This is a genomic window from Halorubrum sp. ASP1 (assembly GCF_005435135.1).
Classification (GTDB): Archaea; Halobacteriota; Halobacteria; order Halobacteriales; family Haloferacaceae; genus Halorubrum; species Halorubrum tropicale.
This window is the reverse complement of record NZ_SGUA01000014.1, coordinates 1-53,734: the sequence shown is the minus strand read 5'-3', so window position 1 is coordinate 53,734 and position 53,734 is coordinate 1. Positions and strand designations below refer to the sequence as shown.

Annotated in this window: 59 protein-coding genes, 2 tRNA genes and 2 pseudogenes (1 of these 63 cut by a window edge); 34 read left to right on the top strand and 29 right to left on the bottom strand. The window is 71.2% G+C overall.

Going from position 1 to position 53,734, the window contains the following annotated elements:
* Window positions 1-335 carry the 3' portion of a DUF5815 family protein gene (locus EXE48_RS16265; RefSeq protein WP_053772598.1) on the top strand. It extends 199 nt beyond the left edge of the window, so the window shows 335 of its 534 coding nt (coding positions 200-534); the start codon falls outside the window, past its left edge; the stop codon is at window positions 333-335.
* Window positions 336-497: 162 nt separating this feature from the next.
* Complete coding sequence (locus EXE48_RS16260; RefSeq protein WP_053772599.1) at window positions 498-713, top strand: hypothetical protein; 216 nt, start codon at window positions 498-500, stop codon at window positions 711-713.
* A 30-nt stretch (window positions 714-743) separates the two neighbouring features.
* Here EXE48_RS16260 and EXE48_RS16255 read toward each other — a convergent pair.
* A pseudogene (locus EXE48_RS16255) lies at window positions 744-1,781 on the bottom strand (S66 family peptidase).
* A 158-nt stretch (window positions 1,782-1,939) separates the two neighbouring features.
* Between EXE48_RS16255 and carB the strand changes: the two are divergent.
* Together carB and EXE48_RS18510 are read left to right on the top strand one after the other, a co-directional pair.
* Window positions 1,940-5,170, top strand: coding sequence for a carbamoyl-phosphate synthase large subunit (gene carB, locus EXE48_RS16250; RefSeq protein ID WP_137712046.1), 3,231 nt, complete (start codon window positions 1,940-1,942; stop codon window positions 5,168-5,170).
* 205 nt (window positions 5,171-5,375) lie between these two features.
* Window positions 5,376-5,543 carry a hypothetical protein gene (locus EXE48_RS18510; protein WP_158295140.1) on the top strand — a complete coding sequence of 56 codons (168 nt, stop codon included), beginning with the start codon at window positions 5,376-5,378 and terminating at the stop codon, window positions 5,541-5,543.
* Window positions 5,544-5,547: 4 nt separating this feature from the next.
* Here the strand turns inward: EXE48_RS18510 and EXE48_RS16245 are convergent, their stop codons facing one another.
* Window positions 5,548-6,141: a nitrous oxide reductase accessory protein NosL gene (locus EXE48_RS16245; RefSeq protein WP_053772602.1), complete on the bottom strand. Its 594-nt coding sequence runs from the start codon at window positions 6,139-6,141 to the stop codon at window positions 5,548-5,550.
* Between the two features lie 104 nt (window positions 6,142-6,245).
* On the opposite strand from EXE48_RS16245, the gene EXE48_RS16240 reads away from it, so the two are divergent.
* From EXE48_RS16240 to EXE48_RS16230, 3 genes are read left to right on the top strand one after another with little or no spacing between them, the layout of a single operon-like run.
* Window positions 6,246-8,264 (top strand): NosD domain-containing protein, encoded by a 2,019-nt coding sequence (locus EXE48_RS16240; RefSeq protein WP_137712045.1) that lies wholly within the window; start codon window positions 6,246-6,248, stop codon window positions 8,262-8,264.
* Entirely contained in the window at window positions 8,261-9,058 is a 798-nt protein-coding gene (locus tag EXE48_RS16235) for an ABC transporter ATP-binding protein (protein WP_053772787.1), read from the top strand. The genes EXE48_RS16240 and EXE48_RS16235 overlap by 4 nt, the downstream gene beginning before the upstream one ends.
* Window positions 9,055-9,918 carry a copper ABC transporter permease gene (locus tag EXE48_RS16230; protein ID WP_137712044.1) on the top strand — a complete coding sequence of 288 codons (864 nt, stop codon included), beginning with the start codon at window positions 9,055-9,057 and terminating at the stop codon, window positions 9,916-9,918. The genes EXE48_RS16235 and EXE48_RS16230 overlap by 4 nt, the downstream gene beginning before the upstream one ends.
* Before the next feature lie 14 nt (window positions 9,919-9,932).
* On the opposite strand, the gene EXE48_RS16225 is transcribed toward EXE48_RS16230, so the two are convergent.
* Window positions 9,933-10,286 (bottom strand): DUF7471 family protein, encoded by a 354-nt coding sequence (locus EXE48_RS16225; RefSeq protein ID WP_053772605.1) that lies wholly within the window; start codon window positions 10,284-10,286, stop codon window positions 9,933-9,935.
* A gap of 111 nt (window positions 10,287-10,397) precedes the next feature.
* On the opposite strand from EXE48_RS16225, the gene EXE48_RS16220 reads away from it, so the two are divergent.
* The 4 genes from EXE48_RS16220 (at window position 10,398) to EXE48_RS16205 (ending at window position 13,379) form a co-directional block, all read left to right on the top strand.
* Entirely contained in the window at window positions 10,398-10,910 is a 513-nt protein-coding gene (locus EXE48_RS16220) for a winged helix-turn-helix transcriptional regulator (protein ID WP_053772606.1), read from the top strand.
* Window positions 10,911-11,008: 98 nt separating this feature from the next.
* Window positions 11,009-11,866: a sulfite exporter TauE/SafE family protein gene (locus EXE48_RS16215; RefSeq protein ID WP_137712043.1), complete on the top strand. Its 858-nt coding sequence runs from the start codon at window positions 11,009-11,011 to the stop codon at window positions 11,864-11,866.
* 105 nt (window positions 11,867-11,971) lie between these two features.
* Window positions 11,972-12,661 carry an SCO family protein gene (locus EXE48_RS16210; protein ID WP_053772608.1) on the top strand — a complete coding sequence of 230 codons (690 nt, stop codon included), beginning with the start codon at window positions 11,972-11,974 and terminating at the stop codon, window positions 12,659-12,661.
* Window positions 12,662-12,752: 91 nt separating this feature from the next.
* Window positions 12,753-13,379 carry a DJ-1/PfpI family protein gene (locus EXE48_RS16205; RefSeq protein WP_137704381.1) on the top strand — a complete coding sequence of 209 codons (627 nt, stop codon included), beginning with the start codon at window positions 12,753-12,755 and terminating at the stop codon, window positions 13,377-13,379.
* Window positions 13,380-13,397: 18 nt separating this feature from the next.
* Here the strand turns inward: EXE48_RS16205 and EXE48_RS16200 are convergent, their stop codons facing one another.
* Together EXE48_RS16200 and EXE48_RS19170 are read right to left on the bottom strand one after the other, a co-directional pair.
* The gene (locus EXE48_RS16200) at window positions 13,398-13,862 is read right to left on the bottom strand and encodes a universal stress protein (RefSeq protein ID WP_053772610.1); all 465 of its coding nucleotides are present in this window, start codon (window positions 13,860-13,862) and stop codon (window positions 13,398-13,400) included.
* Between the two features lie 60 nt (window positions 13,863-13,922).
* Complete coding sequence (locus tag EXE48_RS19170; RefSeq protein WP_241992032.1) at window positions 13,923-14,159, bottom strand: aldo/keto reductase; 237 nt, start codon at window positions 14,157-14,159, stop codon at window positions 13,923-13,925.
* A gap of 186 nt (window positions 14,160-14,345) precedes the next feature.
* Between EXE48_RS19170 and EXE48_RS16190 the strand changes: the two genes are divergently transcribed.
* Entirely contained in the window at window positions 14,346-14,987 is a 642-nt protein-coding gene (locus EXE48_RS16190; RefSeq protein WP_053772611.1) for an RNase H family protein, read from the top strand.
* A 21-nt stretch (window positions 14,988-15,008) separates the two neighbouring features.
* Here EXE48_RS16190 and EXE48_RS16185 read toward each other — a convergent pair whose 3' ends face one another.
* The 3 genes and pseudogenes from EXE48_RS16185 to EXE48_RS16175 form a co-directional block, all read right to left on the bottom strand.
* Complete coding sequence (locus tag EXE48_RS16185; protein WP_053772612.1) at window positions 15,009-15,362, bottom strand: DUF8062 family protein; 354 nt, start codon at window positions 15,360-15,362, stop codon at window positions 15,009-15,011.
* Between the two features lie 58 nt (window positions 15,363-15,420).
* Complete coding sequence (gene trmB, locus EXE48_RS16180; protein ID WP_053772613.1) at window positions 15,421-16,473, bottom strand: HTH-type sugar sensing transcriptional regulator TrmB; 1,053 nt, start codon at window positions 16,471-16,473, stop codon at window positions 15,421-15,423.
* Between the two features lie 98 nt (window positions 16,474-16,571).
* A pseudogene (locus tag EXE48_RS16175) lies at window positions 16,572-16,751 on the bottom strand (proteasome assembly chaperone family protein); the annotation flags it as partial.
* Window positions 16,752-16,834: 83 nt separating this feature from the next.
* Between EXE48_RS16175 and EXE48_RS16170 the strand changes: the two are divergent.
* Together EXE48_RS16170 and EXE48_RS16165 are read left to right on the top strand one after the other, a co-directional pair.
* Complete coding sequence (locus EXE48_RS16170) at window positions 16,835-17,905, top strand: mechanosensitive ion channel family protein (RefSeq protein WP_137704382.1); 1,071 nt, start codon at window positions 16,835-16,837, stop codon at window positions 17,903-17,905.
* A gap of 43 nt (window positions 17,906-17,948) precedes the next feature.
* Entirely contained in the window at window positions 17,949-19,574 is a 1,626-nt protein-coding gene (locus EXE48_RS16165) for an MATE family efflux transporter (protein WP_137712042.1), read from the top strand.
* Between the two features lie 28 nt (window positions 19,575-19,602).
* Here the strand turns inward: EXE48_RS16165 and EXE48_RS16160 are convergent, their stop codons facing one another.
* From EXE48_RS16160 to EXE48_RS16140, 5 genes are all read right to left on the bottom strand, one after another.
* Complete coding sequence (locus EXE48_RS16160; protein ID WP_053772616.1) at window positions 19,603-19,830, bottom strand: DUF7385 family protein; 228 nt, start codon at window positions 19,828-19,830, stop codon at window positions 19,603-19,605.
* 98 nt (window positions 19,831-19,928) lie between these two features.
* Window positions 19,929-21,131, bottom strand: coding sequence for a DUF418 domain-containing protein (locus EXE48_RS16155; RefSeq protein WP_053772617.1), 1,203 nt, complete (start codon window positions 21,129-21,131; stop codon window positions 19,929-19,931).
* 90 nt (window positions 21,132-21,221) lie between these two features.
* Window positions 21,222-22,286, bottom strand: a complete 1,065-nt coding sequence (locus EXE48_RS16150) for a Gfo/Idh/MocA family protein (protein WP_137712041.1) — start codon at window positions 22,284-22,286, stop codon at window positions 21,222-21,224.
* 110 nt (window positions 22,287-22,396) lie between these two features.
* Window positions 22,397-22,930: a hypothetical protein gene (locus EXE48_RS16145; RefSeq protein WP_137712040.1), complete on the bottom strand. Its 534-nt coding sequence runs from the start codon at window positions 22,928-22,930 to the stop codon at window positions 22,397-22,399.
* A gap of 72 nt (window positions 22,931-23,002) precedes the next feature.
* Window positions 23,003-24,733 (bottom strand): thiamine pyrophosphate-binding protein, encoded by a 1,731-nt coding sequence (locus EXE48_RS16140; RefSeq protein WP_137712039.1) that lies wholly within the window; start codon window positions 24,731-24,733, stop codon window positions 23,003-23,005.
* Between the two features lie 160 nt (window positions 24,734-24,893).
* On the opposite strand from EXE48_RS16140, the gene EXE48_RS16135 reads away from it, so the two are divergent.
* Together EXE48_RS16135 and EXE48_RS16130 are read left to right on the top strand one after the other, a co-directional pair.
* Complete coding sequence (locus EXE48_RS16135; protein ID WP_137712038.1) at window positions 24,894-25,178, top strand: DUF5789 family protein; 285 nt, start codon at window positions 24,894-24,896, stop codon at window positions 25,176-25,178.
* Complete coding sequence (locus tag EXE48_RS16130; protein WP_137712037.1) at window positions 25,178-25,732, top strand: adenylate kinase; 555 nt, start codon at window positions 25,178-25,180, stop codon at window positions 25,730-25,732. The genes EXE48_RS16135 and EXE48_RS16130 overlap by 1 nt, the downstream gene beginning before the upstream one ends.
* 52 nt (window positions 25,733-25,784) lie before the next feature.
* Here the strand turns inward: EXE48_RS16130 and EXE48_RS16125 are convergent, their stop codons facing one another.
* Window positions 25,785-27,671, bottom strand: a complete 1,887-nt coding sequence (locus EXE48_RS16125) for a DEAD/DEAH box helicase (RefSeq protein WP_053772623.1) — start codon at window positions 27,669-27,671, stop codon at window positions 25,785-25,787.
* Between the two features lie 114 nt (window positions 27,672-27,785).
* Between EXE48_RS16125 and EXE48_RS18860 the strand changes: the two genes are divergently transcribed.
* The gene (locus EXE48_RS18860) at window positions 27,786-27,929 is read left to right on the top strand and encodes a hypothetical protein (protein WP_167551923.1); all 144 of its coding nucleotides are present in this window, start codon (window positions 27,786-27,788) and stop codon (window positions 27,927-27,929) included.
* 294 nt (window positions 27,930-28,223) lie between these two features.
* Here EXE48_RS18860 and EXE48_RS16120 read toward each other — a convergent pair whose 3' ends face one another.
* Both EXE48_RS16120 and EXE48_RS16115 read right to left on the bottom strand, forming a co-directional pair.
* On the bottom strand, window positions 28,224-28,973 hold the full coding sequence (locus tag EXE48_RS16120) for a hypothetical protein (RefSeq protein ID WP_137712036.1): 750 nt from the start codon (window positions 28,971-28,973) through the stop codon (window positions 28,224-28,226).
* 33 nt (window positions 28,974-29,006) lie between these two features.
* Window positions 29,007-29,711 (bottom strand): thermonuclease family protein, encoded by a 705-nt coding sequence (locus tag EXE48_RS16115; protein WP_137712035.1) that lies wholly within the window; start codon window positions 29,709-29,711, stop codon window positions 29,007-29,009.
* 310 nt (window positions 29,712-30,021) lie between these two features.
* Here EXE48_RS16115 and EXE48_RS16110 point away from each other — a divergent pair, with 310 nt between their 5' ends.
* The gene (locus tag EXE48_RS16110; protein ID WP_137712034.1) at window positions 30,022-31,725 is read left to right on the top strand and encodes an AlbA family DNA-binding domain-containing protein; all 1,704 of its coding nucleotides are present in this window, start codon (window positions 30,022-30,024) and stop codon (window positions 31,723-31,725) included.
* Between the two features lie 17 nt (window positions 31,726-31,742).
* Here the strand turns inward: EXE48_RS16110 and EXE48_RS16105 are convergent, their stop codons facing one another.
* On the bottom strand, window positions 31,743-31,937 hold the full coding sequence (locus EXE48_RS16105) for a hypothetical protein (RefSeq protein ID WP_241992031.1): 195 nt from the start codon (window positions 31,935-31,937) through the stop codon (window positions 31,743-31,745).
* A gap of 94 nt (window positions 31,938-32,031) precedes the next feature.
* Window positions 32,032-32,105 (bottom strand) — tRNA-Tyr (locus EXE48_RS16100).
* Between the two features lie 162 nt (window positions 32,106-32,267).
* Between EXE48_RS16100 and EXE48_RS16095 the strand changes: the two genes are divergently transcribed.
* A complete protein-coding gene (locus EXE48_RS16095) occupies window positions 32,268-33,158 on the top strand; it encodes a hypothetical protein (protein ID WP_121600637.1) in 891 nt (296 codons plus the stop codon).
* A gap of 111 nt (window positions 33,159-33,269) precedes the next feature.
* Complete coding sequence (locus tag EXE48_RS16090) at window positions 33,270-33,860, top strand: NAD(P)/FAD-dependent oxidoreductase (protein WP_121600638.1); 591 nt, start codon at window positions 33,270-33,272, stop codon at window positions 33,858-33,860.
* 48 nt (window positions 33,861-33,908) lie between these two features.
* Here the strand turns inward: EXE48_RS16090 and EXE48_RS16085 are convergent, their stop codons facing one another.
* Together EXE48_RS16085 and EXE48_RS16080 are read right to left on the bottom strand one after the other, a co-directional pair.
* A complete protein-coding gene (locus EXE48_RS16085) occupies window positions 33,909-35,534 on the bottom strand; it encodes a succinic semialdehyde dehydrogenase (RefSeq protein WP_137712033.1) in 1,626 nt (541 codons plus the stop codon).
* Between the two features lie 74 nt (window positions 35,535-35,608).
* Entirely contained in the window at window positions 35,609-36,667 is a 1,059-nt protein-coding gene (locus EXE48_RS16080; RefSeq protein WP_137704393.1) for an AI-2E family transporter, read from the bottom strand.
* A gap of 114 nt (window positions 36,668-36,781) precedes the next feature.
* Here EXE48_RS16080 and EXE48_RS16075 point away from each other — a divergent pair, with 114 nt between their 5' ends.
* Together EXE48_RS16075 and EXE48_RS16070 are read left to right on the top strand one after the other, a co-directional pair.
* Window positions 36,782-37,936 (top strand): aminotransferase class I/II-fold pyridoxal phosphate-dependent enzyme, encoded by a 1,155-nt coding sequence (locus EXE48_RS16075; RefSeq protein WP_137704394.1) that lies wholly within the window; start codon window positions 36,782-36,784, stop codon window positions 37,934-37,936.
* Window positions 37,936-38,220 carry a hypothetical protein gene (locus EXE48_RS16070; protein WP_137704395.1) on the top strand — a complete coding sequence of 95 codons (285 nt, stop codon included), beginning with the start codon at window positions 37,936-37,938 and terminating at the stop codon, window positions 38,218-38,220. Before EXE48_RS16075 ends, EXE48_RS16070 begins: the two co-directional genes overlap by 1 nt.
* Before the next feature lie 27 nt (window positions 38,221-38,247).
* Here the strand turns inward: EXE48_RS16070 and EXE48_RS16065 are convergent, their stop codons facing one another.
* Window positions 38,248-38,973, bottom strand: coding sequence for a hypothetical protein (locus EXE48_RS16065; protein ID WP_240471176.1), 726 nt, complete (start codon window positions 38,971-38,973; stop codon window positions 38,248-38,250).
* Between the two features lie 158 nt (window positions 38,974-39,131).
* On the opposite strand from EXE48_RS16065, the gene EXE48_RS16060 reads away from it, so the two are divergent.
* Window positions 39,132-39,509: a translation initiation factor IF-5A gene (locus EXE48_RS16060; RefSeq protein WP_017344606.1), complete on the top strand. Its 378-nt coding sequence runs from the start codon at window positions 39,132-39,134 to the stop codon at window positions 39,507-39,509.
* A gap of 5 nt (window positions 39,510-39,514) precedes the next feature.
* Entirely contained in the window at window positions 39,515-40,357 is an 843-nt protein-coding gene (gene speB / locus EXE48_RS16055) for an agmatinase (protein WP_137712032.1), read from the top strand.
* Between the two features lie 12 nt (window positions 40,358-40,369).
* Here speB and EXE48_RS16050 read toward each other — a convergent pair whose 3' ends face one another.
* Window positions 40,370-40,621: a SelT/SelW/SelH family protein gene (locus tag EXE48_RS16050; RefSeq protein WP_053772633.1), complete on the bottom strand. Its 252-nt coding sequence runs from the start codon at window positions 40,619-40,621 to the stop codon at window positions 40,370-40,372.
* Window positions 40,622-40,718: 97 nt separating this feature from the next.
* Window positions 40,719-42,365, bottom strand: coding sequence for an amidohydrolase (locus EXE48_RS16045; protein WP_137712031.1), 1,647 nt, complete (start codon window positions 42,363-42,365; stop codon window positions 40,719-40,721).
* Window positions 42,366-42,496: 131 nt separating this feature from the next.
* Between EXE48_RS16045 and EXE48_RS16040 the strand changes: the two genes are divergently transcribed.
* Window positions 42,497-42,946, top strand: a complete 450-nt coding sequence (locus EXE48_RS16040) for a universal stress protein (RefSeq protein WP_053772635.1) — start codon at window positions 42,497-42,499, stop codon at window positions 42,944-42,946.
* A 51-nt stretch (window positions 42,947-42,997) separates the two neighbouring features.
* Here EXE48_RS16040 and lipP1 read toward each other — a convergent pair whose 3' ends face one another.
* The gene (lipP1, locus tag EXE48_RS16035) at window positions 42,998-43,951 is read right to left on the bottom strand and encodes a LipP1 family hormone-sensitive lipase (RefSeq protein ID WP_053772636.1); all 954 of its coding nucleotides are present in this window, start codon (window positions 43,949-43,951) and stop codon (window positions 42,998-43,000) included.
* A gap of 49 nt (window positions 43,952-44,000) precedes the next feature.
* Here lipP1 and EXE48_RS16030 point away from each other — a divergent pair, with 49 nt between their 5' ends.
* The gene (locus EXE48_RS16030) at window positions 44,001-45,383 is read left to right on the top strand and encodes a DEAD/DEAH box helicase family protein (protein ID WP_137704398.1); all 1,383 of its coding nucleotides are present in this window, start codon (window positions 44,001-44,003) and stop codon (window positions 45,381-45,383) included.
* Between the two features lie 360 nt (window positions 45,384-45,743).
* Here EXE48_RS16030 and udk read toward each other — a convergent pair whose 3' ends face one another.
* On the bottom strand, window positions 45,744-46,442 hold the full coding sequence (udk, locus tag EXE48_RS16025; RefSeq protein WP_053772638.1) for a uridine kinase: 699 nt from the start codon (window positions 46,440-46,442) through the stop codon (window positions 45,744-45,746).
* Between the two features lie 200 nt (window positions 46,443-46,642).
* On the opposite strand from udk, the gene EXE48_RS16020 reads away from it, so the two are divergent.
* The 4 genes from EXE48_RS16020 to EXE48_RS16005 all read left to right on the top strand — a co-directional run bounded on the left by EXE48_RS16020 (window position 46,643) and on the right by EXE48_RS16005 (window position 48,418).
* Window positions 46,643-47,365: a CBS domain-containing protein gene (locus EXE48_RS16020; RefSeq protein WP_137712030.1), complete on the top strand. Its 723-nt coding sequence runs from the start codon at window positions 46,643-46,645 to the stop codon at window positions 47,363-47,365.
* Window positions 47,366-47,431: 66 nt separating this feature from the next.
* On the top strand, window positions 47,432-48,019 hold the full coding sequence (locus tag EXE48_RS16015; RefSeq protein WP_137712029.1) for a GNAT family N-acetyltransferase: 588 nt from the start codon (window positions 47,432-47,434) through the stop codon (window positions 48,017-48,019).
* Between the two features lie 61 nt (window positions 48,020-48,080).
* Window positions 48,081-48,154, top strand: a tRNA-Thr gene (locus tag EXE48_RS16010).
* A 60-nt stretch (window positions 48,155-48,214) separates the two neighbouring features.
* Window positions 48,215-48,418: a hypothetical protein gene (locus EXE48_RS16005; protein ID WP_053772641.1), complete on the top strand. Its 204-nt coding sequence runs from the start codon at window positions 48,215-48,217 to the stop codon at window positions 48,416-48,418.
* A 40-nt stretch (window positions 48,419-48,458) separates the two neighbouring features.
* Here the strand turns inward: EXE48_RS16005 and EXE48_RS16000 are convergent, their stop codons facing one another.
* Both EXE48_RS16000 and EXE48_RS15995 read right to left on the bottom strand, forming a co-directional pair.
* Window positions 48,459-48,878, bottom strand: coding sequence for a universal stress protein (locus tag EXE48_RS16000; RefSeq protein WP_137712028.1), 420 nt, complete (start codon window positions 48,876-48,878; stop codon window positions 48,459-48,461).
* Between the two features lie 72 nt (window positions 48,879-48,950).
* Window positions 48,951-49,463 carry a CinA family protein gene (locus EXE48_RS15995; protein ID WP_121600650.1) on the bottom strand — a complete coding sequence of 171 codons (513 nt, stop codon included), beginning with the start codon at window positions 49,461-49,463 and terminating at the stop codon, window positions 48,951-48,953.
* 60 nt (window positions 49,464-49,523) lie between these two features.
* Between EXE48_RS15995 and EXE48_RS15990 the strand changes: the two genes are divergently transcribed.
* The 4 genes from EXE48_RS15990 to EXE48_RS15975 all read left to right on the top strand — a co-directional run bounded on the left by EXE48_RS15990 (window position 49,524) and on the right by EXE48_RS15975 (window position 52,472).
* Window positions 49,524-50,225, top strand: a complete 702-nt coding sequence (locus tag EXE48_RS15990; RefSeq protein WP_053772644.1) for a class I SAM-dependent methyltransferase — start codon at window positions 49,524-49,526, stop codon at window positions 50,223-50,225.
* A complete protein-coding gene (locus tag EXE48_RS15985) occupies window positions 50,222-50,857 on the top strand; it encodes a transcriptional regulator FilR1 domain-containing protein (protein WP_053772645.1) in 636 nt (211 codons plus the stop codon). Before EXE48_RS15990 ends, EXE48_RS15985 begins: the two co-directional genes overlap by 4 nt.
* Window positions 50,858-50,925: 68 nt before the next feature.
* Entirely contained in the window at window positions 50,926-51,219 is a 294-nt protein-coding gene (locus EXE48_RS15980) for a hypothetical protein (RefSeq protein ID WP_137712027.1), read from the top strand.
* A gap of 71 nt (window positions 51,220-51,290) precedes the next feature.
* A complete protein-coding gene (locus EXE48_RS15975; RefSeq protein ID WP_137712026.1) occupies window positions 51,291-52,472 on the top strand; it encodes a PAS domain-containing response regulator in 1,182 nt (393 codons plus the stop codon).
* A 42-nt stretch (window positions 52,473-52,514) separates the two neighbouring features.
* Here the strand turns inward: EXE48_RS15975 and EXE48_RS15970 are convergent, their stop codons facing one another.
* Together EXE48_RS15970 and EXE48_RS15965 are read right to left on the bottom strand one after the other, a co-directional pair.
* On the bottom strand, window positions 52,515-53,156 hold the full coding sequence (locus tag EXE48_RS15970) for a thymidine kinase (protein WP_053772648.1): 642 nt from the start codon (window positions 53,154-53,156) through the stop codon (window positions 52,515-52,517).
* A 90-nt stretch (window positions 53,157-53,246) separates the two neighbouring features.
* Window positions 53,247-53,702: a hypothetical protein gene (locus EXE48_RS15965; protein WP_053772649.1), complete on the bottom strand. Its 456-nt coding sequence runs from the start codon at window positions 53,700-53,702 to the stop codon at window positions 53,247-53,249.
* Window positions 53,703-53,734 lie beyond the last annotated feature (32 nt).

The window sequence follows — 53,734 nt, the reverse complement described above, 5'->3', positions numbered from 1 at the left end:
TCGACACCACCAGCGAGGAGATGCCCGAGTTCGACACGCCGCACCTGCTCGGCGTCGTCTTGGAGGAGTTCCCCGAGGCGGTCGTCGCGCACGACGCCAGCGAGAACGCCGACGTCGGGTACGCGATGGTCTGGGTCACCGAGTTCGACTCCCGCCGGCTCCACGAGATCGTCGTCGAGCTCGTCGTCGAACTGATGGAACACGCCGTGAGCCACGCCGACGACGACGAGGCGCTCTCGGCGTTCGAGCGGGAGATGGTCGAGTTCGACGTGAGCGAGTTCGTCGACCAGTACCGCGCCGAGCGCGACCTCGAGGCCGAGGACCCGTACGCCTGATCGCGGGCGACGACGGGCTCCGCCGCCCACCCCGGCGTGTCCGGTCTCGCCGCGATCGGCGACTCAAACTCCCGATAACGGGGCTCTCAGCCCTCCTGTCTGACGGTTGTCCGACTCCTGTCTCACTGAACCCTATATATTCGGGGACCGTACGTAAGACGTATGAGCGCCGGTGAATACGACCGGTACGACCGGATCCGGAGCGTGCTCGCCGAGGCCGACGAGCCGCTGACGGCGCGGGAGATCCTCGCGCTCGCGGGGGAGTGCGAGGAGATCGACAGTCCCCACCGCGTCGCCACCGTGCTGGGACGGTGGGCCGAGCGCGGCGAGGTCGAGGTCATCGCGGACCGGCCCTATCGGTACCGGCTCGAAACCTGAGCGCAGGCCCCCGCGGCAAGGGACACGCGCTCACTCCGGCCCGAACCGGAGCGTGCCGCCGGTCGGGTCGAGCGTCGCGACCGCACCGAGCGGGAGCGGGAACGAGGGGTCCGTGTGGCCGAAGTCGTAGCCGAAGCCGACGACGACGCCGGGCGCGTACCGTTCGAGCTCTCGGGTCGCGACGCGCCGTATGTCGGCGGGGTACTCCTCGGGGTCCGGGTTCCACTCCAGCGGCGGCGCGTTGGTCCGCGGGCGCCCGAAAACGACGCCGCCGAACCGCTCCAACAATCCGCGTTCGCCCATCGCGCGGAGCGTGTACCCGACCTCGCGCGGCGGCGGGGCGTCCTCTGAGGTCTCCAGCGCGAGGACGGCCCCGTCGAGCCGCTCGGGGTCCGGGAGGAACCGCTCCGTCTGCAGGTGCCACTTCACGATCGCGAAGGAGCCGCCCCAGGTTCGGCCACGGACCGCCTCCTCGGGGTCAGCGTCCGGCCCGACCCACGTCGTCGGACCAGGGTTCTCGCGCCACTCGCGCGGCTCGCCCGTCTCGAAGTCGAACCACTCGTCCGTTCACTCGTCGGCGGGGTCGACGGCGCCGAGCGAGTCTTCGAACAGCGCGCGTCGGAGGTACCGCTCGGTGTACGGGTGGAGTTCGGCGTCGCAGACGAGGTCCGGGTGAACCCCGAGCCCGTAGCTGACGATCCCGCGGTTCCAGAGGAACAGCCGGAGGTTGTCGTTGTCGCTGTAGCCGAAAAAGCGGGTCGGGTTCGCCGCGAGGGCGTCGCCGTCGAGGTGTCGTAAGACTCGGATCTGATCGTCGCCGCCGGTGTACGCCATCACGGCGCCGACCTCCGGGTCCGCGAAGGCGTCCTCGATGTCGGCCGCGCGCGCTCCGGGCGACGCCGGTTCGTCGCGGTCGGGGTCCGCCGTCGGATAGACCCGCGTCTCGACGCCAAGCGCGGCGAGTCGATCGCGACCGATCCGGAGCGTCGCCGCGTCAGCCGGCCGCGAGGGCGCCACGATCGCGAGCGCCTGGTCGTCGCCGAGCGACGGCGGCGTCGTAAACACCATGTTGGCGGGCTGCGTCCGGTGCCTTGATAAATCGTCGGGAGGCGTGTTACGCTGTTTCGTGCGCCATGGTCTGACGTACCTTGCGAAAATCGCAAACTCGCTGCGAGATTCGTATTCTATCGTCGGCCTTATTACGATGAGCGTATTCGGTCCGCGTAATGAGCGAGGACCGGACGATTCTCCTTATCGGCAGCGGACCGATTCAGATCGGACAGGCGGCCGAGTTCGACTACTCGGGCGCCCAGGCGTGTCGCGCGCTCCAAGAGGAGGGCGCCCGCGTCGTCTTGGTGAACTCGAACCCCGCCACCATCATGACCGACCCCGAGACGGCCGACCGGGTGTACATCGAGCCGATCACGCCCGAGGCCATCGCGGAGGTCATCCGCATCGAGGAGCCGGACGGCGTCATCGCGGGGCTCGGCGGGCAGACCGGGCTCAACGTCACCGCCGAACTCGCGGAGGAGGGGATCTTGGAGGAACACGGCGTCGAGGTGATGGGGACGCCGCTGGACACCATCTACGCGACGGAGGACCGCGACCTGTTCCGCCAGCGGATGGAGGGCCTCGGACAGCCGGTCCCGAAGTCGACCACCATCTCCTTGGACGACGACGAGTCGGTCACCGACTTCGACGAGGCGGCCTTCCGCGAGCGCGTCCGGGAGGCGGTCGACGCGGTGGGCGGCCTCCCAGTCATCGCGCGGACGACCTACACCCTCGGCGGCTCCGGCTCCGGCGTCGTCGACGAGTTCGAGGAGCTGGTCGAGCGCGTCCGGAAGGGGCTGCGGCTCTCGCGCAACAGCGAGGTGCTGATCACGGAGTCCATCGCGGGCTGGGTCGAGTTAGAGTACGAGGTGATGCGGGACGCCGACGACTCCTGTATCATCATCTGTAACATGGAGAACATCGACCCGATGGGGATCCACACCGGCGAGTCGACGGTCGTCACGCCGTCGCAGGTGATCCCCGACGACGGTCACCAGGAGATGCGGGACGCGGCGCTCGAAGTGATCCGCGACTTAGGGATCCAGGGCGGCTGTAACATCCAGTTCGCGTGGCACGACGACGGCACCCCCGGCGGCGAGTACCGCGTCGTCGAGGTGAACCCCCGCGTCTCGCGCTCCTCCGCGCTCGCGTCGAAGGCGACCGGGTACCCGATCGCCCGCGTCACGGCGAAGGTCGCACTGGGCAAGCGGCTCCACGAGATCGACAACGAGATCACCGGCGAGACGACGGCGGCCTTCGAGCCCGCCATCGACTACGTGGTGACGAAGGTGCCGCGGTGGCCCATCGACAAGTTCGACGACGTGGACTTCGAGCTCGGCACCGCGATGAAGTCCACCGGCGAGGCGATGTCGATCGGCCGCACCTTCGAGGAGAGCATGGTGAAGGCGCTCCGCTCCTCGGAGTACGACCCCGCCGTCGACTTCGACGCGGTCGACGACGGCGAGCTGGAGTCGGAGTATCTCGAACGGCCGAGCCCGGACCGCCCGTACGCGATGTTCGAGGCGTTCGACCGCGGGTACTCGGTCGACGAGGTCATCGACCTGACTGGCATCCACCGCTGGTACGTCGAGCGCTTCGAGAACATCGCCGAGGGCACCGCCGCGGCCGCCGAGGGCGACTTCACCGAGGCCGCGATGGTCGGCCGCACCGACGCCGAGATCGCGGCGACCGCGACCGCCGGCGGCGTCGACGCCGACGTGGGGCAAGTCGAGAGCGCCGTCCCCGACCGCACCTACAAGCAGGTCGACACCTGCGCGGGCGAGTTCGAGGCCTCCACCCCGTACTACTACTCCGCGCGCCTACCGGAGTTCCTCCGGGGCGCCGACACCGCGGGCGCGGCGAACGAGGTCCGCGTCGACCCCGACGTCGAGAGCGTCGTGGTCGTCGGCGGCGGGCCGATCCGCATCGGGCAGGGCGTCGAGTTCGACTACTGCGCGGTCCACGCGGTGCGCGCGCTCCGCGAGCTGGGCATCGACGCGCACGTGATCAACAACAACCCCGAGACGGTCTCGACCGACTACGACACCTCCGACGGGCTGTTCTTCGAGCCCATCTCCGCCGAGGAGGTCGCCGACGTGATCGAGACGACCGGCGCCGACGGCGTGATGGTCCAGTTCGGCGGGCAGACCTCCGTCAACGTGGGCGAACCCCTCGAGGCGGAGATCGACCGCCGCGGGCTCGACTGCGAAATCATGGGCACGAGCGTCGAGGCCATGGACCTCGCCGAGGACCGCGACCGGTTCAACGTCCTGATGGACGAGCTGGGGATCGCCCAGCCAGAGGGCGGCACCGCGACGAGCGAGGCGGAGGCGCTCGAACTCGCCCACGAGATCGGCTACCCGGTCCTCGTGCGCCCCTCCTACGTGCTGGGCGGCCGCGCGATGCGTGTCGTCGAGGACGACGCCGAGCTGGAGGAATACATCGAGGAGGCGGTCCGCGTCTCGCCGGACAAGCCGATCTTAGTCGACCAGTTCCTCGACGACGCGGTCGAGCTGGACGTCGACGCCGTCGCGGACGGCGAGGACGTGCTGCTCGGCGGCGTGATGGAGCACGTCGAGAGCGCGGGCGTCCACTCGGGCGACTCCGCGTGCATGATCCCGCCGCGCTCGCTCGGCGACGAGACGCTCGGTCGGGTCCGCGAGGTCACCGAGGACATCGCCCGCGCGCTCGACACGGTCGGCCTGCTCAACGTCCAGCTCGCCGTGACCGGCGTCGACGACCCCGAGGCGGACAGCGAGGTGTACGTGTTGGAGGCGAACCCCCGCTCTTCGCGCACCGTCCCGTTCGTCTCGAAGGCGACGGGCGTCCCCATCGCGAAGCTGGCGGCGAAGGTGATGACCGACGACCTGACGCTCGCCGACCTCGACGCCGACGAGCAGATCCCCGCACACCGCTCGGTGAAGGAGGTCGTCCTGCCCTTCGACCGCCTGCCGGGCTCGGACCCGCGGCTCGGGCCGGAGATGAAGTCCACCGGCGAGGTGATGGGCACCGCGACCTCCTTCGGCAAGGCGTACGACAAGGCGCAGGACGCCACCGGGAAGCCGATCCCGGAGTCCGGCACCGCCGTCGTCGACCTCTCGGCCGAGGAGTTCCCGGACCCGGACACCGAGGCGGGCGAGGCGCTCGTCGCGGGCTACGCCGAGCACTTCGAACTGAGCGAGGCGACGGACCTGATCGAGGCCGCCAAGCGCGGCGACCTCGACCTCATCGTCTCGCGCCAGCGCGACCTGCTGGAGGTCGCCGTCGAGGAGGAGATCACCTACTTCTCGACGCACGCCTCCGCGAAGGCGGCGCTGGAGGCGCTCGACCACGCGGGCGACGACCTCGACGTGATGGCGGTCTCGGACCGCCCGAAGCGCGTCGAGCAGTGGGGCGCCGCGGAGTAGCCCCGGGCGCGACTCGGTCGGCCGGACGCTCTTTTTCGGCTCGTTAGGCCACACACCCGATTTATCGACCGTACCTAACTCCAACGGCGACGATCGGAGACGGTGTGACTACGCAACTACTTCAGGCGGGCCTGCTCGCCGACCCGGAGCCGGCCGCACCGCTGACCGCGCTCGGCGACTCCGCCGTCGTGTTCAACCACCGGGTGTGGACGACCCCGCGGAGACCGGGGCCGGCGGCGTCAAACACGCGCTCGCGGAGACCGTCATGCGACGCTCCGACGAGGCCGGCATCGGGTTCCCGTACCCCCGCACCGAACTCGTCGGCTCGCTCGGCGTCAACCAGATCGGTCGCGACGCGACGGCGGACGACTGACGGCTCACAGTGCTTCGAGCGTCGCGCGGTCCACCTCGGTCGCGGGCATCGCCTCGCCGCCGTACTCGGCGACGAACGACTCGACGTCGCCCTCCTCGCTGAACGGGATCAGGTCGGGTCCCATCGCGCCGATTACCTCGCTGCGCGCGACGACGGTGAGGGAGGGCTCGCGGGCGAACGCCTCGCTGTCGACGTGCGAGGAGAACATCGTGTCGCTGCCCTCCTCGAACACCTCCTGATCGACCGCGGAGTAGTCGGTGAGAAACGTCGCGAGCGGCGTGCGCCCGGAGTCTTCGGCGTCGAAGCGGTAGGTGTACGTACAGGTGGCGCTACAGAACTGCGCCGGGCGACCACCCTCCGGTTCGTCGTCCTCGAAGTGGACCTGCCCGACCGTTCCCGGGTGGTCCGCGACGATCATCCCGCACTGGTCGCATGCCTGGTCGTCGTCGATGGAGACCGGGGCGATCGAGTTCGACCCACCGCCGGCGCAACCGGCGACGGAACCGATCCCTGCGGCGGCGATTCCGGCGAGCACTCGGCGCCGCGGGACGCTCTTCGAGCTGGCGGGCGTGGGAGTCGATGGGTCGCGTTTCGTCATGGTCGTAGTTGGGGTACTGGCCTCTTAGCCCCTCTGGACGCGTTCAGCGGCGCGTTCGAGGAACGAACCAAACGCCATAAGCCACTGGCGATCGAACCGAACGCGTGGCAGTATTCGACACCGACTCGGGCCGGTCGCGTCGCCTCCGTCTCGCGGCCGTCGCGCTCGTCGCCCTCGCGGCCGTGGGCACCGCGGGCGCGTTCGCCGCGGACCCGAGCGAGTCAGTCCCCGAGCCGGTGCGGTTCGAGGACGCGGTCGAGTTGGGGCTCTCCTCGGAGACGGACGCCCTGATGGCGGGCGATGCGACGCTCCCGCGCGTCCAGGTGTTCTACTCGCAGCTCCAGTACGTCGTCGGCTACAACGGGATCGCCTCGTTCGTCGACTCGCGCGGAGACGGGCGGACCGAGCGACAGTTCGGCTACCCGCTCGTCGCGTACGTGGAGACGTTCGATCACCGAGACCCGGGCACGACCGAGTCCGGACTCTTCGCGGCGGGCGGGGCAGGTGGGTGGACGCCGGTCGACGAGGCGTTCTACGTCGTCGGCAGCGACGCCGAGACGCCGTCGGGCGAAGTCGTCGTCCCGTTCCGCGGCCGCGAGGCGGCGGCGGCGTTCGCCGACGACCACGGCGGGTCGGTCGTCGGGTGGGAGGCGGTCCGGACCCGGTCGTACGACGTCGACTCCGCGGCGACCGTGCGGTCGCTCGCCGCGGACCGCTGGCGGACGGCGAACCAGCGGCTCGCGGCCGCGGAACGGCGCGCGGACCGACCGGTCTCCGTCGTCGTCGGCGAGGACGCCCCCACCGTCTCCGCGGCGGTCGCGGCGGCGCCGCCGAACACGACAGTCCGCGTCCCGCCCGGGACCTACGAGGAGACGGTGACCGTGAACCGGTCCGTGACGATCGCCGGCGCGGGCGCCGGGCGGGGCGACGCGGCCGCGACCCGGATCGTCGGCAACGGCACCGGCTCGGTGGTCACCGTCCGCGCGGCCGACGTGGCGCTCACGGGGCTGCGAATCGCGGGAACGGGGAATCGGACCCGGGACCCGGAAGCCGCCCGTCAGTCCCGCGACCCGGCGGGCGGTACGTGGGACACGAACATCCAGCTCGGCTACGGCCACGGCGACGCCGGAGTGAAGGCCGTCGGCGCGCCGGGCCTCGTCGTCGACGAGGTGGTCGTGGACACGAACGCGAGCGGGCTCCTGCTGCGATCGGGTTCTCACGCGACCGCGAGCGGGCTCGTCGTCCACGGGACCGACGAGTGGCAGGCGGGGTTCATGGGCATCACAGGGATGGAGTCGCGCGTCACCGTCACGGACAGCCGGTTCGAGGGCGGGCGAGACGGGATCTACCTCCACCGCGCCGACGGCTCCGTCGTTCGGAACTCGACGTTCGTCGACAACCGGTACGGGACGCACCTCATGTACACCGGGGACGCGCTGGTCGCGGACAACGTCTTCCGAAACGAGGTGTTCGCCGGGGTGACCGTGATGACGCGGCCGGCCGGGAACGCGATCGTCGGCAACGACGTCCGCGACTCCAGCGCGGGGATCCAGGCGTCGGGAACGCGGACGTACGTCGGCTACAACACGCTCGTCGACAACGAGCTCGGCTTCTCCACGAGCGCCCGCGGGTCGCTGTACGAGCACAACGTCGTCGTCGGCAACGAGCTCGGGGCGCGGGCGACGACGGTCGTCCCCTCCAGTCGGGTCGTCGCCAACGACTTCGTCGGCAACGCGGACCACGCGGCGGCCGGGGCCGGCGCGCTGCGCGTGTGGGCCGACGGCGGCCGGGGGAACTACTGGGAGGGCGCGAACGTCGGACCGCGCGGTCCTGGCGAACGGGCGTACCGCCCGACGTCGCCGGTCGACGGGGCGCTCCACCGGACGGTGAGCGCGGTAACGGTGCGTGAGTCCCCCGCCGCGCGGCTGCTCGACGCGCTCCGCGGGACCGTGCCCGGGGCGCGCTCGGGGAGCATCATCGATCCGGCGCCCGCGGCCGAACCGTATCACCCCGACCGGCTCGCCGCCGTCGCGGAGTCGGACGGCGACCCGGTCGAGTCGTCGTGGCGCTCCGCCGCCGGAGCGGACGGGAACGCCACGGCGACCGCGGAGGGGGCCGAATGAGCGACCGTACGCTCGCGGCGCTTGACGGCGTCACGCGCACCTACAGCGGCGTCGCGGTGCTCGACGAGGTCTCACTGTCGGTCGGGACGGGCGTCACCGCCGTCATCGGTCCCAACGGCTCCGGCAAGTCGACGCTGCTCGGGGTCCTGAGCGGCGCGGTCGAACCCACCGCGGGGACGGTCCGGTACCCCGAGGGCGGTCCGCGCTCGGGGTCGGAGAAGCGCGTCGGCTACCTCCCGCAGCGGGTACCGTTCCGAGACGGGTTCACCGCCCGAGAGACCCTCGGGTTCTACGCGGCGCTCGCTGGCGGCGACCCCGACGCGGCGCTGGCGGCGGTCGGGCTCTCGGACGCGGCCGGGAAGCGGGTCGCGGACCTCTCCGGCGGGATGCGGCGGTTGCTCGGGATCGCACAGGCGAGGCTCGGCGACCCGGACGTCGTCGTCCTCGACGAGCCGACGAGCGGGCTCGACCCGGAGATGCGAGAGCGGGCGTTCCGCGCGGCGGCGCGGGCGGGCGACGACGCCGCCGTCGTCGTCAGCTCGCACGACCTCGACCTCGTCGACGCCCACGCCGACGCGGTCGTCGTCCTCCGCCGCGGCCGGGTCGCCGCGGCCGGGCGCCGCGAGCGCCTCCTCGACGAGCGGGGGGTCGACGACGTCGCGGCGCTGTACCGCGCGGTCGCGGCCGGCACCGACGGGGCGTCGTCGCCCGCGGGCGGCGGGGCGGAGGAGGGCGGAGAGAGCGGCGGAGCCGACGCCGAGTCGGTCCACGTCACGGGGGTGTCCGACCGGTGAACTCTCCGTTCGGCGGCGTGTGGGTCGTCTTCCGGCGCGAGCTGGTCACGGTGCGCCGGACGCCCGGGTACGCCGTTCTCGCTGCCGGGCTGCTTGTCGTCCTCGCCGGCCTCGTCGCGGTCGGGGGCGGCGGCGCGACCGGGTTCGTGCCCGCGGTCGTCGACCTGCTGTTGCCCGCCGAGGTGCTTGTGCCGCTGCTGGCGGTCGTGCTCGGGTACCGCTCGCTGTTCGCCGACGCCGCGAGCGGGGAGCTCAGCGTGATCCGGACGTATCCGGTGAGCGCGACCGGGTACGTCCTCGGGGTGCTGCTCGCCCGGACGGTCGCGCTCGTCGCGCTCGTGGGCGGCCCGTTCGCGCTCGTCGGCGCCTACGTGTGGCTCACCGCCGCGCCGGACACGGGCATCTTCGCGACGCACGCCGGTGTCGACTCGCCGGTGCTTTTCGTCCGCTTCATCGCGCTCGTCGTGCCGTTCGGCGCGGCGTACCTCGCGCTCTCGGCGGCGGTGTCGACGGTCGCGACGAGCCGGCGGAGCGCGGTCGCGCTCGCCCTCCTCGCGCTGCTCGGCGGCGTTCTCGCCGGCGACCTCGCGGTGCTTCGATCGCTGTCGGCCGGGGCGTCGCCGGGCGGGATCGCCGGGTCGGTCGCGCTCTCCCCGAACGGTGCGTTCCGGGGACTCGTCTTCGAGCACGTGATCGGCGTCGCCTTCGCGCCGGAGGGCGGGTTCGTCCAGACCGGGCGGGCGGTGGCCTCGCTCGTCGGGTGGACCGTCGGCGGGACCGTCGTCTCCGTCGCCGCCGTCGCGTTCGGGCCCCGCGTCGGCGTCGCGGTCGAACGCCTCCGCGGGAGCGTCGGCCGGTAGGCGCGTCGCTCGGCTCAGTCCGAGGCGGCGTCGTCGCCGACCGCGCCGGGCGCGTGGGCGTACACCGCATAGAGGACGGTCGCGGCGATGAGGAAGTCCAGGCTGTGCGCGAGGAGGTGGTGGACCGGCATCGGCACGGCTCCCAGAACGGTCCCGACGCCGACCACCGACCGAGCCAGGAGCGCGCCGACGGCGAGGGAGATCAGTCGGTACTGCGCCTGCCGGCGGCGTCGGTAGGCGGCGAGGCTGACGGCGAAGAGGAGACTCGTCCCGAGTCCGGCGGCGACCACGACCGCCAGGATCGGCAGCGACCCCTCCACGGACCATCCGGCGAGCGCCGACACCGACCCCGAGAGCGACTGCGTCACACCGGCCCTTGGGAGCCGACCGACAAGAAGACGTGCCCCGCCGCCGTTCCCAGAGCGAGAGACCGCACGGGCGCCTTTTATTCCGAGCGGGGGTAGGTCGATCCCCCGAAAATGGCGGACACCAGAGACAGGATCCGACGCCACGTCCGCGACGCCCCCGGCGTCCACTTCAACCGGATCGGCCGCGAGCTCGACATCGCGACCGGACAGGCGCAGTACCACCTCCGCCGGCTCGTCCGGGACGGCGAGCTCGCGGTCGAACGCATCGGCGGGCGCGCGCACTACTTCGATCCGGCGGTCGACCCGTGGGACCGGCGGACGCTCGCGTTTCTCAGGCGGGAGACGGCCCGCGAGATCGTCGTCAGGCTCCACGCCGACGGCCCAACCCGGCCGGCGGCGCTCGCCGGTGACCTCGACCTCGCGAAGAGCACGGTGTCGTGGCACGTCTCGACGCTCGCGGACCACGGGATCGTCGAGAAGTCCCCCGACCGGCCGATGACCGTCGCGCTGGCGCGTCCGGACCGGACGGCCGCGCTCCTCGACGAGGTGTCGCCGTCGCTGCCCGACCGGCTCGTCGACCGCTTCGTCCGCACGGTCGACTCGCTCCTCGACGCCGAGGGGTGACGGGTGAGCGCCGCGCGAGGGGATCGGTGTGAGCCGGGCTCGCGCCCGTTCGCCGATCACACCAGATCGGTTAGCGACCCGGCGGTCGTTGATCCGGTATGGACGTCCTCATCGATACCGGGGCGCTTCGACTCGTCGACGCCGTCGGAACGGCGACCTGTGAGCCGAGCGGCTCCCTGTACGCGACCAAGTCGCTCGGCCTCGGCGTCTTCCTGCTCGTCGGACTGCTCGGCGGCGCGCACTGTCTCGGCATGTGTGGCCCGCTCGTCACCACCTACGCCGATCGGATGCGGTCCGGGCAGGCCGGCGGCGGTCGCGGGCGAGACGACGACCTCACCCTCCGCCAGGTGCGCCAGCACGCGCTCTTCAACCTCGGACGCACGGCGAGCTACGCGACCCTCGGCGGGGCCTTCGGTCTCGCCGGCAGCCTCGCGTTCGTCACGGGGCGGACGGTCACCGGCGTCGCCGACGACGTCCACGCGCTCACCGGCATCTTCGTCGGCGGAGTGATCATCGCCGTCGGCGCGCGCTACGCGCTCCGCCTCCGGCTGGAGTCCGTCCCGATACCGGGGTTCGACCGGGCGGCGAGCGCGGTGAGCGACCGGATCGTCGCCCGCGTCGACGCGTGGGTCGGAGACTGGCGGATCGTCGGTCTGGGGGCGGCGCACGGCTTTCTCCCGTGCCCGCTCCTGTACCCGGCCTTCCTCTACGCGTTCGTTCAGGGGAGCGCGCTCGGGGGAACGGTCGCGCTCGGCGCCCTCGGCCTCGGCACCGTGCCGTCGCTGCTGCTTTTCGGTACGGTGTTCGGGTCGATGCGTCTCGAAACGCGGCTGCGGATCCACCGGGTGCTCGGCGTCGCCTTCGTAGCCCTCGGATACGTCCCGCTCCAGCACGGGCTCGCGACGCTCGGCGTGCCGCTGCCGCACCCGCCGATCCCGTACTACACCCCGTTTTGACTCGGGCGACCGACTCGCCGCGCGCTCGCTCCCGCGAGACCCGGGTCGCTCGCGTTCGTCGATCGCACCAGACGCGTTATGCGCCGCTCGCCCCTTCGCTCGGGTATGAAGCGACGAACGCTGCTCGCCGGCGTCGGAACGGCCGCCGCCGGCTCCGTCGCGGGCTGTACGTCGCGCCTGTTCGGTGGAAGCCCGGACGACGTCGTGCTCGATCCGCAGTCGGACCAGCTCGCGGACAGCGAGGACCTCGCGTATCCCGCGTACGGCCAGCCGCTCCCGTCGTTCGAGCTGCCGGCTCCCCTCGCGGACGAGACGTTCGACAGCGACGAGCTCGACCGGACCGCCCTCGTGACCGGCGTGTTCACGTTCTGTCCCGCGGAGTGTTCGATCCTCCTCCGCCAGTGGGCGACGGTACAGCGCCGCGTCGCGGCGGCGGGGCTGACCGACGACACGTACTTTATCCCGATCACGTTCGATCCGGAGCGCGACGACGCGGCGGCGCTCCGCGACAACGCCGAGTCGATCGGCGCCGACCTCGAGGCGGGCAACTGGATCTACCTGCGGCCGGAGACGCCGGCTCGCGCGAAGGCGGTGGTCGAGGACCGACTGGGGATCGGCTTCGAGCGGACGACGGAGAGCGACCGCCTCCCGGGCTACGACTTCACCCACATCGTCGTGACCCTGCTCGTCAACCCCGACGGCGTGGTCGAACGGGCCTACCGCGGCGAGCGGATCGACCCGGAGCGCGTCGCGGGAGACATGGAGCGCGTCGTCGCCGCGTTCGACGACGAGTGACGCCCCGTCGAACGCTCAGACCGACGCGCGGCCGGGACCTCGCTCTCCCGGAGGGGGAACGCACAAACCGTCCGCCGCCCTCCGGAGCGGTATGAACGTCGACGTGCTGCTGTACGACGGGTTCGACGAACTCGACGGCATCGGGCCGTACGAGGTGTTCGACTACGCGCTCGGCTACGCCGCCGCGGACGGCGAGCGCGCCGGCCGCGTCAGGTACGTCACGCTCGCCGAGCGCGAGACGGTGACCGCGAGCCACGGGACCCGCGTGGGCGTGGACGGAGTCCTTCCCGACCCCGAGTCGGCCGACGCGCCCGACCTGCTCGTCGTCCCCGGGGGCGGCTGGAGCGCGCGCGACGAGGACGCGAGCGCCTGGGCGGAGGCGCAGAAGGGCGACGCGCCGCGCGCGCTCGCCGGCCACCACGCGGCCGGCACCCGGATCGCCTCGGTGTGTACGGGCTCGATGCTGCTCGCGGAGGCGGGCGTCACCGACGGCCGCCGGGCCGTGACGCACGCGTCGGCGGTCGAGGAGCTCCGCGAGTCGGGCGCCGAGGTCGTCGACGCCCGCGTCGTCGACGACGGCGACCTGCTCTCAGCGGGCGGCGTCACCTCCGGAATCGACCTGGCGCTGTACGTCGTCGAGCGCGAGTTCGGCGCCGCGGTCGCCGACCGAGTGGCGACCGTCATCGAGTACGAGCGGCGGTACGAGGTCGCCCAGTAGGTCGGACCGCGCGAGGGCTCAGTCGTCGTCCTCCGGCAGGGGCGGGCCCTCGTCGTCGACCTCGTTGGTCGTGATCCCGCCGTCCGCGTCGACGGTGATCACGGTACAGTCGAGCTCGCCCCGGAGGAAGGAGTCGATGTCGGGGTCGGAGAGCAGCTTCTGGACCATCCGCCGCCACCGGCCGGCCTGCTTCGACCCGATGACGACCACGTCGGCGCCCTCGGCCACGACTTCTTCGAGGATCGTCTCCTCGACGAGGAAGCCGCGGCGGACGACGTAGCGCGCGCGGTCGACCCGACCGATTCGCTCCTCGACGGCGCGCTTGAGGTCGCTGCGCGAGACCCCGCCGGAGCGCTGGTAGAGGTCGACGTGGAGGACCGTGAGGTCCGCGTCGCGCTCCTCGGCGACGCGGGTCGCCTCTCGCAGCGTCGCCGCCGAGTGCGACGAGGGAGGGAACCGGACGGGGACCACGACGAGCGTCATGTCAGACCGGTCGCGCTCGGGACGTAAATACGCTGTCGATGTGGCGGCCGCGCGAGCGCGTCAGCTCGGGCCGTCGACCGGCACCGGCTCGTACGGCTCGGCCGGCCAGTCGAGGTCCGGGTCGGCGGGGTCGACGTCGAGCGCCTCGCCGGGCACGCGCTCGCGCTCGCCGGCGTCGTAGGCGTTTGCGGTGTCGATGAAGGCGATCCCGTGGTCGATCGCGGTGTCGACGACCACCTGCGCCTCCTCGTCCGAGAGGTGCCGGTCCGCGTCGCCGCCGAAGGTGTTCGTCCCGATGCCGATCCGACTCGCCTTCGTTCCGGACCCGCCGAGCGTCGCGTACTCCCTACGGCGGCCACGCGCGGCATGGACGAAGCCGTCCCGCTCGCGGCCGCGCTGCCGGGGCGCCCGCGCCTTTTTGTCTCGTCGGTCGAACCCGTTGGTGATGGACCGACAGGGAGCGCGCCGGACGACGGAGGAGTGATGGACCGACTCCCCACGGAGGGGCTCTCGCCGCTCGCGAGTCGCGTCGACGAGGTCCTGGCGCGGTACGGGTACGAGATCGGCCCCGCCATCGACGCGATCGACGCGGCCGTGTCCGGCTACGGCGGCCTGTTCGACCCGGGGACCGGCGACGGCGAGATCCGGACCGCCGTCGAGGCGGTACTCGCCGCGGACCCGCCGGGCGAGCGGGAGGGCTCGTGGGGCGACGACGACGGCAGCGTGGTCCTCTACGTCGACGGGAGCGCCCGCGGGAACCGGGGGCCGGCGGGGGCGGGCGCCGTGTTGCGGGCCGACCGCGAACCGGCGGTCCGGCTGGGGCGACCGGTCGGCCGGGTCGGAAACAACGCCGCGGAGTACGCCGCGCTCCACATGGGACTGGAGGCGCTGGCCGCGCGCTGCGACCCGGCGGCCGTCGAGGTCCGGATCGACTCGCGGACCGTCATCGACGACGTCTGGGGGACAGGTGACGGCGTCCCGTCGGCCGCGCCGTACAGGACGGCGATCCAAGAGCGGATCGCGGCGCTGTCCGCCTGCGAGTGGACGCACCTGGCCGACAGCGACCCCAACCCGGCGGACGCGCGGGCCGCGGTCGGCGCCGACATCGCGGCGCTCGGCCCGTGACCGGAGCCGGCGGTCAGCCCCTCACGCCCCGTCTCGGTCGCCGTCAGGGGCGACGAGGTCGTCGTCGCCCCTCGGCGCTTCGAGCCGGACCGGGTGGTTCGCGTGTCGCGCGTGGGTCCGCGCCCAGCGCCGGGCGGGCCGCTCCGCCAGGAAGCGCTCGCCGTCCGGACAGCGCTCGCACCGAGCGATCCACGGGGTCACGTCGTCCGGGTAGTGGCCGGTGTGGCGCTCGTGGTCGATCGCGAACTGCTCGACCGCGTGGCCGCCGGGGTCGAGGCCGTCGATCTCGCGGTCGAGGTCCCACTCGCGGCCGCACCGCTCGCAGGACACGGTCGGTACCGCCCGGTCGTCGTCGAGGGACGCGTCGTCGGTCACGGGGACGCTTCGGACCGCACGCACTTGAACGGCGACCGCGCGGCGACCGAAGTCCGCCTCACAGCGCCGGCGGCTCGCCGCGCCCGATCACGATCTCCTGGCCCTCGACGTCCTCCAGGGCGGCGACGCGGCCGCCGATCTCGACGCGCCCCTCGTCGGTCTCGACGACGAGCGAGGCGACCTCCTCGGTGTCGACGAACGCGACGTCGACCACCTTCCCGCGCACCGTCACCTCCTCGCCGGTCTCGATGTCGCGCCCCTCGACCGTGGCGTAGAACTCCTCGCCGTCGAACTCCCGCACGTCCTTCACGGCGCGGCGGATCGAGGCGTAGCGGCGCGGGAAGGGCCGCTCCGCGCCGTCGGTGGCCAGCGTCTCGGCGGTCGTCCACAGGACGGTGCCGAAGAAGCCCGAGACGAGGAAGCCGAGCGCGGAGCGGTTGAAGATGACGCCGTAGCGCTCGCGGTCGTCGCGCAGCGCGTCTTGCGTGGCGTACACGGAGTACTCGCCGTCGCCGACCGCGAGGACCGGCGTGGTGATCCCGCGGCGGGCGCGCGCGATGGTCGCGACCTCGAGGTAGTCGAACTCCGCCGGGTCCGGCGCGTTCGACGCGGGCGTGACGAGCAGTTCGACGCTGACGCCCGCCGCGACCTTCGCGGCGAGCTCGTCGCGGAACCGCCGGAGGAGGCCGGGCGTGAGCGACACCGCGAGCTCGTACTCCGCGTTCTCGATCACCTCCTCGATGTACCGGAGGATCGTCGAGCGCGACTTCACGAGCGACACCGCCTCGGTCTCCCTGGTCGGCGCGGTGTAGCGGGCCTCGAGTTCGTCGACCATCTCCGTGAACGACGAGCGGAGCTCGCCGAACGCGTCGTCGGGGTCGACGGCCACGATCTTCATCGGTCGGGACTCGCGGAGCTCGACGAGCCCGCGGTCCGAGAGGCTCCGGACCGTGTCGTACACCCGCGGCTGCGGGATGTCGGTCCGGTCGGCGATGTCGCTCGCCGTCAGTTCCCCGTGTTCCAACACCGCGAGGTACGCGTCGATCTCGTACTCGCCGAGGTTGAACCGGTCCCCGACGCGGTCGAGGGTGTCCCGGAGATCGTCTGTCATAGTCCGACGAAGGGGGGCGGGGATTATAGCTTTTTACTATGAGTCGAGTTGTACGCGTTTTCAGAGTTCGCTCCTCCACCCCCGCGACGACCGACCGGTCACAGATACGTCCGGTCGTCGCTCCCCTCCGGCTCCCGCTCTTCGATCCGCTCGGCGAGGTCCTCGTAGCGCCGCCGGATCTCCTCCGCGAACGCCTCTAAGTGGGTCGCGTCCACGCCGAGGTCGTAGGTCGCGTTCGCCGTGTCGACGAGCGGCACCGCGGCGCCGACGTTCAGCGCGCTCGGGGGCGCCGCGCTCGCGCTCTCCGCCCGGGGCGTCCGCAGGGAGAAACGCTTTTTCGGATGGCCGTCCGCGAGTCATCATGGTCTTCCCGGAGGTGACGCCGATTGTCGGGGTCGTCTCCCGGCTCGCCAGTCTCGGCTCTCGGCTCGCCGAGCTGCCAGGAGCGGGGCTCCTCACCGTGGTCGCCTCCGTCGCGGTGGGCGTCGTCCTCGCAAACTTCCTGGTCCGGCTGATCGGTCGCCCCGTGGCGCAGCGGGTGTCCCGCCAGAGCGTCGCACAGACGATCGTCCGCGGCGTCCGGGCGGGAACGATCGGGGCCGCACTGCTCGTGGGACTGGGCGCCGCCGGGTTCCAGTTCGCCGACCTCCTCCTCGGGACGGCGGTGTTCTCGGCCGTCATCGGTATCATCCTCGCGCCGCTTGTCGGGAACTTCATCAACGGCGTGTTCGTCCTCGCCGACCAGCCGTTCGAGATCGGCGACATGATCGAGTTGGAGGACGGGACCGCCGGGTTCGTCGAGGACATTACCATCCGGTACACGAAGATCTTCACCGTCGACAACACCTTCCTCGTCGTGCCGAACGGGACGATGCGCGAACGCGACGTGACGAACCTCTCGGCCGAAGACGAGCGGACGCGCCGGTCTATCGACGTGCTGGTCACCTACGAGAGCGACATCCCGGAGGCGCGGCGGCTGATCGAGATGGCGGCGCGCGACTGCGACGCCGTCATCGACGGCGGCCCCGACATCCGGATCGGCGTGGCCCGGTACATGGCGGGCCCGGACTGTCGGCTCCACGAGTTCGCGGACGACGGGATCCTCCTCCGGCTGCGGTACTGGGTGAAGAAGCCGTACAAGCTCGCGAAGGTCCAATCGGACGTGAACACCCTGATCCGCGAGCGCCTCGCCGACGCGGACGTGGAGATGGCGTACCCGCACCGGCACCTCGTCTTCGACGACACGTCGGGCGTCGCCCGCGTCGACGCCGGGAGCGAGGCGCCGAGGGCCGTCGACCCCGACGCGCCGGCGGCAGATGCGTCGGAGGTCGGCGACGGCCCGGGCTCGGACGCCGCCGGCGACGGCGCCGCCCGGGGCGGCGTCGACTCCGAGCCCGACCGCGGCGACGTGAGCGGCGGCGGGGCCGGGTAACCGAATCGGAAGCCTGATAGAGCGCCCCCGGCGTGTTACGGCAGTGAGCGACGAGCCCGCTGCCGACTCCGACGGCTCCTCCGCCGACGGTTCGCCCGACGATCCCTCCGGCGACCGGCCGGACGACGTCGTCGCCGGGCCGTCGAGCGGTCCCGACGACGACGGTCCCCTCGACGACGAGTCGATCACCGAGGGGAGCCTCCTCCGCCCGCTGTTCCGACTGGCGTGGCCGATCGTCGTCATCCAGCTGCTACAGGTCACGTACAACATCGTCGACACCCTCTACCTCGGCCGGCTCTCCGCGGAGGCCGTCGGCGCGATCAGCCTCGCGTTCCCGCTCATCTTCCTGCTGATCGCGGTCGCCGGCGGCTTCACGACCGCGGGCGCGATCCTCGTCGCGCAGTACACTGGCGCCGACGGCGACGGGTCCGCCGGCCTCGTGGCCGGACAGACCATCTTCACCGTCTCGGTGCTGTCCGTGCTCATCGGCATCGGCGGGTACTTCTACACCCGACCGGCCCTGGAGATCCTCCCGAGCGACGCCGACACGGCCGCCACCGTGATCCCGCTCGCGGCCGACTACATGGAGGTGATATTCGCCGGGATTCCCCTGATGTTCGGGTTCTTCGTCTTCTCGGCGCTGATGCGCGGCTACGGCGACACGCGGACGCCGATGGCGGTCATGTTCGTCTCCGTCCTGTTGAACGTCCTGCTGGACCCGTTCTTCATCTTCGGGTTCGACGGGAATCCGCTGTTCCAGTGGCTGGCCGCGGTGCCGGGCGTCGCCGCCCTCGACCCGGTCGCGCTCGAGGCGAGCCTGCTCTCGGCGACCGGGATCACCGGGTTCGGGATCCAGGGCGCCGCCCTCGCGACCATCCTCTCGCGGGGCGTCGCGACCGCCATCGGAATGTGGATCCTGTTCGGGACCGGCTACGGCCCGAACGTGACCGTCAGCCACCTCGCGCCCGACCTCGACTTCATCCGGGACATCTTCCGGCTCGGCCTCCCGTCCAGCGTCGAGCAGACGACGAGCGCCCTCGCGATGATCACGCTGACCGCGATGATCGTCACGTTCTCGCCGCCGGTGGTCGCCGCCTACGGTCTCGGCAACCGCCTCATCTCGCTCGTCTTCCTGCCCGCGATGGGGCTCGGGCGCGCCATCGACACGATGGTCGGGCAGAACCTCGGCGCGGACCGCGCCGACCGCGCCGGCAGGGCGGTGAAGTTCGCCGCCACGACGGGCGCGGGCGTGATGTTCCTCGTCGCCGTCGTCGCCGTGGCGTTCACCGAACCGATCGTCGGGGCGTTCCTCGGCGACGTGCCGGACGCGCCGGCGACCATCGGCCACGCGGTCGACTACGTTCGGATCCGGTCGGTCGAGTTCGCCTTCATCGGCGTCTCGCAGGTAATCTTAGGCGCGTTCCGCGGCGCGGGCAACACGAAGACCGCGATGGTCATCTCCATCGTCACCCTCTGGGTCGGCCGGGTCGCGAGCGTGGCGTACCTCGTGTTCGTGGCCGACTGGGGCGAGACCGGCGTGTGGGTCGGGATGGCGCTCGGGAACGTTCTCGGCGCGGCGGTCGGCGTCGCGTGGTTCTCGCGGGGGACGTGGACCGACCGCTACATCGACGATCCGGACCCCGGCGTCGACCCCGTCGGCGACGACTGACCGCGCCGGGACCCGATCCCCCGTGCGCTCAGTGCCTGAACAGGTAGACGGCGTCGTCGTCGCGGAGCAGACAGAACCGCGCGCCGTCGTTCTCGGGGAACGTGGTCCCCGCCTGCCGCGTGACGAAGAGCCGCGAGAAGACGTCGTCGCACACGGGACACGCCATCGCTTCCCTGTTCTCCCAGAGGCTCGTCCGGCCTGAGTCGCGGAGCTGTTTCAGTTCGTGGCGGTGGTCGTGGACGTCGAAGCCGGTCATGGAGGGAGGTTCGGCGGGCGGGTGTTCAACGTGTCCTCGCGAGTCTCAGTTCGGAGAACGCGCGCTTGGCTAGGGGCGCCGAGGGGGCGCGGCGCCGGTCAGCCTTCGAGGCGCATCGGCTGCGCTTCTCCGTAAGTGAGCGTCCGCCACACCCACTCGACCGGGCCGAACCGGAAGTGGCGCAGCCAGAGCACCGAGAGCGGCACCTGAACCGCCCAGATGGCGACGACGATCCCCATCGCCTCGACGCGGCTGACAGAGCCGAACAGCCCGAGGCCGTGGCCGTAGAATATCGTCGTCGCGATCACCGTCTGGAGCAGGTAGTTCGTGAACGCGGTCCGGCCGACCGCGGCGAGCGCGCGGGTCACGAGCCCCTCGCCGCGCCGCCGGACGAACAGCGTGACGAGGCCGACGTAGCCGCCGGCGACGAGGAGGCTCCCGACGTAGTTGAACTGCCGCCAGTACAGCGCGGCGCCCGCGCTCCAGTCGTTCGCCTCGACGTAGGCGACGCCCGCGACGACGATCGCGACGCCGACGACGCCGCCCGCGACGAGCCGCCGGTAGAACGCGGTCGAGCGCTCGGCGGTCAGCACGCCCCGCTTGTACAGCGCCATCCCGAGCAGCATCACGCCACCGACCCGCCAGAAGCTCGACCCGATGAACCCGCTCGTCTGTCGCTGGAGCGAGGAGTCGACGCGGTGGCTCATCTGGTCGATCCACCCGCCGCGGTAGGCGGCCACCTGCTGCCGTATCGCGGCCTCCGAGGGCATCCACTGGCCGGCGATCGCCTCCCCGCCGATCGACACCGCCGCGAACAGTTCGATCGCGGGGACGAAGAGAAGGAAGATCCCCGCGAGGCCGGCGAGCCGGCGCGCGTCGAGGTCGCGGACGAAGAGGAGGAAGATCCCGGTCAGCCCGTACGTGACGAGGATGTCGCCGTACCAGAGCAGGTACGCGTGGAGGAGTCCGATCGCGATCAGCACCGCGGTCCGGCGGAGGTGGAGGCGGACGGCGTCTTGGCCCTTCTCCGCTTTGCTCTCGATGAACAGGAGGACGCCGGCGCCGAACAGCGCCGAGAAGACCGTGATGAACTTCGACTGCGCGAACACGTGGCCGACGAACCACGCCCAGTAGTCGATCCCGGTGAAGTCGCCGTACACGTTGGGGTTCAGCAGGGTCTGCTCCGGCATCGAGAACACGCGGATGTTGATGACGAGGATGCCGAGCAGCGCGAACCCCCTGAGGGCGTCGAGGCTGGTGATCCGTTCGGAGGGCGGCGTCGGGCCGGGGTCGCTGGTCACGAGTTGTCGCCGGGAACGGTCCCCAACACCGAATAGGTTCCCATCGCGGATGCCGTCGCCCGCCGGCCGACCGGTTCGGGCGTGGCGCGGTCAGTCCAGTCGGACCGCCGCGCCGGCCTCCGAGGACCGGTAGATGGCGTCGATGACGCGCTGGACGCGGAGCCCCTCCTCGACGGTGTTGATCGCGGGCGCCTCGCCCGCCGCGACCGCTTCGAGGAACGTCGCCTGCTCGGCCGCGTGAGCGTCCCCCTCGCGCGTCTCCACGCTCGCGTCCGTGAGGTGGTGGCCGCCGCCGACGCCCGCCTCGTGGACGGTGAGGTCGTCGCTGCCGCGGTCGAACGTCGCTCCCGCCTCGGTGCCCCGGACGACGAACTCGTCGGTCGCCGGGCGGTTCGTCGCCCACGCGACCTCCAGCGACACCGTGGAGCCGTCGGCCGCGCGGATGAACGCCGAGGCCGAGTCGTCGACGTCGAACCCCTCCGGCCCGGCGTCGTCGCCCCACATGTGGACGTACGCGTAGTCGTCGCGGCCGCCGAACTCCGAGCGCGTCTCGCCCGACACCTCGACGACCTCGGGGTGATCGAGGAAGTAGAGCGCGAGGTCGACCGCGTGGACGCCGATGTCGATGAGCGCGCCGCCGCCGGCGACGTCGGCGGAGGTGAACCACGACCCGCGCCCGGGGACGCCGCGCCGCCGCACGTAGTTCGCCTCGACGTGCGTGGTCTCCCCGAACCGCCCCTCGTCCTGGTAGTGTTTGATCACCCGGACCGGCTCCGCGAACCGGTTGTTGAACCCGACCATACAGAACCCCTCGGCGTCGCGGGCGGCGTCGGCGATGCGCTCGGCGCTCGCTACCGTGTGCGCCAGCGGCTTCTCCAAGAGCACGTCGAGGCCGGCTCCCAGCGCCGAGGTGGCGTACTCCTCGTGGAAGCGGTTCGGCGTGGTGACCAACACGGCGTCGCACTCCTCGTAGAGGGCCGCCTCGTCCTCGTACGCGGGGCGGCCGAACTCCTCGAGGAACCGCGCGCGGGCGTCGCCGTCGATGTCCATGCCGCCGACCAGATTCGCGCCGCGCTCGACCAGCTTCGTCGCGTGGTGGGACCCGATGCCGCCGAGGCCGACGATGCCGACGGCGACGTCGTTCGGATGCGTCATGGGCGGAATTCACGACGGGTGTTGTTAAGACTCACGTCCGGGTGAACGCGGTGGGACTCGGGGAGTCGGTCGATCGAGTCCCGGTCACAGGGGGTCCGCGAGAGCCGCGGTCACGCCGTCGGGACCGCGACGAGAGCGGTCACCGCGGCGTCGACGAGCGCCGTCGCGGCGTCGGTCACCGATGGCGTGATTCCGAGTGCGGTCGTCACGGCGTCGACCGCCGCGGGCGACATCGAGTCGACGACGTCGAAGAGGCCGCCGAGCGAATCGGCGCTCTCGACCAGACCGTCGCGCGCGTCGAGCAGGGCCCGGAACTGCTCCGGTTCGCGGGCGATCACGAACCGGCCGACGACCGCGGTGGTCCCGAGGAACCCGAGGAGCGCGAGCGCCCGCGAGACCGCGAGCAACTTCAACAGGACCGGGAGCGCCAGCCCGAGGGCGAGCGCGGCGACGACACCCGTGACGACTTCGCCCAGCGAGCCGCCGTCCGCGAGGTCGACGACGCCGGCCCCGGAGAGGAGGACGAACCCGCCGACGAGGAGGGCCAGCGACCCCCACACGAGCAGCGCCAGCAGGCGGACGGGACCGTCGTATCCGCCGCCAGCGTCGTCCGGCACGTCGTCGTGGACCCACGGGTTACGCATACGCGCAGTCGGGAGCAGACCCAGATATAGTTCGCTTCAGATCTCGGAAACGCTCGCCGTGAAACGGAGCGGCTACTCGCCGGGGCGAGGGCCGGTCATCCACTCGCTCGCCTGCGGTTCGCCCGGGTCGGTGACGACCTCCACGAGCGCCGGTCCCTCCCGGATCCGGGCGCGCTCGACGGCGTCGCCGACCGCGTCGCGCTCGCGGACGCGCTCCGCGGGCAGCCCCATCCCGGACGCGACCGCGACGAGGTCGAGGCCGGTCTCCGCCCAGCCGTAGCTCCCGGCCGAGAAGTCGTACGAGCGCTCCGCCTCCTCGCTGATGATCGCGTAGTCGTCGTTGTTGAGCGCGACGACGGTGACGTCGATCCCCTCGCTCGCCAGCGTGTGGAGCTCGTGGACGCACATCATGAGTCCCCCGTCGCCGGTGAGCGCGACGACGTCGCGCTCCGGGTTCGCCAGCTTGGCCCCCATCGCCGAGGGGAGCCCGGTCCCCATCGTCGCCCACGAGCCGGGGTTGACGTACGACCGCGGCCCCGCGGCGGGGAACGAGACGAGCGTCCACAGCCGGAACCCGCCCGCGTCGGCCGTGACGACGGCGTCCTCGGGGACCGCGTCGCGCACCGCGGAGAGCACCTCGACGGAGCGGAGCGGATCGTCGGAACCGCGGTCCTCCGAGAGCGCGGCGAACCGATCGCGGTCGGCCGCGCGGACGGCCTCGGCGCGCGCGGCGCCGGCGCGCTCGCGGCTCGCCGGGGGCTCTCCGTCGAGCGCGCCGTCGAGGTCGCGCAGGAAGCGGTCGGCGTCGGCGACGACGCCGAGGTCGGCGTCGTAGCCGAACCCCACGTCGTCGCCGTCGAGCGTGACGTGGATCAGCGTCTCCGGCATCGAGACGGACCACGAGGCGGTCGCGACCGCGTCGAGGTCGGAGCCGACGACGAGGCCGACGTCCGCGCCCGCGAGCAGGTCGCGGAGGTCCGCGCTCGCGCCGCCACAGAGGACGCCGGCCGACAGCGGGTGGGTCTCGGGCAGCGTCCCCTTCCCTTTGTACGTCGTCACCACGGGAGCGTCCAGGGTCTCGGCGACCGACCGGAGCGCCTCGCTCGCGCCCGATCGCCTGACGCCGCCGCCCACGAGGACGACCGGCGTCGCCGCGTCGGCCAAGGGGTCCGCGGCGTCTCGCACCGCGTCCGGGGGCGCGGTCGGCGGCGGCGAGGGGTCGCGGTCGCCGACGACCGACTGCGGCGTGCGGCTCGCGAGCACGTCCTTCGGGATCCCGACGCGGACCGGCCCCTGCGGGTGTTCGCGCGCGGAGCGGATCGCCTCGACGACCGCGGGGACCGCGCCCGCCGGCGAGTCGACGAGGACGTTCTCCTTGACGACTGTGTCGTACGTCTCCGGCGGCGTCTCGTGGATGCCGTCGCCGCCGCGGACCGACCGCTCGGTCTCCACGGCGAGGTGGAGCAGCGGGACGCAGTCGTTGAGGGCGTTCTTCAGCCCGTTCATCGCGTTGGTGTCTCCCGGACCGGGGACGACGCAGGTGGCCGCCATCGCGTCCGGCTCGCTCGTCTCGGCGTACCCCCACGCCTGATGCGGGACGGCCGTCTCGTGGCGGGCGACGACGAACCGCGCGTCGCGGTCGGCGAGCGCCCGGTTCAGCGGGAGCGTCTGCTTGCCGGGGATACCGAAGACGGTGTCGACGCCGCGGTCGAGCATGGCGTCGACGACCGCCTCGGCGACGGTCGGGGGCGGGTCGTCGGGCGCGGTCGGATCCGCCGCGGGCGAGGGCTCGTCAGCGTCCATGTCGCGAAGTCGCCGGAGCGCGTGTTGAAAGCTTCGCCCGGCGACGGGCCGGAGTCGGGTCCGAGGCGTCGGCGACAGCGCGGGGGGAACGCTCGGGAGACGCGACGACGCCCCGTGGTACATACACACTTATCCTCACGTGCGTTATCATATGGTATGAATGCGCTTACCAGAGACACGGGACCTGTTCGCGAGGAGGTTGGAGTTTCCGGCACCCCGGAGTGAGGTGCTGGAAACGGTCGGTGACACGACGCTGTCGCCGCCGGACGGGGAGTCAACGACGATTCGGGCGGTCATCGACCGATCGGACGTCGAGACGTTCGACTCGGCGGACGACCTCTACGACACGCTGATGATGCTCGTCGGCGCCCAGTTCATCGGCCGCCGGTACTACGACGACCGCGGCGGAATGCCGGGGGACGAGGAGAACGAGGTGAGCTTCTGATGTCCGTCACGCTCGTGTCGGGGGTCAACGGCGTCGGCCTCTCCAGCGTCTGTCAGGCGGTTCGACGCGGACTCGGCGACGGGTACAAGCTGATCAACTTCGGCGACGTGATGCTCGAACAGGCGGCGGCAATGTGCATCACGACCGAGCGGGCCCAGCTCGGCACGCTCTCGCAGACGGAGACGCGTCGCCTCCAGCGTCGCGCCGGCGAGTTCGTCGCCGAGGAGGCGGCGACGACGAACGTGATCCTCTCGACGCACCTCGCGGTCGAAACGCAGACCGGCTACGTCCAGGGGCTCCCGGTCGAAGTGCTCGAAGACGTCTCGCCGGACGCGTTCGTCCTCGTGGAGGCGGAGCCGTCGACGATCCTCGAACGGCGGCGGGAGAGCGACCGCGACCTCGACGGGGTCACCGAACGGCAGATCGACTTCGAGCAGGACCTCAACCGCTCCGCGGCGCTCCAGTACGCGAGGGACCAGAACGCGCCCGTGCGGTTCGTCGAGAACGAGGGAGCGATCGGAGCGGCGGCCGAGAGCCTGGCGGACTCGCTCTGACGGGCCGACTCGGGTCTCCCCGGACCCCCGGCGAAAGGGACCGCGCCTCCGGTCACTCCGCGACGTTCGTCTCGCGGACGCGGACGCCCTTCCGGCCGAGGTGGCGCATCTGCCGCTGGGCGAACTCCTCCTCGCTCGACCCGCGCGTCGCGAGGACGTAGACGAGCGCGGAGCCGGTGGGGCGCATCGTCCGGCCGGCGCGCTGCGACCCCTGTCGCCGGGAGCCGCCGAGCCCGCTCGCGACGACCGCGAGTTCCGCGTTCGGGAGGTCGATCCCCTCGTCACCGACGCGGGAGACGACGAGCACGTCGAGGTCGCCGTCGGCGTCCTCGTCGGTGTCGTCCGTCGCGCGGAACCGGCGGAACAGCTCCGCGCGCTCGCGGTGCGGCGTCTCGCCGCTGACGAACGGGACGCCGAGCGCGTCGGCGATCGCCTCCCCGTGGTCGAGGTACTCGACGAAGACGAGCGCCTTCTTGTCGCGGTGCGCGGCGAGCAGGTAGCGGATCTCCTCGACCTTGGCGGGGTTCTCGGCCGCGAGCCGTCTGCGCTCCCGCCCGTCCGCGGCCGCGTACTCGTTGCGGGCCATCTCCTCGCGCCACGGGACGTACCGGATCTCGACCTCGGGCTCCTGGACGAAGCCGGCCTCGAACAGCGCGTCCCAGTCCGCGCCGATGGGCTGACCGATCAGGGTGTATATCTCCTCCTCGCTGCCGGTCTCGCTGACGGGCGTCGCCGAGAGCCCGAGCCGGTGCTTGCTCTGGAGCTCGGCGGTCCGGGAGTAGACGGGGGCGCTGACGTGGTGTGCCTCGTCGAAGCAGATCAGCCCCCACTCGCGGGAGTCGAAGAGGCTCCGGTGGCGGTCCATCCCCGCGATCTGGTAGGTCGCGATCGTGACGGGGCTGATGTCCTTCGTCCCGCCGTGATACAGCCCGATGTCGGCCGGGTCGACCGTCGAGTGGTCGAGCAGCTCCTCGCGCCACTGCTCGGCGAGTTCGCGGGAGGGGACCAAGATGAGCGTCTCGCCCCCGACCGCGGCGATCGTCGCGATCGCGGCGACGGTCTTGCCGGAGCCCGGCGGGCCGACGTACACCCCGGACTTGCGGTCGAGGAACGTCTCCACCCACGTGGCCTGGTAGTCGCGGAGGTCGGTCGTGAGTTCGATCTCGACGGGGTCGCCCGTCTCTAAGTCGCGGTCGTCCTCGACGGGGTAGCCGGCGTCGTAGAGCGCGCGCTTGACCGCCGCGACCGCCGCCTCGTTGACCCACGCCTCCGTGTCCGAGATGGGCGCGCGGAGGTGGTCGTCGTCGAGGTGCTGGTCGGCGACGTTCCCCATCAGGTTCTCCGAGGCGGCTTCGAGGACGACGTAATCGTCCTCGTGGGTGTACAGCCGGAACCGGTGCGCGCGCCGCCACTGGTCGCGCACCCAGTCTTCGAGGTGGTCGTACCGGCGGGGCAGCACCGAGCGGAGCGCGCCGACGAGCCCGTCGTCGTCGTCGAACGGCGCGGCCCACACGTCCTCCTGCCGGATCCGATAGAGGTAGCCGCGGGTCCCCGGCTCGGTGCCGGTGGTGTCGACGAGGTTCGCGAACTGCGAGAGCCGCGCGCGGGTGTACTGGGTAGGTCGGTCGACGACGATCTCGCGGCGCTTCGGGAAGACCACGACGCGCTCGCGGCTCGCCAACGCCCCCCAGTCGCGGGGGTAGAACACCACGGGGTCGGCCTCGACGTCGAGCCGGTCCACGTCGCCGCGGTCGACGAGCGCGGCGAGCGCGTCTCGGGCCGCGGCCTGCGAGGTTCCGAGTCTGCGCGCGACCTCGCTCGCGGTCGTGACCGGCCGCTCCTCGGCTTCGAGCGCCTCGTGAAAGCGGTCGAGTGAGATGTCGTCGTCGGATTCGGCGGCATCGTCGCCGGCGGGGCCGTCGCCGGTGTCGTCGGTCATCACCGTCGCTTCGACCGCGAGGCGGAAAGGGGTAGCGTCACCGGGCAGGCGGTCCGAGCGGCGACGGCGCTCGACACAAGGCATATACGAGAGCTTCGAAAAACGCTCGACCGCATGTTAGACGCCGAATTCCAGGTGTGTACCGAGTGCGGTAACCTCCACATGGAAGGCGGTGCGGCCCCGGACTACGTGGAGGAGTGCGCGGCGTGCGGCGGCCACGTGACCGACGTCGAACTCGACGACTTCATCGGATTATAACCGACGCCAGAGAGTCGTCCGAGCCGATTCCGCGTCCGAGACGGCGATCCGGTCGGCTAGTTATCAATAGCTGCTACCGTCGACACGCACACCGCCGAAGCCCCGGTCGCGAGGCGGGGGCACGCTCGTTGCGGTCCTCAGTCGCTCGCTTCGCTCGCTCCTTGCGGTCCTTGTATCGCCTATCCCCGCCTCGCGACTGCCCCTTCGAGTCCCGCCACCGCACCGCAGATTCACGGCCGAGCGGTATTCGTCGCTCGACAGTTGTGTATAAATGGATACGTCGGAGCTCGACCGCTACCGTCCGGGCGACCGCTGTCGACACCGCCGCGACGTGATCCCCTCCTTCGAGCGGAACCGGCAGCCGCACTCCGTACAGCGCACGAACGGCTCGCCGGGCTCGGTTTCGAGTCGATGCTCGCCCACCTCGAACGGGCGGGTAACCGTTCGGGGGCGGATCCGGTCGGGAATCGGCGTCGCGGCCGACTCGCTCAGCGCGGCCCGCACGGCGATGGTGTCGACGTCGACGCCGTCCCACCGCGGGGCCTCTAACGCCGCCTCGCGGTCCGCGACCTCGGTCCAGCCGGTGACGACGACCGGAGAGTCCGTCTCGGTGTCGCTCACGACCACGACGAAGCGGACGCCCCCCTCGACGAGGGCGAACCGCCAGCCGTCGGTGCTGTTCCACCGCAACTGACCCTCCCGGATCGCGTCGCTCACGGTGCGTGTCGACACGTACCGACCGGGCTGTTCGAGCCGCTCGCGGAAGTGGTCGGTCAGCGCGTACAGAGAGGGGTCCCGGACCGGCGGATCCTCCGGCGTCCGGGCGGCGGCCTCCCCGCCGTGCGGCGGGTTGACCGACCGATAGTCCGCGGACCGATCGGTTCGTCCGGCCCGAGCGCGGCGGCACGCCGGCGACTCCGGCGGGGACCGGTGTCGCGCGTCTGCCTGCCGGCTCGCTGCGGCGGTCGTGGAGGCGGTCCGACGCTCCGTCGATCCGGGCCCGAGGGGCTCCGCGTCCCCCGACCCGCCCTGTCGGGATGCCACTACGACACCCTACCGAGCGCGCTCTTAAGTGTGTTACGCCGACACAGAGGCCGCGGTCCCCGCGGCTTCGAGCCGGGAGGGCGGCCGGAGGTCCGCGCCGTCGACCTCGCCCGTCTCGGCGGAGGACTCGGCCTCGTCGAACGCCCAGAGGCCGGCGCCGCGTTCCCTCGCGTCCGCCTCGGCGGCCGCGTACGCGTCGCGTTTCGCGAACTCGGTGTCGTACAACCGGGCGTACCCCTCGGTCAGCAGGCGCTCGTTGAAGTCCTCGCCGTCGACGTACAGCACCGCGAGCAGGCGCCCGTAGCCGCCTCGGCGGTCGCCCCCGGTCACGACCGTGACCTCCTCGCCGGCGAGTTTCGACTCCGCGAACGCCGACGCCTCGCCGCCCCACGTCGCGAGGTGCGTGCGTCCGGCATCCGTCTCCGGGATGCCCTCGAACTCGGCGGGGGAGGTCGACTCCGCGCTCGTCTCGGGCGTGTCGACGCCGAGGAGCCTGACGGTGTCGACCTCGCCGTTCGGGAACTCGACCTCCATCGTGTCGCCGTCGACGACGCGGACGACGGTGCCCGTCCACGCCGTGTCGGCCGTGTCGTCGGGGTCGACGCCGTCCGGATCGGCGGGCGGCGAGTCGAGGGCGGTGGGCTGCGAGCCGGAGCCCGTGTCCGTGACCGGCGCGCCGGCGCAGCCGGCCAGTAGGACGAGGGCGACGAGGGCGATCAGCCGCCAGCGAACGCTCATAGCCACTTGTAGCCGGGAGCCGTGAAAAGTCGGGTGGTGGCGGCCCTGCCGTCACGCTCGGCCGCGATCGAGCGGTTTCGCTGACCGATACACGTAGGATCTTTCGTCCGGGTGAACGTGAAGCGTGGGAGGAAGGGATCGAGGAAGCCGACGACATGAGCGAGCTGATGACGACCGGCGAGGCGCTATATGCGGCTATGGTCGATCGGGAGGGCGTCGACGAGGTCGTTAGTGAGCATACCGAGGAGCGGACGCAGTGTTTCGTGTGAGAGGGTAGTAAACTTATATTCGTTTGATTATATCGTGAACCATGAGCCCTGGCGCAGAAGCACTCGGCATTCACCATTCTCTCTCCACGATATCAGATATTGATTCGTATACTAAATGGGTTCAGAGGAGTCGTGAAGAGCCGATAGAGGAATATCTTGACGGCTATCGAATTTTGGTTAGGGCTTGTCTTCAGTCATTTCAAGACAAGCTCACAAGCTTTCCAGAAGTATTTCATATTGACACAAACCTCGAATTCCGAAGAGCACGAGGCGAGATAGCTGATATCGACTCACTGCGAGCAAATTCGGAAGCAGCGAATTTGTTAAAATACATAGATAGAATTGATGATCAAATTCACTCGGCGCACAATGCCGAGTACCTTAGTGAGGCCATTTCAAACCTTAGAAAGCAACTTTTGCTACCGTTTGAGGATGTATTGGATGAATATGGGACCTACGCCACAGAACCATCGGAAGAAGAGATCAGGAAATATCTGGCATGTTTTTCATTGGTTACCTACGCAAACGATGCGACTAGAGGATATCCTGAGGCGTTTCAATATGGATGGTTAGATAACCGGAGCAATCTGGAAGAATTAGACGAGAATTTTGAGTCATACAGGGACACCCTCTTTTGGGCGTATTCTATTTTAGAACCGGATGTTTGTGATATTGACATCCTAAGGGATGATTTGCTCGCTGTAGAAGATTGGAAAGAATTGGATTTAGAGTTTAGAACCGCTCGCGAAGCGCTGTTGGACCCATTCGAGGACCGGCACGGTCGGAGGCGAGAAAATCTGTTTGAGCTGAATATAAATGAGAGGCCTACAGCCATTGAGAACTTACTCTCCGGTGCCCCCGACCCAGTAGTTAGTCAGGAAAAGCAACTCAATCGCATCTTCTTATGGGATTTCGCCACTAGGGCAAATGACGTATTAGCAGGACCTAGGCCGGTTGGTATCTTCATGACTTTGTTTGGATTGAGAAGAATGCGTGAAAGACTAGACACGGATACGCCGATACAATTTAGAAGGTTTGTACATCCAACAGGCCCTGGAAACGACTACTCTTACGCCATCGATACAACAGGTTGGGGATTAGAGGAAACGGGAATGCTGCGGGGTTGGGTAGTGTTCACTCACGCGGCGACCGACTACTCCGGTCAAGGATCTCACCAGTATAGGATGATAGAAACTCATGTCAAGGAGCTCGAATCAGAAGGGGTAGTTGAGATCGAGGAGATGACCCTTGACGAGGATTCGTTGGTACAGTATCTGGACGAGCACAGCATGAGACGTTCACCTCCAACCTCCACAAACACACGTAATCAGCAGGAATACGATGGGCGAAGGCTAACAGAAATAATAAGAGGGGGAGAGGGAGAACGTACAGAATTCAAAAGGCAACTACCAGATAACTCAGTCAAAAAGTTAGGCACTGAGGTTGCGGCATTGGCTAATCATAAAGGAGGAGTTCTACTACTTGGAGTGGATGATCAAGGGGAGATATACGGCGTAGAGAAGCCCGATAACTTAGACAATAGAATATCTGGCTTCCTGCGGTCTAAGCTTAAGCCACCACTAGCTGCTGAAATACACATAGAGACAGCACAGGATGTAAACATACTGATCGTAGACATTCCAGATGTAGAAGAGCCAGTCGCAATTGACTACACCTACTACGTCAGATCCGGTCGGAATAAAGAGCGGATGTTGTATTCCGAGTTGAAGGAGAAATACGACTAGGCTTCGGATGTCGGTGATTACTCCTCTATTCGTAATATAATCGGATAGATGACTTTCTTCCACACCAGATCGAGCGGTGTCGAATACGGCGTCATGTGCTCGATCACATCGTCGAGCGCGACGAGCAGGCCGATGAACGCGAAGCCCGCGCCCGTCGCCGGATAGTACGGCCAGATCGACGCGAAACCGAACAGCGACAGCGCCACGCCCACGTAGCAGTGGTGCGACCCAACACGTCCGAGTTAATCTCGCACCGAGAGTATAGGCGTCAACCGCTCGCTGTCGCTCACGAGTGGTGAGGTTCAGTCCGCCCTCCCCGAATTGAACGGGGGACAAGTCGATCTACAGTCGACTGCTCTACCAGGCTGAGCTAAGGGCGGTTACCGAAACATAGCCGCCGGATTCGACTTAAGGGTTCCCTTTCAGAACAGGTGTGATCCGCCGTACCGCAGCGCGGATCGACCGACTCGACGGCCGCCTCGCGCCGCGTTCCCGTCGCGCCGCCGCGCGGCAGTTAAGTCGCTCGCGGCGGGAGCGAGGGCATGGCCGACGGCGACGACAGACAGGCGACGTTCGGGTCGGACGGGAGCCTCGAAACCGAGACGACGCCGGACGCGACGGGCGAGAACGACTTCGGCGAGGAGAAGGAGCCGAACGAGACGGACGGCGGGTACAGCCGGTACGTCGTCTCCAGCCTCCTCCAGAAGGCGGTCCGGCGCTCCGACGAGGAGGTCGCGGCGTGGGCGGCCTGGGAGCTGGCCCGCTCCGGGTACGCCTGGAACCTCTGGGACCGCCTCAACCTCTACGTCGTCGAGGACCTCCGCGCGGGCGACGAGGTCGCGCTCCTGATCGACCGCTACGAGGAGCTCGCCACCGAGCGCTGGGAGCCGGACGCGTGGAAGGGCCGCCTCTGTGCGATTCACGCCGCGCTCGCGGCCGCCCGCGCCCGCTCAACCCGGGAGGCGTCGAACGCGGACGCCTACTTCTCCGCCGTCGCAGAGGTCCGCGCCGAGGCCCGCGAGCGCGGCGAGGAGCCGGCGCACGACTTCCCGGTCGGTGATCTCGAACCGGAGGGCGAGTTCGACGCGGTCTTCGACGGCCACACCGGCGAGGGCTCGAAGCGCGGGCGCGGCACCCGCTTCTTCAAGACCCACGGCGCCCGGGTCGGGCCCGAGGGCGAGGACGACCAGAGCGCGCGCTGGCAGCGCCTCGCGATGATCCTCGACGAGGACACCGAGTACGAGGCCGACGAGCTCGACCGCGCCGTCGAACCGGTCGACCCGAACGACCCGTGGGGTGAGCCCGGCGATGAGAGCGGGGGAGGAGACGGCGACGGGGAAGGCGACAGGAACGACGGCCAGGAGGGTGATCGGAACGTCGGTCAGGAGGGCGACGACGCTCCCGACGGCTCGCTCGACGATTTCGGGGCGTAAATCGCCGGGTCCGTCGTCGGCGCGTCGTCGTCGCAGCCGACTCGTCTCGGCCCGTCCCGTCGATCCCTGCTTCCGTCAACGCTTATGTCCGGGCGCGGTGATATGGCGGCCATGTCAGACGTCGCAATCGTCGGCGGTGGACCGGCCGGACTGAGCGCGGGACTGTTCGCGAGCAAGAACGGCCTCGACACCGTCCTCTTCGACACGGACGGGACGTGGATGCACAAGGCGCACCTGTTCAACTACCTCGGCGTCGGCTCCGTCGGCGGCAGCGAGTTCATGGCGACCGCGCGCCAGCAGGTCGACGACTTCGGCGTCGACCGCCATCAGGGCGAGGAGGTCACCGGCGTCGAGTCGACCGACGACGGCTTCGCCGTGACGACCGAGGAGGACGAGTACGACGCCGACTACGTCGTCCTCGCGACGGGCGCGAACCGCGACCTCGCGGAGGAGCTGGGCTGCGCGTTCGACGACGACGACACCGTCAGCGTCGGCGTCTCGATGGAGACCAGCGTCGAGGGCGCCTACGCGACGGGCGCGATGGCCCGCGCCGAGGAGTGGCAGGCTGTCATCTCCGCGGGCGACGGCGCGGCCGCCGCGCTCAACATCCTCTCGAACGAGAAGGGCGAGCACTACCACGACTTCGACGTTCCGGACACCGCGGCCTCCGTGTTCGGCGACCTGATCGACGACGGGGAGTGAGGCGGCGTCCGGCGCCTCGGTCGCGGGTCGTCGGCTCGACGCGCTCCCTCAGCGGCGCGAGAAGCGCCGTCTGACCGCGTCGACCGCGCGGCTCGCTCGCCGCCCGACCCCCATCGCCGCGAACGCGCCGCGGACGAACCAGTCGGTCGGGATCCGGTCCGGGAACGTCAGCGGGCCGACCCGCGAGACGCCCACCGTCCGCGTCTCCGTGTAGCGCCGGATCCCCTCCGGCCCGTGTCGCCGACCGAGCCCGGAGTCGCCGAACCCCCCCATCGGCGCGTCGTTCGCGCCCCACGTGGCGAGGAACGCGTCGTTGACGTTCACCGTGCCGCAGTCGATCTCGCGGGCGATCTCGGCGCCGCGCTCGCGGTCCGCGGTCCAGACGCTCGCGTTGAGCCCGTAGGGAGAGTCGTTCGCGGCCGCTATCGCCGCGTCGGCGTCCGGGACCGGCGTCACGGCGGCCACGGGCCCGAACGTCTCCTCGCAGGCGACCGTCGCGTCGGGCTCGACGCCGGTCAGTATGGTGGGCTCGTAGCAGGAGGGTCCCACGTCGGGCCGCGCGCGGCCGCCGGTCTCGACGGTCGCGCCGCGCTCGCGGGCGTCCTCGACGTGCGACTCGACCCGGGCCAGCTGGTCGGCGTCGACGAGCGACCCGAGGTCGGCGTCGTAGTCGTACCCCGTGCCGAGCGTCACCGCCTCCGTCTCGCGAACGAACGCGTCGAGGAAGGCGTCGTACGCGGACTCGACGACGTAGATCCGCTCGGCGGAGAGGCAGAGCTGGCCCGCGTTCGAGAAGCAGGCCTGGACCGCGCCGCGGGCGGCCTCCTCGACGTCGGCGTCGCCGAGGACGACGAGCGGGTTGTTGCCGCCGAGCTCCAGCGAACAGCCGATCAGGTTCCGCCCCGCGCGCTCCGCGATCGTCCGCCCGGTCGCCGTGCTGCCGGTGAACGCGACGTAGTCGACCGCGTCGATCAGCGGCGGCCCGACCCGCGGCCCCTCGCCGGTGACCACCTGGAACAGGTCCGCCGGGAGGCCGGCGACCTCCAGCAGTTCGGAGAGCAGGAGGGCCCCGAACGGCGTCTTCTCGTCGGGCTTGAGCACGACCGCGTTGCCGGCGGCCAAGGCGGGGATCGCGTCCGCCATCGAGAGGGTGAGCGGGTAGTTCCACGGCGAGATGACTCCGACGACGCCGACCGGCTCGCGGGTGACCGTCGCGGTCGTGATCCCGGGCGCGACCCCCCGGCGGCGCTCCTCGGCCAGCGCGTCCGGCGCCTCGCTCGCGACGTACGCGCAGCCGGTCGGCACGTCGAACAGCTCCTCGACGGCGGTGCGCCGGGACTTGCCCGTCTCCAACTGCAGGAGGTCGAGCAGCGTCTCGCGACGGTCCGCGACGAGGTCGCCGAACCGGTCGACGACCCGGGCGCGCTCCGCCGCGGGCGTCTCGGCCCACTCGGCCTGCGCGTCTCGCGCGCGCTCGACGGCGGCCGCCACGTCGTCCGCGTCGCAGGCCGGCACGCGTCCGATCCGCTCGCCGGTCGCCGGGGCGAACACGTCGATGGCGTCGTCGCCGTCCGCCGGCCGCGAGCGGGCCACGCGCTCGGGGAGGTCGTCGAGGCGTCGCGAAGCGAGCGTCGGGGCGTCGCCGACCGCGGTGGGGAGATCCGTCGGGGGCATCGGATACCGTGACGACGGTCGGCGGAGGGAAAGCGGTACCGGCGGCGGAGAGGGGGAGGTGGATCGGGCGCCGGTCAGTCCGACGAGTCCTCGCGCCCCTCGACGGGGCCGGCCTCCTGCGCGACGGAGCGGGGTTCGTGCGCGACGGACCCCGTGGCGCCGTGTTCGGTGAGCATGTCGATCACCTCGAGCAGCAGCGAGACGACGAGGGGGCCGACGATGACCCCGACCGCGCCGAGCGTGAGGATGCCGCCGACGAAGCCGACGAAGTACAGCCCCGGGGATATCTTCCCGGTCCAGCCGGCGAGCCGGGTCCGGATCACCGCGTCGGGGACGAAGGCGACGACGACGAGGCCGATCACCAGCACGGCGATCGCTCGCCCGGGCTGACCGACGAGTACGTCGCCGGCGCCGAGAGCGACGATGAGGATGCTCGGGCCGACCACGGGGATGAACTGGAGGACGCCGGCGATCACGGCCAGCAGGACCGGCGAGCCGTAGCCGAGGACGCGGAACACCACGAGCGCGAGGAGGAACGTCGCCGCCGCCGTCGCCGCCTGAAGCACGTAGATCGAGTACAGCGTCCGTCGCGTCCGCTCGTGGAGCCGAGCGGGGACGTCGTGGTATTCCGGCGGCAGGACGCCGAAGACGGCGGCGCCGACCGCTCCCGGCCGGTAGAGGATGCCGTACACGAGGAAGGTGAACACGACGAGCTCCAAGACGAGGACGGGCGCCGCGCCCGCCAGCGCGAGCGCGACGTCGCGGACGAAGGCCTCGGCGGCCGCGACGTACGGCGCGACCTCGATCGCCGTCTCGAAGTCGCCGACGCTGATCGGGACGACGTCTGGAATCCCTTCGAGGATGGCGATCAGCTCCGCCCGCCGCCGGTACAGCGCGTACAGGAGCGGCGCCACGAGGAGCGTGGCGCCGAGGAAGGCGACCGCGGTGGCGACGCCGCAGGCGATCCGGCGTGGGAGTCCCCGGCCGACGAGCCGCTGCCGGAGGGGGTACAGGACGTACGCGACGGTGACCGCGAAGACGACCGTCCGCAGCACCTCCGCCAGCACGGCCGCCGCGAGCGTCGCCAGGGCGACGAACAGGGCGGCCAACAGCCGCTGCCGGTTGAGAACCATGTCACCCCGTCGCGATCGGCGAGGAAAGTCGTTGTGGTGGTCGCGGCCCGCCTCGAACCCGTACCGGGCGCCCGAGACCACAGCACCTAACCTCGCGCCTCCCCGAGGACGCCCATGCGCATCGACCCGTTCGGCCTCGAACGCTGGTTCGCGGAGCACGAACACGAGGCCGACATCATGCTGGCCGAGAGCGGCGTCCGGTCGCTCGACGCGAGTCGGTTCGACCTCGACCCGGGGAAGCTCGGCTACGTCATCCCGACGAACGGCGACCCCGAGTTCCGGGCGTCCGTCGGCGACCGCTACGACCGGTCCGCCGACGAGGTCCTCTTCACGTGCGGCACCCAGGAGGCGAACTTCCTGACGTTCCTCTCGCTGCTCGGCGACGAGACCGCCGTCGACGGGGAGGGCGGGGAGACCGGCGTCGGCTCCGGCACCCACGCCGTCGTCGTCACGCCCACGTACCAGGCGCTCCACGCCGTGCCGGACGCCTTCGGGGACGTGACCCGCGTCGAGTTGGAGCCGCCCGAGTGGGAGCTGGACCCCGGCGCGGTCGCCGACGCGGCCCGCGACGACACCGCCGTGATCGTCGTCAACAACCCGAACAACCCCACCGGACAGTACCACGACGAGGCGGCGATGCGAGCGGTGTACGACGTCGCGGTCGAGCGCGACGCCTACCTGCTCTGCGACGAGGTGTACCGCCTGCTCGCCGACGAGCCGCAGCCGCCGGTCGCGAGCTACGGCGCGCACGGGATCTCGACCACGAGCCTGACGAAAGCGTACGGGCTCGCCGGGCTGCGGTTCGGCTGGATCGCCGGCCCGGAGCCCGTCGTCGAGCGCGCGTGGCAGTGGAAGGACTACACGACCATCTCGCCGAGCCTGTTCGGCCAACACGTCGCGAAGCAGGCGCTCGGCGCGCGCGAGGACCGCATCTTGACCGAGAACCGCGAGCTGGCGGCGGACCACCGCGATCGGGTCGCGGACTGGGTCGACGAGCACGGCCTCGACTGGCTCGACCCGGTCGGCGTCAACGCGTTCGTTACGGTCCCCGACGGGTTCGACGACGCGGAGGCGTTCTGCCGGACGGTCGTCGACGAGGCGAGCGTCGTCCTCGCGCCCGGGAACCTGTTCGGCTTCCCGGGCCGGTTCCGGATCGGGTTCGGGCTCCCCACTGAGGAGTTAGCAGACGGGCTCGACCGCGTGAGCCGCGTGATCGAGGAGCGTGCGGCGGCGTCCGACGCGGCCGCGACGAGCGGAGGTGACGCCTGATGGGCCTGCTCGGCGACCTCAAGGACGACGTGGTCGGGCTCGTCCGCGACCCGACCGACGAGCAGAAGATCCTGGTGACCGCGGCCGTCGCCATCGCGATCGCCGACCGCGCGCTCTACTTCGTCGAATTCCCGTTCGTCGTGCGGACGACGGCCGCGGTCGGCGTCGGCTTCATCGTCATGTTCCTCGTCAGCTACCTGTACACGGGACAGTTCGTCCCGCCGGACGGGAACGTCGACGACGACGAGGAGCCGGAGGAGTACGTCGACGAGCTCGACCCGTAGACCGCTTTTTTCCGCGATCGGGGCGCCCTACGTCGCCGCGGCCGACGCCGCCGCCGCGCCGCCGGCCCCGGCCGACCCGCTTCCGCTCGCGTAGTTCACCGCGTCGCCCCAGTCGACCGGGGGGACGCCGGGGTCGCCGTCGTCGCCGGCCTCGACGTCGCTCCGGAGGTCGCGGTGATCGTAGTCCGGGTCGCGGAGCCGCTCCGCGAGGCCGGGCGTCACGGCGACGCGTTTCACCGTCCGGCCGACGTCGCCGATCGACCCGTCGTCGAGGCCGAACTCCACGTCGTAGCCGCGCACGTGGGCGTCGCCGAACTCGTCGTGCAGCGCCGCGGCGGCGCGGGCGGCGTGGCGGTAGACGCCGTCCGTCCCGGGGTCGGCCGTCGCGAGCGGGACCCGGACCACGGGGACGTACACCGGGTCGCCGTCGTCGTGTTCGGCGACCTCGTGAAGGCCGGTGGACGACGGCGCGTCGGCCCCCTCGCGGAGCGGCGCGTCGGTGGGCGCGGGCAGGTCGCCGCCGAGCGCGTCGGCGACGCGGTCGACCCGGTCGTCGGACGAGCGGAGGACGTACGCGACGACGCCGGCGAGGAGCGCGACTCCGGCCGAGATCACCGCGCCGGCGAGCACGAGCCCGTCGCCGCTCAGGGGGATCGCGGCCGGGTCGGCGGAGGCGACGCTCGGGGTCGCGGCGTCGCCGATAGCGGCGGTCGAGGTCGGTGCGTCCGACGAGAGGGGAGCGAACGGGGACACGCCCGGCGATCTAACTCGGCTCCTGTTGAGTGTTTCCCCTCCGCGGGAGCAGCCGGATCGTCCGGTCCGGGCCCTCGGAACGGCCTCGGCCGCCGGACCGATTCCGGCAGCGCCGCGGTTCCAAACCGTTTATACCCGCCCCGCGGGAAATGGCGTTCATGCCGCGAGAGCAGAAGCAGGTTCGCGAACTCCAGGAGGGCAGCTACGTGATGATGGACGACGCGCCCTGTAAGATCAACCACTACAGCACCGCCAAACCCGGAAAACACGGCAGCGCGAAGGCACGCGTCGAGGGGAAGGGCGTCTTCGACGACAAGAAGCGCTCGCTCTCGCAGCCGGTCGACGCGAAGGTGTGGGTCCCGATCATCGAGCGCAAGCAGGGACAGGTCGTCAACGTCAGCGGTGACGAGGTCCAGGTGATGGACTTAGACACCTACGACACGTTCACGATGCGTATCCCCGAGGGCGAGGACTTCACCTCGGACGACAACATCGAGTACCTCGACTACGAGGGCCAACGGAAGATCATCGGGTAGTCGGCATGTTCCCCGGGGCGACGACCGACCGCGAAGCTGCTTCCCACGTGGTCGTCGGCGCTCCGCTCGACGCCACGACCACTTTTCAGCCGGGCGCCCGGTTCGGACCGGACCGGGTCCGGCGATTCGCCGAGACGTACGACGACTACGACCGCCGCACGGACAGCCGCTTCTCCGCGCTGGGCGTCCACGACGCCGGCGACGTGCGTCCCTGGGACGACGTGCCGGCGTACCTCGACCACCTCGCCGCCGAACTGCGGAGCGTCGTCTACGACGGCGCCGTCCCCCTCCTCCTCGGCGGCGAGCACACGGTCACCTACGCCGGCGTCGACGCGGTGGAACCCGACGCCCTCGTCGTCGTCGACGCGCACCTCGACCTCCGCGAGGCGTACGACGGGACCCCGTGGAACCACGCCTGCGTCACGCGCCGCTGTCTCGACGACCTGGGCGTCGACCGCGCGGTGATCGTCGGCGCCCGGACCGGCTCCGAGGCGGAGTGGGACCGCGCGGCCGAGGCCGACGTGGAGGCCGTCGCGCCCGAGGACGCTCGCGACTGGCTCGACGCCCTCGACGGCGACGCCTTCGCGGACGAGTCGGTCTACTGCTCCGTCGACGTCGACGGGCTCGACCCGGGGTACGCCCCCGGAACCGGAACGATGGAGCCGTTCGGACTCGAACCGCGCGAGGTCCGGGACCTCGTGCGCGCCGTCGCGCCCCGGGCCGACGGGTTCGACGTCGTCGAGGTGAACGACCGCGACGACGGGCAGGCGGCGGCGGTCGCGGGCAAACTGCTGCGGGATTTCGTGCTCGCGCGCGCGGCGGCCCGCGAGGACGAGTCGGGCGAGTGACGGACGGGAGCGTTACGAGACCTCCGAGAGGCGTTTCCGCGCGGCCGTCACCGCCTCCATCGCGTCGATCCACTCGCGGGGGTCGGTACACCAGATACGGTCGCCTTCGACGCTGACACAGAAGACGGACTCTCCGGAGGGAGCGAGCGTGACGCGGTCGACGTCGGGGCGGTCGCCGAGGTACGCGTCGATGAGCCGTCGGGCGGTCTCCGCCTCCGACCGGAGGCGGTTCCCCTCGGCGTACTCGATGGCTATCTCTGCCATAGTGGCGCGTTAGAACTACACGATTAATAACTACTGTTTTCTGGCAGCGATTGCGGGTTTCCCGGTTCGACGGCCGCCGACCTCCCCTGCCGCCGGCTCACCGGTCGTCGAACACGACCTCGCCGTCGACGACCGTCAGGGCGACGTCGATGTCGTCGATGGCGTCGGACGCCTCCCACGGCGAGTCGTCGAGCGCGACGAGGTCGGCCCGCTTCCCGGGTTCGATCGTCCCGAGTCGGTCCTCTTCGAAGCCGGCGTAGGCGGCGCCGCTCGTGTACGCGCGCAGCGCCTCGGTGACCGTGAGCCGCTGGGGCTCTGCCGGGGCGGTGACCGCGTGGTGGACGCCGACGAGCGGGTCCATCGGCATCCCGTCGGAGCCGAAGGCGAGCTCGACCCCCGCGTCGAGCATGTCGCGGTAGCGGTTCGTCTCGGCGGTGCGCTCGGGTCCCAGTCGCTCCTCGTAGAGGCCACCCTCGCCCGCCCACTTCAGGAAGTTCGGCTGGACGCTCGCGACGACGCCGGTCTCCGCGAGCCGCGCTATCGCGTCGTCGTCGGCCAGTTCGACGTGTTCGATCCGGTGGCGCGCCTCGCCCGCGTCAGTCTCCGAGGCGTCCTCGTAGGCGTCCAGCACGGCGTCGACCGCCTCGTCGCCGATGGCGTGGGCGGTGAACTGGAAGCCCGCCTCGGTCGCGGCCGCGACCGCCTCGTCCAGCTCCTCGGGGTCGACGACCCACTGCCCGGTCTCGTCGGGGGCGTCCGCGTACGGCGCCGAGAGGCGGGCCGTCCGACCGCCGAGGCTCCCGTCCGTGTAGGACTTGATCGCGCCGGTCTCGACGAACTCGCTCCCCGCGTTCGTGGCGAGGCCGACCTCCCGCACCGCGTCGAGGTGGTCGCTCCAGTAGTTGATCCGGACGCGGGCGGTGAGTTCGCCGGCCGCGTCGAGGTCGCGGTAGACCCGCGGGGCGTGCGAGTCGCGGACCATGTCGTGGAAGCCGGTGATCCCGCGCTCGGCGCACTGGTCGAGCGCGGCCTCGACGACGGCGCGCGTCTCCTCGCGGTCCGGCTCGACCGCACGGTAGATCGGATCGATGGCGGCCTCGAGGAGGACCCCGGTCGGCTCGCCGTCCTCGGTCGGCACCGTCCCGTCAGGCGCGTCGGCGAGCACCTCCGCGAAGCGGTCGAGCGCGACGCCGTTGACCGCCGCGACGTGCATGTCCTCGCGGAACGCCGCGACCGGACGCTCGGCCGAGACGCGGTCGAGGTCCGCGCGGGTCAGGTAGCGCGACTCGTCCCAGGTCGACTCGTCGTAGCCGTAGCCCAACACCCACTCGCCGGTCCCGCCGCCGTCGCTCGCCTCGTCGCTCCCGCCGGCCGCCTCGTCGCCCCCGCCGGCCGCCTCGCCGCCGCTCTCCTCCCGTTCCACTTCCGCCGCGCGCTCCGCGAGCAGGTCGACGGCCGCTCCGGGGGAGTCGGCCGCGGAGAGGTCCGCGTGGACGAGGTACCGCCCCACGGTCGTCAGGTGGGTGTGCGCGTCGACGAACCCGGGGAGGAGCACGCGCCCGCCGAGGTCGACCACGTCGGTGTCGACGCCCGCGAGCAGCTCCACGTCATGGGTCCGCCCGGTCCTGACGACCGCACCGTCGCGCACGGCGACGGCCTCCGCGACCTCGTCGCCGCCGTCGTCCGGGTCCGCGAGCGTGTGTACCTCTCCGTTCACGAAGATCCGGTCCGCGGCCTCTGTCATGGGACTTCGGCGGGCGCACAGCGTGTTAACCGTTCGGGAACCGGTCAGACGGCGGCGCCGGCGGCCGCCGACTGAACCGGCCGCCGGGAACGGGCGACCGATTTATTCGCTCGCCCGTCGAACCGTCGCGTATGTACGACAACGTGCTCCTCCCGACCGACGGCAGCGTCGGCGTCGACCGCGCGACCGACCACGCGATAGACGCCGCCGACCGCTACGACGCGACGCTTCACGTCCTCTACGTGGTCGACAGCGACGTGGTGAACGCCTACTCCGGCGACGAGTTCGTCGACGGCGCCGAGGGCGCCGAGGAGACACTCGAAGAGAGCGGCCGCGAGGCGCTCGACGCGGTCGCGTCCCGCGCGAACGAGGCCGACGTCGAGACCGTCACCGCGCTGCGGTACGGCGTCCCCCACGAGGAGATCCTCCGGTACGTCGACGAGGCGGACGTGGACCTCACGGTGATGGGGTCGAAGACGCGCTCCGGCGGCTACCGACGGATGCTCGGCTCCGTCACCGAGCGCGTCTCCCGGCAGTCGACCGCGCCCGTGAGCATCGTGAAGACGACCGTGGACGCCTGACCGGAGTCGGCGCCCGGGGCTCGGGAGCGGAACCCAGGCCCCGCGGCCGCCTCACAACCGTTCTCGCACGTCCTCGGCGACCGCGGACAGCGCCGCCTCCGCGGTCGGCACGCGGTCGGCGAGGCTACAGAACCCGTGCGCCATCGCCGGGTAGTGACGGTGCTCGACCGCGGTCCCCTCGCGCCCGAACCGCTCCGCGAGCGCGGCGCCGTCGTCGCGCAGGGGGTCGAACCCGGCGGTGACGACCGTCGCGGGGGGCAGGTCGCCGAGGTGGGCCGCCCGGAGCGGCACCGCGTAGGGGTTCGCGGCGTCGACCGGGCTCCGGAGGTACTGCTCGTAGAACCACCGCATGTCCGCGCGGGTGAGGAGGGGGCCGTCGGCGTTCTCCCGGTAGGAGTCCGTCTCGAAGTCGTGGCCGGCGATCGGATAGAGCAGGAACTGGCCGGTGGGGGTCGGCGGCTCGTCGAACTCCCGGGCGCGAAGCGACGCGGCGACCGCGAGCGCGCCGCCCGCGCTGGTGCCAGAGACGCCGAGCCGAGCGGGGTCGACGCCGAGCGCGTCGGCGGCCTCCGCGACCCACCCGACCGCCGCGGCCGCCTCGTCGACCGCGACCGGGAAGGGATGTTCCGGGGCGAGGCGGTAGTCGACGGAGACGACGACGGCGCCGGCGCGGACGGCGAGCTCGCGGCAGATCCCGTCGACCGAGTCGAGCGTCCCGAGCGTCCACCCGCCCCCGTGGAAGTGGACGAGGGCGCGGCCCGGCTCGCCGTCGGCCGCGTCGAGCGCGGTCCCCGGCCGGTACGCCCGCACCGGCACCTCCCCGTGCGGGCCGTCGAACGCCAGGTCGCGGACCTCGGCCACCGGCGGCTCGGGCGGCCCGGAGAACAGGTCGTCCTCGAGGTCGCGGGCGGCCGCGACGGAGAGGTCGCTCCACGCGGGCAGGCCCAGCGACTCGATCTCGTCGATCGCCGCGGCGAGGTCCGGGTCGAGTTCGTCCGCGCGCATACCGGGGCGAGGCGGTGGGCCTTTGTAAGTCGGTCGGCAACTCCGGGCGATGGACGTCCGGCTGACCTACGAGGACGGCACGGTCCGGATCGACGCGGACGCCGACCTCGCGCCCGACGCGCTCCCGCCGCTCCCGGGGGTCGAGACCGACCCCCGGACCGGGACGGGTCGGGCGCCCGCGCACCGCTACGCCGAACTCCGGCGGGCGCTTCAGGTGGCCGGCGTCTCGGTCGACGACCGCGTCCTCGACGCGAGCGACCGCGCGGCGAGCGAGGCGGGGCTGCCGGACGCGCTCGCGACGGACTACGACCTCCGCGAGTACCAGCGCGAGGCGTTGGACGCGTGGCGCGAGGCGGACGACCGCGGCGTGATCGAACTCCCGACCGGGGCGGGCAAGACCGTGATCGCGGTCCGCGCGATGGTCGACCTGGGCGTCCCGACGCTCGTGGTCGTCCCCACCGTCGACCTCCTCGACCAGTGGCAGCGCGAACTCGAACGCGAGTTCGACGCCCCGATCGGTCGGTTCGGCGGCGGCGAGCAGCGCCGGGAGGCGGTCACGGTGTCGACGTACGACTCGGCGTACCTGAAGGCCGACGGCGTCGGCGACGCCTTCGAGTTCGTCGTCTTCGACGAGGTCCACCACTTGGGCGGCGAGGGGTACCGCGACGCCGCCCGCCTCCTCGCCGCGCCCGCGCGGCTCGGCCTCACCGCCACCTTCGAGCGCCCGGACGGGGCTCACGAGGTCGTCGCCGACCTGGTCGGCGAGCGCGTCTACGCGCTCGACGTGGACGACCTGGCGGGCGACCACCTCGCGCCCTACGACATCCGGCGGATCGAGGTGGAGCTGACGGCGGAAGAGCGCGAGCGATACGACGAGAGGCAGGGCACCTTCGTCGAGTACGTGCGCGACGCCGGCATCACGTTCTCGAGCGGCAGCGACTACCAGGAGCTCGTCAAGCGCTCGGGCAACGACCCCGCGGCCCGCGAGGCCCTGCTCGCGAAGCAGGACGCCCGCGAGATCATGATGAACGCCGACCGCAAGGTCGAGCGGCTCGCCGAGATATTGGAGCGCCACCGCGACGACCGCGTCATCGTGTTCACGGCCCACACCGACCTCGTCTACCGCCTCTCCGAGCGCTTCCTCCTGCCCGCGATCACCGCCGAGACGGGCGCCAAGGAGCGCCGCGAGATCTTGGAGCGCTTCCGCGACGGCACCTACAGCCGGGTCGTCGCCGCCAACGTCCTCGACGAGGGAGTCGACGTGCCCGACGCGAACGTGGCGGTCCTGCTCTCCGGCTCGGGCAGCGAGCGCGAGTTCACCCAGCGGCTCGGCCGCGTGCTTCGCCCGAAGGAGGATGGCGGGCGGGCGACGCTGTACGAGCTCGTCAGCGCCGAGACCGCCGAGGAGCGGGTGGCGAGCCGGCGGCGATAAGCCAGAACGGTCGGGAGGGGATATTTAAATTCCTGTGAGCGGCTGGTACAATTTTTATGAAAGACGATGCGGCGGCGCGTGCCGACGAGCGCCCGATAGGGCGCGAGGAGCACGCGCGAGGGACGCGGCGACCGGAGCGAAGCGAAGGGAGCCGCGAGGCTGGGGAGGCGTGAGGTGCGGTTCGGGGGGACTCAAAGGGGCAGTCGCGAGGGCGGCGCAGGCGACGTAAGGACCGCAAGGAGGGAGCGGAGCGACCGACTGAGGACCGCAGCGAGCGTGCGCCGCCCTCGCGACTGGGGCTTTGGAGGTGGTCACCACGACTGCGCCGTCGGGTCCGTAACCTGAGAGAACCGCCCGCGATTAATCGTCGCCGTCGACGTCCAGCGAGCGCTTCTCGCCGAGCTCCTGTTCGAGGCTGCCGCGCTCCCAGCTCCGGACAGCGTCGCCCTCGACCTCGGCGCGGAGCTTCTCCTCTAAGAGGTTCACGGCGACGCTGTTGGCGCCCTCCGGAATGATCACGTCGGCGTGCTTCTTCGAGGGCTCGATGAACTGCTCGTGCATCGGCTTCACCGTCGAGAGGTACTGGTCGATGACGCCCTCCAGGTCGCGGCCGCGCTCGATCACGTCTCGCCGAATCCGACGGAGAATCCGCACGTCGGCGTCGGTCTCGACGAACAGCCGGAGGTCCATCATGTCGTTTATCTCCTCGTCGTACAGCGCTAAGATTCCCTCCAAGACGATTACGTCGGTCGGCTCGACGGTGACGCGCTCGTCTTTGCGGTTGTGGACCTCGAAGTCGTACTGGGGCATCTCGACGGACTGGCCCTCCAAGAGCGCCTCCAAGTGCTCTCTGAGCAGCTCCCACTCGAACGCCGAGGGGTGGTCGTAGTTGACCTCCTGACGCTCCTCGAACTCGAGGTGCGAGAGGTCCTCGTAGTAGTTGTCCAGCGGGATCCGGGTGACGCTGTCGCCGAGGTCGCGGGTGACGAGCCGAGAGACCGTCGTCTTCCCGGCGCCCGTCCCGCCCGCGATCCCGATCACGAACGAGGGAATGGCCATATCGCCGTTCGAACGCCGGAGGGTTTGAACGCTCCCTTTCCTCGCCGCGTGCGGTCCCCGTCACCGCTGCGCACGCACCGGGGACCGCCGCGCGTCGCACGTCCGGCGCCCGGTGTGGGAACCGATCGCAATTATACGATCGGCGCGGATAAAACGCTACCGGGGGCACCTTTTAGCCGGTCGGAGCGGATCCGAGTCGTATGCGAACAGACACCACGGTTCGTGACGTGATGCACCGCGAGTTCCTCGGCGTCAGCGAGTCGGACTCGCTCTCGGACGCGGCCGCGCTGCTGGTCGACGAGGAGACGAACTGTCTGGTCGTCGTGCGCGGCGGCGAGCCGGTCGGACGCCTGGAGTCCCGCGACGCGCTCGACGCGCTGCTGGACGCGACGACCGCCGGATCGGACGACGGTCCGGCCCCTGCCGACCTCACCGTCGCCGACGTGATGGGCCCGCCGCTGCCGGCGGTGGCGCCCGACGACTCGCTGGCGGCGGTCGAGGAGCGCCTCGTCGCGGAGGGGGCGGACCGCGTCGTCGCGGTAGCGGACGGGGAGGCCGTCGGCGTCGTCACGGACGGCGACGCGCTCGCCGCGGGCGCGCCGCGGACGGGCACCGGCACCGAGGCCTTCGGCGAGGAGCCCGCGGCGGGCGAGCCCGGGCCCGACGGAGCGGTGCTGTCGACCGCGGCCGCCGCGGACACCGACGCGGAGCGGCGCGCCGAGGCGACGATGGACCCCGAGGCGGCGGAGCGTGCGGCGGTCGCGACGCGGGACGAGACCGCCGACACCGACGGCGGCGCCGACGCGACCGGCGGCGCGGACGGGGGATCGACCCAGGGCGTCTGCGAGAACTGCGGCGCGCTCGTCCCCGACCTCGTCACCGCGAACGGGCAGGCCGTCTGCCCGAACTGCCGCGAGATCTGAGCCCGCACCGAGGCGAGCGAGCCGCCGGCCGGCAGCCTCAACACGCCGCGAGCCGAAGGCGTGCGCATGGGCGAGTCGGACGCGCGGGTCGAGCCGGCGACCGCCGACGACGTCGACGCCGTCACCGACATGTGGGTCTCGCTCGCGGCCGGCCAGCGGGAGCACGGCGCCACGCTCCGCGCCGAGGCGAACCGCGCGACCGTCCGCGAGTGGGTCGCACAGTCGGTCGTCACGGGCGAACTGTTCGTCGCTCGCGCTCCGCCTCCCGGGGCGGAGACGGAGGGGGGAGGAGACGGAACATCCGATCCGGTCGGCTTCGTCGGCTTCTCGCTCGAACGCGGCGACTACGAGCGCGACGCCGTCCGCGGGACCGTCAGCAACCTCTACGTGGTCCCGGAGCGCCGCGGGGAGGGGATCGGCGCGGCGCTGCTCGACGCGGCGGAGCGCGAACTCGCCGAGGCGGGCGCCGAACACGTGGCACTGGAGGCGCTCGCCGACAACGACCGCGCCCGGGCGTTCTACGCGGCGCGCGGCTACGACCTCCACCGGGTCGAACTGACGAAGTCGCTGGGCGACACCGAGGCCGAGTCGCCCGACTCCGAGGCCGAGTCGCATGACGGTGAGGGCGCGGATCCGACCGACGAAAGCGGGTGACCCCGGCCGGGTTCGCGGAAAGCGACACGCACTCATAGGAGGACCGAGTACGACCGCACGCGCCAGGGGAGCATGGGTGGTTCATGCACTCGACTTGTAATCGAGACTTCCGGGGTTCAAATCCCTGCCCTGGCTTCGACCCCGTCGCGACCATCCGCGAGCATTTCTTAAGTAGCCCCGACGCACACGTCGGGTATGGACTCGTCGGACCGCGCGCTGCTCGGCGTGGCCGGGATCGTCGGCGCGCTCGTGGTCGCGATCGCGTTCGCGGGCGGCGTCCTCTTCGGCTTCGGGGAGTCGGCCGCGCGCCCGATCCGACTTCTCGCGGTCGAGCCCCTCACGTGGATCGTGATCGCCGCGCTGGTCGTCGCGGTCGTCGGGAACGCGTACATCGACTGACCGCGGGCGGGCGCACGGATCGCGACCGAAGTCCGCTGACTCACCGCACGACCGTGACCGGCACCGGCGACCGCTGGAACACCGTCTTCGCCACGTTGCCGACGAACAGGCGGTCGGCCAGCGACCCGCTGTGGGTGCCCAAGACGACCACGTCGAACTCCTCGGCCCGGTCGATTATCTGCCGCGCGGGGCGGCCCGTCTCCACGGCCGTCTCGACGGTCGCGTCGTACTCGGCCGCGATCTCCCGCGCCCGTTCGAACATCGGCGCGGCGGCCTCGCGGACCCCGTCTTCGCCGTCGTCCGACAGCGCGATCCCCGCGGCCTGTCCCATCATCGGCGACGCGCCGCCGACCACTGTCAGCACGGTTATCTCGGCGTCGGGGTGTCCGTCGAGCGCGTACCGGAGCGCGCGCTCGGAGAGGTCTGAGCCGTCCATCGCCACGAGTACGCGCTCGATCATGCCGGCGGTACGCGCCGTCTCCTGATAAACCCAAGTGGTGATACGGGTCGGGCGGGCCGACCGGTCGCATCCTCACCCGTCGACGTCCTCGATGACCCGGACGAGGGCGTCGAGCGCCCGCTCTGCGGCGCCCCGCTTCACCGCGTCGCGGTCGCCGTCGAGGACGGCCCGCTCGGTTCGCACGAACGACTCCCCGGTGCCCCACGGCGCGGCGTGCGCGACGCCGAAGTAAACGAGCCCGACCGGTTTCTCGTCGGTCCCGCCCGTCGGTCCGGCGATGCCGGTCGTCGCGACCGCCCAGTCCGCGTCCGCCCGGTCGCGGGCGCCCGCCGCCATCTCGCGGACCACCGGCTCGCTCACGGCGCCGTGCGCGTCGAGCGACTCGCGTGAGACGCCGAGCAGCTCGCGCTTGGCGTCGTAGGTGTACGTCACGAAGCCGCGGTCGAAGTAGGCGCTCGCGCCCGGGGCGTCCGTCACTCGCGAGCCGACGAGGCCGCCCGTGAGCGACTCCGCGGTCGCGAGCGTCTCGTCGCGGTCGGCGAGGAGCGCGTTCAGGCGCTCGGCGGGGTCCGTCGCGTCGTCCATACGGGCCACTCCGAGCGAGGCGCCCCTGAGGTTTACGCCCCGGCGCGTCGAACGGCGACCGTGACCGACACCGACTGGGACGAGCGCTTCGCGTCGGGGGAGTACCCCCGGGCGCCGGAGCCGTCTCCCGTGCTTCGCGCATACGAGCCGTCGCTGCCCGGCGGTCGCGCGCTCGACGTCGCCGCCGGCACCGGCCGGAACGCGGTGTTCCTCGCGGACCGCGGCTACGACGTCGACGCGCTCGACGCCTCGGCGGCGGGGCTCCGGATCGTCCGCGAGCGCGCCGCCGAACGCGGCGTCGCCGACCGGATCGAGACGATAGCGGCGGACGCGACGACGCACGAACTCCCGGCGGAGGCGTACGACCTCGTCACGATGAGCTACTTCCACACCCTCGACCGCTTCGCCGACCTCGTCGCGTCGCTCTCGCCCGGCGGGTACCTCTTCGTCGAGGGCCACCTCCGCTCGGCGGAGCCGTCGCCGTCGGGGCCGAGCGACGACCGCTACCGCTTCGCGGCGAACGAACTGCTCCGCGCCGGACTCGGGCTGAGCGTGCGCTACTACGACGAGACGACGACGGAGCGCCCCGGCGACCGCCGCCGCGCGACGGCGCGGCTCTTGGCGCGGAAGTCGACCGGCGGCCGGCAGTCGTATCCGCCGCGACCCGACGCGCCCGCCCGATGGCCGGGGGACGAGCGCGACTCGGCGGGCGCAGACGACGCCGCGGGCGACTCCGCGGCCGCGGGCGAGAAGGGCCCGTGAGCGACGGCGACCCCGCGTCGCCCGCGGCCGCCCTCCGGTCGCTCGTGGCGCGCGCCGTCGACGTCGACCCCGAGCGCCTCGACGAGCGAGTCGACACCCTCGAACGCGGACGCGCATCTGCGGACGACGAGGCGACCGAGAGCGGACCGGCCGGCGAGGGCGCGGTCAGCGGCGACATCGGGACCCCCGCCGGGCGACTGGCCGCCCTCGTCGGCGAGTCCGAGAGCGTCGTCGCCGTCGTCCCGCGGTTCGAGGCCGACCTCGCCCGTCGGCTGAACGCGGCGCTGGCGGCGGGAGACGACGGGGGCGACGGCGCGACCGACACCGAACCCGACGCGGTCGCGCCGCGAGAGGCCCGCGTCGTGTTCACCGGCGCCGCGGCCGACCGACTCGCCGGAGCGACGGGGCCGGTAGTCCGGCGCGCGCTCGCCGACCGCGGCGTCGACGCGTACCGACACGACGGCGACTCGCCGGTCGCGGTGGCGCTCGGCGACGACCGCGCCGTCGTCGGACTGGTCGACGACGCGGGGGTCGCCGCGCTACTGTGGACGGACGACCCCGCGGTCCGCGAGTGGGCGGCCGCGACCTGCCGTCGCTACCTCGACGCGGCCGAACGGGTGACCGACGACTGAGCGGTCGGATCACACCGGACGGGCCGGTCCCCCGGTCCGCTTTTCAGGACCGGCGTCGAAGCACCGGCATGAAAGCGCTACTGCTGTTGGTGGCCGGAATCGGCGGACTGCTCGAAGCCGTCGCCCCGCGGCGCGCCGTCGCGCTGTGGACGCGCGCGCTCTACCGGAACGCCGGCGAGGCGGAGCCGCGCGAGTGGGTGTACGCGGCCGCGAAGGTCGAGGGAACGCTGGTGGCGGCCGGCGCGCTCGTGGGGCTGTTCCGCCTCGCGACCGCGGAGGACGACGGTGCGGACGGTGGCGACGCGGCGGGCGACGACGCGACGGGCGGTGACGCGAACGGCAGCGACGCGGACGAAGCGTGAGCCGGTAGCCCGCCGGCGGCGCGGGTCGGGCTACCCGAACGTATATTTGATCGGTCGGGGTATGAGTTGTCATGTCGAGGCCAGCTTCGGACGCCCGGTCGGCGGACGCGTCGAGCCTCCGCGTGCTCCACGTCGACGACGACCCGGCCTACCTCGACCTGACCGCGACCTACCTCGAACGGATCGACGAGGCGTTCGCGGTGACCTCCGAGACCGACGTGGACGACGCCTTAGCGACGCTCGACCACGAGGCGATCGACTGCGTCGTCTCCGACTACGACATGCCGCAGGCCGACGGCCTGGAGCTCCTCCAGCGGGTCCGAGACCGCGGGATCGAGATCCCCTTCGTGCTGTTCACCGGGAAGGGGAGCGAAGAGATAGCGAGCGAGGCCATCTCGGCCGGCGCGACGGACTACATCCAGAAGCGCGGCGGGAACGACCAGTACGAGGTGCTGGCCAACCGGGTCCGCAACGCGGTCGACCAGCACCGGTCGCGGGTCGCGCTCGCCGAGAGCGAAGAGCGGCTCTCGCGGTTCATCGACCAGTCGCCGCTGGGGACGATCGAGTACGACGCCGACTTCCGGATCGTCCGGGCGAACCCCGCCGCGGAGGAGATCCTCGGCTACGACGAGTCGGAGCTCCTCGGCGGGACGTGGCTCCCGTTCGTGCCCGCGTCCGAGCGCCGACACGTCGCCGCGCTCGAACGCGACCTCCTCTCGGACAAGGGCGGGTACCAGAGCGTCAACGAGAACGTTCGCGGCGACGGCCAGCGGATCCGCTGCGCGTGGCACAACCAGGTGGTGACCGACGCCGACGGGGCGGTGATAGGCGTGTTCTCCCAGTTCGAGGACGTGACCGAGGAGACGGCGCGCAAACGCGAGATCGAACGGACGAACGCCGTGCTGTCGACCGCCCTCGACGCGCTCCCCGTGGGGATGCTCGTCGAGGACGCCGACAGGCGGGTGATACGCGTGAATCAGCGGCTCTTCGACCTGTTCGGCCTCGACGGCGACCCGGAGGACGCCACCGGGCTCGACTGCCGGGAGCTCGCCGACGACCTGAGCGGGGAGTTCGCCGACCCGGGGGAGTTCGTCGCGCGGATCGAGCGCGTCGTCGACGCCGGGGTCCCGGTGAACGACGAGCGGCTGGCGCTCGCCGACGGGACGGCGCTGATCCGGACGTACCGACCGATCGACCTGCCGGGCGGCGACGGCCACCTCTGGGCCTACCGGCGGGCGAAACGGCCGGAGTGAGACGGCGGGCGGCGTCGGTCGACGCCAGCGTCCGGGCCGGGCTCAGTCGTTCGTGGAGTCGGCCTCGGCGCTCTCGAACGGCCGCTCCTCCTCGGGCCGGTCGCCGGTCAGCAGCACGTGGCAGTCGCGACACCGCGCCTCGTAGGACTCCTCCGCGCCGACGAGGATCGTCGGGTCGTCGGCGTGGGCGGGCTCGCCCTCGATGAGCCGCTGGTTCCGGGAGGCGGGCTCGCCGCAGACCGAGCAGATGGCCTGGAGCTTGTCGACGTACTCGGCGGTCGCCATGAGCTGCGGAACCGGGTCGAACGGCTCGCCGCGGAACGTCTGGTCGGTGCCGGAGACGATCACGCGGCTGCCGCGGTCCGCGAGCGCGTTACAGACCTCGACGAGCGCGTCCGAGAAGAAGTTCGCCTCGTCGATCGCGACGACCTCGGCCGGGTCGTCGTCGAGGATGTCGAGGGGGCCGTCGCCCTCGTTGTCGACGACCGTCGCCTCCCACTGGCGGCCCGTGTGGCTGCCGATCGTCGCCTCGCCGTAGCGGTCGTCGACCGCGGGCGTGTAGACGGCGACCGACTGCCCGGCGATCTCGGAGCGCCGGAGCCGGCGGAGCAGCTCCTCGGTCTTGCCCGAGAACATCGACCCGGAGATGACCTCGATCCAGCCGGATCGAGTGATGGCGTGCATACCGGATCGGGCCGGAGCCAGCGACAAAACCGTTTCTCTCCGGGCGCGCTTTACTCGCGGAGCCGGAGCTGGCCCGCCGTCGACGCGGCGTCAGACCGCGGTCGCGACGCCGACGGCGACGGCGGCGACGAGGACGTACGCCGCCGCGGAAGCGGCCCAGTCGCGCCGGATCGGGCCGAGCCGCTGGCGCGGGAGCCCCGGGGCGCGGGGGAGCGGGACGAGCGCGAAGAAGCCGACCATGAGGGCGAACTGCGCGACGCCGGCGACCGCGAGCGCGACGCCGACTCCGAGGCCGAGCGCCGCCTGAATCGCCGAGACGAGGCCGACGAACAGCAGCCCCGAACCGGCCCCGGCGACGTAGTGGACCCACGTCGCCAAGCGCTCGGGCGCGTCGTCGACGGGCGTGTCGGTGAGCACGCCCGCGGCGACCTTCGGCGCCGTCGTCCCCTCGGGCAGCCGCGCCATCACCGGGTCCATCGCGAGCGTCGCGGCGAGTCCGACTACCGGCCCGAGCGCGAGGCCGGCGAGCAGCGAGAGCGTCGTCATAGGATGGATCACGGGCGGGAACGGTTTCACTC

What these genes read in the sequence shown, in the direction of transcription:
- EXE48_RS16260 (WP_053772599.1), top strand. Translation starts at nt 498, where the DNA reads ATGAGCGCCGGTGAATACGACCGGTACGACCGGATCCGGAGCGTGCTC.
- carB (WP_137712046.1), top strand. Translation starts at nt 1,940, where the DNA reads ATGAGCGAGGACCGGACGATTCTCCTTATCGGCAGCGGACCGATTCAG.
- EXE48_RS16245 (WP_053772602.1), bottom strand. Translation starts at nt 6,141, where the DNA reads ATGACGAAACGCGACCCATCGACTCCCACGCCCGCCAGCTCGAAGAGC.
- EXE48_RS16235 (WP_053772787.1), top strand. Translation starts at nt 8,261, where the DNA reads ATGAGCGACCGTACGCTCGCGGCGCTTGACGGCGTCACGCGCACCTAC.
- EXE48_RS16220 (WP_053772606.1), top strand. Translation starts at nt 10,398, where the DNA reads ATGGCGGACACCAGAGACAGGATCCGACGCCACGTCCGCGACGCCCCC.
- EXE48_RS16215 (WP_137712043.1), top strand. Translation starts at nt 11,009, where the DNA reads ATGGACGTCCTCATCGATACCGGGGCGCTTCGACTCGTCGACGCCGTC.
- EXE48_RS16210 (WP_053772608.1), top strand. Translation starts at nt 11,972, where the DNA reads ATGAAGCGACGAACGCTGCTCGCCGGCGTCGGAACGGCCGCCGCCGGC.
- EXE48_RS16205 (WP_137704381.1), top strand. Translation starts at nt 12,753, where the DNA reads ATGAACGTCGACGTGCTGCTGTACGACGGGTTCGACGAACTCGACGGC.
- EXE48_RS16200 (WP_053772610.1), bottom strand. Translation starts at nt 13,862, where the DNA reads ATGACGCTCGTCGTGGTCCCCGTCCGGTTCCCTCCCTCGTCGCACTCG.
- EXE48_RS16190 (WP_053772611.1), top strand. Translation starts at nt 14,346, where the DNA reads ATGGACCGACTCCCCACGGAGGGGCTCTCGCCGCTCGCGAGTCGCGTC.
- trmB (WP_053772613.1), bottom strand. Translation starts at nt 16,473, where the DNA reads ATGACAGACGATCTCCGGGACACCCTCGACCGCGTCGGGGACCGGTTC.
- EXE48_RS16170 (WP_137704382.1), top strand. Translation starts at nt 16,835, where the DNA reads ATGGTCTTCCCGGAGGTGACGCCGATTGTCGGGGTCGTCTCCCGGCTC.
- EXE48_RS16160 (WP_053772616.1), bottom strand. Translation starts at nt 19,830, where the DNA reads ATGACCGGCTTCGACGTCCACGACCACCGCCACGAACTGAAACAGCTC.
- EXE48_RS16150 (WP_137712041.1), bottom strand. Translation starts at nt 22,286, where the DNA reads ATGACGCATCCGAACGACGTCGCCGTCGGCATCGTCGGCCTCGGCGGC.
- EXE48_RS16145 (WP_137712040.1), bottom strand. Translation starts at nt 22,930, where the DNA reads ATGCGTAACCCGTGGGTCCACGACGACGTGCCGGACGACGCTGGCGGC.
- EXE48_RS16140 (WP_137712039.1), bottom strand. Translation starts at nt 24,733, where the DNA reads ATGGACGCTGACGAGCCCTCGCCCGCGGCGGATCCGACCGCGCCCGAC.
- EXE48_RS16135 (WP_137712038.1), top strand. Translation starts at nt 24,894, where the DNA reads ATGCGCTTACCAGAGACACGGGACCTGTTCGCGAGGAGGTTGGAGTTT.
- EXE48_RS16130 (WP_137712037.1), top strand. Translation starts at nt 25,178, where the DNA reads ATGTCCGTCACGCTCGTGTCGGGGGTCAACGGCGTCGGCCTCTCCAGC.
- EXE48_RS16125 (WP_053772623.1), bottom strand. Translation starts at nt 27,671, where the DNA reads ATGACCGACGACACCGGCGACGGCCCCGCCGGCGACGATGCCGCCGAA.
- EXE48_RS18860 (WP_167551923.1), top strand. Translation starts at nt 27,786, where the DNA reads ATGTTAGACGCCGAATTCCAGGTGTGTACCGAGTGCGGTAACCTCCAC.
- EXE48_RS16115 (WP_137712035.1), bottom strand. Translation starts at nt 29,711, where the DNA reads ATGAGCGTTCGCTGGCGGCTGATCGCCCTCGTCGCCCTCGTCCTACTG.
- EXE48_RS16110 (WP_137712034.1), top strand. Translation starts at nt 30,022, where the DNA reads ATGAGCCCTGGCGCAGAAGCACTCGGCATTCACCATTCTCTCTCCACG.
- EXE48_RS16095 (WP_121600637.1), top strand. Translation starts at nt 32,268, where the DNA reads ATGGCCGACGGCGACGACAGACAGGCGACGTTCGGGTCGGACGGGAGC.
- EXE48_RS16090 (WP_121600638.1), top strand. Translation starts at nt 33,270, where the DNA reads ATGTCAGACGTCGCAATCGTCGGCGGTGGACCGGCCGGACTGAGCGCG.
- EXE48_RS16085 (WP_137712033.1), bottom strand. Translation starts at nt 35,534, where the DNA reads ATGCCCCCGACGGATCTCCCCACCGCGGTCGGCGACGCCCCGACGCTC.
- EXE48_RS16080 (WP_137704393.1), bottom strand. Translation starts at nt 36,667, where the DNA reads ATGGTTCTCAACCGGCAGCGGCTGTTGGCCGCCCTGTTCGTCGCCCTG.
- EXE48_RS16075 (WP_137704394.1), top strand. Translation starts at nt 36,782, where the DNA reads ATGCGCATCGACCCGTTCGGCCTCGAACGCTGGTTCGCGGAGCACGAA.
- EXE48_RS16070 (WP_137704395.1), top strand. Translation starts at nt 37,936, where the DNA reads ATGGGCCTGCTCGGCGACCTCAAGGACGACGTGGTCGGGCTCGTCCGC.
- EXE48_RS16060 (WP_017344606.1), top strand. Translation starts at nt 39,132, where the DNA reads ATGCCGCGAGAGCAGAAGCAGGTTCGCGAACTCCAGGAGGGCAGCTAC.
- speB (WP_137712032.1), top strand. Translation starts at nt 39,515, where the DNA reads ATGTTCCCCGGGGCGACGACCGACCGCGAAGCTGCTTCCCACGTGGTC.
- EXE48_RS16050 (WP_053772633.1), bottom strand. Translation starts at nt 40,621, where the DNA reads ATGGCAGAGATAGCCATCGAGTACGCCGAGGGGAACCGCCTCCGGTCG.
- EXE48_RS16045 (WP_137712031.1), bottom strand. Translation starts at nt 42,365, where the DNA reads ATGACAGAGGCCGCGGACCGGATCTTCGTGAACGGAGAGGTACACACG.
- EXE48_RS16040 (WP_053772635.1), top strand. Translation starts at nt 42,497, where the DNA reads ATGTACGACAACGTGCTCCTCCCGACCGACGGCAGCGTCGGCGTCGAC.
- lipP1 (WP_053772636.1), bottom strand. Translation starts at nt 43,951, where the DNA reads ATGCGCGCGGACGAACTCGACCCGGACCTCGCCGCGGCGATCGACGAG.
- EXE48_RS16030 (WP_137704398.1), top strand. Translation starts at nt 44,001, where the DNA reads ATGGACGTCCGGCTGACCTACGAGGACGGCACGGTCCGGATCGACGCG.
- udk (WP_053772638.1), bottom strand. Translation starts at nt 46,442, where the DNA reads ATGGCCATTCCCTCGTTCGTGATCGGGATCGCGGGCGGGACGGGCGCC.
- EXE48_RS16020 (WP_137712030.1), top strand. Translation starts at nt 46,643, where the DNA reads ATGCGAACAGACACCACGGTTCGTGACGTGATGCACCGCGAGTTCCTC.
- EXE48_RS16015 (WP_137712029.1), top strand. Translation starts at nt 47,432, where the DNA reads ATGGGCGAGTCGGACGCGCGGGTCGAGCCGGCGACCGCCGACGACGTC.
- EXE48_RS16005 (WP_053772641.1), top strand. Translation starts at nt 48,215, where the DNA reads ATGGACTCGTCGGACCGCGCGCTGCTCGGCGTGGCCGGGATCGTCGGC.
- EXE48_RS16000 (WP_137712028.1), bottom strand. Translation starts at nt 48,878, where the DNA reads ATGATCGAGCGCGTACTCGTGGCGATGGACGGCTCAGACCTCTCCGAG.
- EXE48_RS15995 (WP_121600650.1), bottom strand. Translation starts at nt 49,463, where the DNA reads ATGGACGACGCGACGGACCCCGCCGAGCGCCTGAACGCGCTCCTCGCC.
- EXE48_RS15980 (WP_137712027.1), top strand. Translation starts at nt 50,926, where the DNA reads ATGAAAGCGCTACTGCTGTTGGTGGCCGGAATCGGCGGACTGCTCGAA.
- EXE48_RS15975 (WP_137712026.1), top strand. Translation starts at nt 51,291, where the DNA reads ATGTCGAGGCCAGCTTCGGACGCCCGGTCGGCGGACGCGTCGAGCCTC.
- EXE48_RS15970 (WP_053772648.1), bottom strand. Translation starts at nt 53,156, where the DNA reads ATGCACGCCATCACTCGATCCGGCTGGATCGAGGTCATCTCCGGGTCG.
- EXE48_RS15965 (WP_053772649.1), bottom strand. Translation starts at nt 53,702, where the DNA reads ATGACGACGCTCTCGCTGCTCGCCGGCCTCGCGCTCGGGCCGGTAGTC.